This window comes from Hydrogenophaga sp. FW305-3-2-15-A-LB1 (assembly GCF_058787875.1).
The window spans coordinates 1-55457 of sequence record NZ_JBYTAE010000020.1 but is presented as its reverse complement, the minus strand read 5'-3'; the positions used below and the strand labels follow the sequence as shown (position 1 = coordinate 55457).

Annotated in this window: 53 protein-coding genes (1 of these 53 running past the window's edge); 24 read left to right on the top strand and 29 right to left on the bottom strand. The window is 68.0% G+C overall.

Features of this window, described 5'->3' with window-relative positions; genetic code table 11:
• The 5 genes from AC3WPZ_RS08420 to AC3WPZ_RS08400 form a co-directional block, all read right to left on the bottom strand.
• A protein-coding gene (locus AC3WPZ_RS08420) for an aminotransferase class V-fold PLP-dependent enzyme (RefSeq protein ID WP_492439137.1) crosses the window boundary here: on the bottom strand, positions 1 to 301 show its 5' portion. It extends 848 nt beyond the left edge of the window; only the first 301 of its 1149 coding nucleotides appear in the window; it begins with the start codon at positions 299 to 301; its stop codon lies beyond the left edge, outside the window.
• A 76-nt stretch (positions 302 to 377) separates the two neighbouring features.
• Complete coding sequence (locus tag AC3WPZ_RS08415; RefSeq protein ID WP_382155108.1) at positions 378 to 2042, bottom strand: Na/Pi cotransporter family protein; 1665 nt, start codon at positions 2040 to 2042, stop codon at positions 378 to 380.
• 70 nt (positions 2043 to 2112) lie between these two features.
• Positions 2113 to 2625, bottom strand: a complete 513-nt coding sequence (gene lspA, locus AC3WPZ_RS08410) for a signal peptidase II (protein ID WP_492434378.1) — start codon at positions 2623 to 2625, stop codon at positions 2113 to 2115.
• Positions 2625 to 5486, bottom strand: a complete 2862-nt coding sequence (ileS, locus tag AC3WPZ_RS08405) for an isoleucine--tRNA ligase (RefSeq protein WP_492439135.1) — start codon at positions 5484 to 5486, stop codon at positions 2625 to 2627. Before ileS ends, lspA begins: the two co-directional genes overlap by 1 nt.
• A 121-nt stretch (positions 5487 to 5607) precedes the next feature.
• Positions 5608 to 6672: a bifunctional riboflavin kinase/FAD synthetase gene (locus tag AC3WPZ_RS08400; RefSeq protein ID WP_444687243.1), complete on the bottom strand. Its 1065-nt coding sequence runs from the start codon at positions 6670 to 6672 to the stop codon at positions 5608 to 5610.
• Positions 6673 to 6876: 204 nt separating this feature from the next.
• Here AC3WPZ_RS08400 and AC3WPZ_RS08395 point away from each other — a divergent pair, with 204 nt between their 5' ends.
• On the top strand, positions 6877 to 7434 hold the full coding sequence (locus tag AC3WPZ_RS08395; RefSeq protein ID WP_382155149.1) for an HNH endonuclease: 558 nt from the start codon (positions 6877 to 6879) through the stop codon (positions 7432 to 7434).
• Positions 7435 to 7523: 89 nt separating this feature from the next.
• On the opposite strand, the gene AC3WPZ_RS08390 is transcribed toward AC3WPZ_RS08395, so the two are convergent.
• The 4 genes from AC3WPZ_RS08390 to AC3WPZ_RS08375 form a co-directional block, all read right to left on the bottom strand.
• Positions 7524 to 8900 (bottom strand): alpha/beta fold hydrolase, encoded by a 1377-nt coding sequence (locus tag AC3WPZ_RS08390; protein ID WP_492439133.1) that lies wholly within the window; start codon positions 8898 to 8900, stop codon positions 7524 to 7526.
• A 67-nt stretch (positions 8901 to 8967) separates the two neighbouring features.
• Positions 8968 to 10083 carry an acyl-CoA dehydrogenase family protein gene (locus AC3WPZ_RS08385; protein ID WP_492439131.1) on the bottom strand — a complete coding sequence of 372 codons (1116 nt, stop codon included), beginning with the start codon at positions 10081 to 10083 and terminating at the stop codon, positions 8968 to 8970.
• A gap of 10 nt (positions 10084 to 10093) precedes the next feature.
• Complete coding sequence (locus AC3WPZ_RS08380) at positions 10094 to 11275, bottom strand: acyl-CoA dehydrogenase family protein (protein ID WP_382155167.1); 1182 nt, start codon at positions 11273 to 11275, stop codon at positions 10094 to 10096.
• A 79-nt stretch (positions 11276 to 11354) separates the two neighbouring features.
• Positions 11355 to 12086 (bottom strand): YceH family protein, encoded by a 732-nt coding sequence (locus AC3WPZ_RS08375; RefSeq protein WP_492434384.1) that lies wholly within the window; start codon positions 12084 to 12086, stop codon positions 11355 to 11357.
• A gap of 14 nt (positions 12087 to 12100) precedes the next feature.
• Here AC3WPZ_RS08375 and purN point away from each other — a divergent pair, with 14 nt between their 5' ends.
• The gene (gene purN / locus AC3WPZ_RS08370) at positions 12101 to 12694 is read left to right on the top strand and encodes a phosphoribosylglycinamide formyltransferase (protein WP_382321456.1); all 594 of its coding nucleotides are present in this window, start codon (positions 12101 to 12103) and stop codon (positions 12692 to 12694) included.
• Here purN and AC3WPZ_RS08365 read toward each other — a convergent pair whose 3' ends face one another.
• Positions 12695 to 14314: a peptide chain release factor 3 gene (locus AC3WPZ_RS08365; protein WP_382155176.1), complete on the bottom strand. Its 1620-nt coding sequence runs from the start codon at positions 14312 to 14314 to the stop codon at positions 12695 to 12697.
• A gap of 34 nt (positions 14315 to 14348) precedes the next feature.
• Between AC3WPZ_RS08365 and AC3WPZ_RS08360 the strand changes: the two genes are divergently transcribed.
• Entirely contained in the window at positions 14349 to 15617 is a 1269-nt protein-coding gene (locus AC3WPZ_RS08360; RefSeq protein WP_492439128.1) for an RsmB/NOP family class I SAM-dependent RNA methyltransferase, read from the top strand.
• A 167-nt stretch (positions 15618 to 15784) separates the two neighbouring features.
• Positions 15785 to 17011: a DesA family fatty acid desaturase gene (locus AC3WPZ_RS08355; protein ID WP_382321454.1), complete on the top strand. Its 1227-nt coding sequence runs from the start codon at positions 15785 to 15787 to the stop codon at positions 17009 to 17011.
• 148 nt (positions 17012 to 17159) lie between these two features.
• Here the strand turns inward: AC3WPZ_RS08355 and rpmG are convergent, their stop codons facing one another.
• The 3 genes from rpmG to trxB all read right to left on the bottom strand — a co-directional run bounded on the left by rpmG (position 17160) and on the right by trxB (position 18726).
• On the bottom strand, positions 17160 to 17330 hold the full coding sequence (gene rpmG / locus AC3WPZ_RS08350; RefSeq protein WP_056269543.1) for a 50S ribosomal protein L33: 171 nt from the start codon (positions 17328 to 17330) through the stop codon (positions 17160 to 17162).
• A 12-nt stretch (positions 17331 to 17342) separates the two neighbouring features.
• The gene (gene rpmB, locus AC3WPZ_RS08345) at positions 17343 to 17576 is read right to left on the bottom strand and encodes a 50S ribosomal protein L28 (protein ID WP_056269541.1); all 234 of its coding nucleotides are present in this window, start codon (positions 17574 to 17576) and stop codon (positions 17343 to 17345) included.
• 202 nt (positions 17577 to 17778) lie between these two features.
• Positions 17779 to 18726, bottom strand: coding sequence for a thioredoxin-disulfide reductase (gene trxB, locus AC3WPZ_RS08340; protein WP_382155186.1), 948 nt, complete (start codon positions 18724 to 18726; stop codon positions 17779 to 17781).
• 155 nt (positions 18727 to 18881) lie between these two features.
• Here trxB and AC3WPZ_RS08335 point away from each other — a divergent pair, with 155 nt between their 5' ends.
• The 9 genes from AC3WPZ_RS08335 to lysS all read left to right on the top strand — a co-directional run bounded on the left by AC3WPZ_RS08335 (position 18882) and on the right by lysS (position 29409).
• Complete coding sequence (locus tag AC3WPZ_RS08335; protein ID WP_382321449.1) at positions 18882 to 19556, top strand: Crp/Fnr family transcriptional regulator; 675 nt, start codon at positions 18882 to 18884, stop codon at positions 19554 to 19556.
• 80 nt (positions 19557 to 19636) lie between these two features.
• The gene (locus AC3WPZ_RS08330) at positions 19637 to 21994 is read left to right on the top strand and encodes a DNA translocase FtsK (RefSeq protein ID WP_444687236.1); all 2358 of its coding nucleotides are present in this window, start codon (positions 19637 to 19639) and stop codon (positions 21992 to 21994) included.
• Positions 21995 to 22044: 50 nt separating this feature from the next.
• The gene (lolA, locus tag AC3WPZ_RS08325) at positions 22045 to 22680 is read left to right on the top strand and encodes an outer membrane lipoprotein periplasmic chaperone LolA (RefSeq protein WP_492439146.1); all 636 of its coding nucleotides are present in this window, start codon (positions 22045 to 22047) and stop codon (positions 22678 to 22680) included.
• 10 nt (positions 22681 to 22690) lie between these two features.
• Positions 22691 to 23983 (top strand): replication-associated recombination protein A, encoded by a 1293-nt coding sequence (locus AC3WPZ_RS08320; protein WP_492439126.1) that lies wholly within the window; start codon positions 22691 to 22693, stop codon positions 23981 to 23983.
• A gap of 233 nt (positions 23984 to 24216) precedes the next feature.
• Positions 24217 to 25146, top strand: coding sequence for a branched-chain amino acid ABC transporter permease (locus tag AC3WPZ_RS08315; protein ID WP_382155195.1), 930 nt, complete (start codon positions 24217 to 24219; stop codon positions 25144 to 25146).
• A gap of 18 nt (positions 25147 to 25164) precedes the next feature.
• Positions 25165 to 26250, top strand: coding sequence for a branched-chain amino acid ABC transporter permease (locus AC3WPZ_RS08310; protein WP_291121141.1), 1086 nt, complete (start codon positions 25165 to 25167; stop codon positions 26248 to 26250).
• Positions 26251 to 26263: 13 nt separating this feature from the next.
• Positions 26264 to 27034, top strand: coding sequence for an ABC transporter ATP-binding protein (locus tag AC3WPZ_RS08305; protein ID WP_291121139.1), 771 nt, complete (start codon positions 26264 to 26266; stop codon positions 27032 to 27034).
• A gap of 16 nt (positions 27035 to 27050) precedes the next feature.
• Positions 27051 to 27767, top strand: coding sequence for an ABC transporter ATP-binding protein (locus AC3WPZ_RS08300; protein ID WP_382155199.1), 717 nt, complete (start codon positions 27051 to 27053; stop codon positions 27765 to 27767).
• A gap of 76 nt (positions 27768 to 27843) precedes the next feature.
• Positions 27844 to 29409, top strand: a complete 1566-nt coding sequence (gene lysS, locus AC3WPZ_RS08295) for a lysine--tRNA ligase (protein ID WP_492439124.1) — start codon at positions 27844 to 27846, stop codon at positions 29407 to 29409.
• Here the strand turns inward: lysS and AC3WPZ_RS08290 are convergent, their stop codons facing one another.
• A complete protein-coding gene (locus tag AC3WPZ_RS08290; RefSeq protein ID WP_444687235.1) occupies positions 29410 to 31179 on the bottom strand; it encodes a 7TM diverse intracellular signaling domain-containing protein in 1770 nt (589 codons plus the stop codon).
• A gap of 126 nt (positions 31180 to 31305) precedes the next feature.
• Positions 31306 to 32253, bottom strand: a complete 948-nt coding sequence (rpoH, locus tag AC3WPZ_RS08285; RefSeq protein ID WP_382155205.1) for an RNA polymerase sigma factor RpoH — start codon at positions 32251 to 32253, stop codon at positions 31306 to 31308.
• Positions 32254 to 32442: 189 nt separating this feature from the next.
• On the opposite strand from rpoH, the gene AC3WPZ_RS08280 reads away from it, so the two are divergent.
• Positions 32443 to 33321: an NUDIX hydrolase gene (locus AC3WPZ_RS08280; protein ID WP_492439122.1), complete on the top strand. Its 879-nt coding sequence runs from the start codon at positions 32443 to 32445 to the stop codon at positions 33319 to 33321.
• A gap of 64 nt (positions 33322 to 33385) precedes the next feature.
• On the top strand, positions 33386 to 33874 hold the full coding sequence (locus tag AC3WPZ_RS08275) for a hypothetical protein (protein ID WP_492439120.1): 489 nt from the start codon (positions 33386 to 33388) through the stop codon (positions 33872 to 33874).
• On the opposite strand, the gene AC3WPZ_RS08270 is transcribed toward AC3WPZ_RS08275, so the two are convergent.
• From AC3WPZ_RS08270 to AC3WPZ_RS08235, 8 genes are all read right to left on the bottom strand, one after another.
• The gene (locus AC3WPZ_RS08270; protein WP_492439118.1) at positions 33864 to 34928 is read right to left on the bottom strand and encodes an aldose epimerase family protein; all 1065 of its coding nucleotides are present in this window, start codon (positions 34926 to 34928) and stop codon (positions 33864 to 33866) included. The two genes, AC3WPZ_RS08275 and AC3WPZ_RS08270, sit on opposite strands and share 11 nt — an antisense overlap.
• A gap of 5 nt (positions 34929 to 34933) precedes the next feature.
• Positions 34934 to 35845, bottom strand: a complete 912-nt coding sequence (kdgD, locus tag AC3WPZ_RS08265; RefSeq protein WP_492434397.1) for a 5-dehydro-4-deoxyglucarate dehydratase — start codon at positions 35843 to 35845, stop codon at positions 34934 to 34936.
• 8 nt (positions 35846 to 35853) lie between these two features.
• On the bottom strand, positions 35854 to 36825 hold the full coding sequence (locus AC3WPZ_RS08260; protein ID WP_492439116.1) for a Bug family tripartite tricarboxylate transporter substrate binding protein: 972 nt from the start codon (positions 36823 to 36825) through the stop codon (positions 35854 to 35856).
• Between the two features lie 22 nt (positions 36826 to 36847).
• Positions 36848 to 38137 carry a TRAP transporter large permease gene (locus AC3WPZ_RS08255; protein ID WP_382155221.1) on the bottom strand — a complete coding sequence of 430 codons (1290 nt, stop codon included), beginning with the start codon at positions 38135 to 38137 and terminating at the stop codon, positions 36848 to 36850.
• Positions 38128 to 38616, bottom strand: a complete 489-nt coding sequence (locus AC3WPZ_RS08250; RefSeq protein WP_492434400.1) for a TRAP transporter small permease — start codon at positions 38614 to 38616, stop codon at positions 38128 to 38130. The genes AC3WPZ_RS08255 and AC3WPZ_RS08250 overlap by 10 nt, the downstream gene beginning before the upstream one ends.
• 72 nt (positions 38617 to 38688) lie before the next feature.
• On the bottom strand, positions 38689 to 39651 hold the full coding sequence (locus tag AC3WPZ_RS08245) for a TRAP transporter substrate-binding protein (protein ID WP_382321422.1): 963 nt from the start codon (positions 39649 to 39651) through the stop codon (positions 38689 to 38691).
• A gap of 75 nt (positions 39652 to 39726) precedes the next feature.
• On the bottom strand, positions 39727 to 40632 hold the full coding sequence (locus AC3WPZ_RS08240; RefSeq protein ID WP_444687234.1) for an SMP-30/gluconolactonase/LRE family protein: 906 nt from the start codon (positions 40630 to 40632) through the stop codon (positions 39727 to 39729).
• A gap of 14 nt (positions 40633 to 40646) precedes the next feature.
• On the bottom strand, positions 40647 to 41456 hold the full coding sequence (locus AC3WPZ_RS08235; RefSeq protein ID WP_492439114.1) for an NAD-dependent epimerase/dehydratase family protein: 810 nt from the start codon (positions 41454 to 41456) through the stop codon (positions 40647 to 40649).
• Between the two features lie 141 nt (positions 41457 to 41597).
• Here AC3WPZ_RS08235 and AC3WPZ_RS08230 point away from each other — a divergent pair, with 141 nt between their 5' ends.
• The 6 genes from AC3WPZ_RS08230 to egtD all read left to right on the top strand — a co-directional run bounded on the left by AC3WPZ_RS08230 (position 41598) and on the right by egtD (position 47555).
• Positions 41598 to 42368 (top strand): FadR/GntR family transcriptional regulator, encoded by a 771-nt coding sequence (locus tag AC3WPZ_RS08230; RefSeq protein WP_382321414.1) that lies wholly within the window; start codon positions 41598 to 41600, stop codon positions 42366 to 42368.
• Positions 42365 to 43333 carry a DMT family transporter gene (locus tag AC3WPZ_RS08225; RefSeq protein ID WP_492439112.1) on the top strand — a complete coding sequence of 323 codons (969 nt, stop codon included), beginning with the start codon at positions 42365 to 42367 and terminating at the stop codon, positions 43331 to 43333. Before AC3WPZ_RS08230 ends, AC3WPZ_RS08225 begins: the two co-directional genes overlap by 4 nt.
• Positions 43334 to 43415: 82 nt before the next feature.
• The gene (locus AC3WPZ_RS08220; RefSeq protein WP_492434406.1) at positions 43416 to 44003 is read left to right on the top strand and encodes an NnrU family protein; all 588 of its coding nucleotides are present in this window, start codon (positions 43416 to 43418) and stop codon (positions 44001 to 44003) included.
• Between the two features lie 73 nt (positions 44004 to 44076).
• The gene (locus tag AC3WPZ_RS08215; RefSeq protein WP_382155238.1) at positions 44077 to 45210 is read left to right on the top strand and encodes a PQQ-dependent sugar dehydrogenase; all 1134 of its coding nucleotides are present in this window, start codon (positions 44077 to 44079) and stop codon (positions 45208 to 45210) included.
• Between the two features lie 4 nt (positions 45211 to 45214).
• Positions 45215 to 46543: an ergothioneine biosynthesis protein EgtB gene (gene egtB / locus AC3WPZ_RS08210; protein WP_492439110.1), complete on the top strand. Its 1329-nt coding sequence runs from the start codon at positions 45215 to 45217 to the stop codon at positions 46541 to 46543.
• Positions 46544 to 46553: 10 nt separating this feature from the next.
• Positions 46554 to 47555 carry an L-histidine N(alpha)-methyltransferase gene (gene egtD / locus AC3WPZ_RS08205; RefSeq protein WP_382321406.1) on the top strand — a complete coding sequence of 334 codons (1002 nt, stop codon included), beginning with the start codon at positions 46554 to 46556 and terminating at the stop codon, positions 47553 to 47555.
• Positions 47556 to 47561: 6 nt separating this feature from the next.
• Here the strand turns inward: egtD and AC3WPZ_RS08200 are convergent, their stop codons facing one another.
• A complete protein-coding gene (locus AC3WPZ_RS08200) occupies positions 47562 to 48860 on the bottom strand; it encodes a homoserine dehydrogenase (RefSeq protein WP_492439107.1) in 1299 nt (432 codons plus the stop codon).
• Positions 48861 to 49015: 155 nt separating this feature from the next.
• Here AC3WPZ_RS08200 and selD point away from each other — a divergent pair, with 155 nt between their 5' ends.
• The 3 genes from selD to AC3WPZ_RS08185 are packed head-to-tail and all read left to right on the top strand — an operon-like array spanning position 49016 to position 51210.
• A complete protein-coding gene (selD, locus tag AC3WPZ_RS08195; protein ID WP_492439105.1) occupies positions 49016 to 50092 on the top strand; it encodes a selenide, water dikinase SelD in 1077 nt (358 codons plus the stop codon).
• 21 nt (positions 50093 to 50113) lie between these two features.
• Positions 50114 to 50497: a RidA family protein gene (locus AC3WPZ_RS08190; protein ID WP_492439102.1), complete on the top strand. Its 384-nt coding sequence runs from the start codon at positions 50114 to 50116 to the stop codon at positions 50495 to 50497.
• Between the two features lie 5 nt (positions 50498 to 50502).
• A complete protein-coding gene (locus AC3WPZ_RS08185; protein WP_382321400.1) occupies positions 50503 to 51210 on the top strand; it encodes a haloacid dehalogenase type II in 708 nt (235 codons plus the stop codon).
• A gap of 4 nt (positions 51211 to 51214) precedes the next feature.
• On the opposite strand, the gene AC3WPZ_RS08180 is transcribed toward AC3WPZ_RS08185, so the two are convergent.
• The 5 genes from AC3WPZ_RS08180 to ftsY all read right to left on the bottom strand — a co-directional run bounded on the left by AC3WPZ_RS08180 (position 51215) and on the right by ftsY (position 55457).
• Positions 51215 to 52003 (bottom strand): DUF4399 domain-containing protein, encoded by a 789-nt coding sequence (locus AC3WPZ_RS08180; RefSeq protein WP_492439100.1) that lies wholly within the window; start codon positions 52001 to 52003, stop codon positions 51215 to 51217.
• A 110-nt stretch (positions 52004 to 52113) separates the two neighbouring features.
• The gene (locus AC3WPZ_RS08175) at positions 52114 to 53253 is read right to left on the bottom strand and encodes an FAD-dependent oxidoreductase (protein WP_492434422.1); all 1140 of its coding nucleotides are present in this window, start codon (positions 53251 to 53253) and stop codon (positions 52114 to 52116) included.
• Positions 53254 to 53260: 7 nt separating this feature from the next.
• A complete protein-coding gene (locus AC3WPZ_RS08170; RefSeq protein WP_492434424.1) occupies positions 53261 to 53581 on the bottom strand; it encodes a hypothetical protein in 321 nt (106 codons plus the stop codon).
• Positions 53578 to 54417, bottom strand: a complete 840-nt coding sequence (locus tag AC3WPZ_RS08165; RefSeq protein WP_492434426.1) for an undecaprenyl-diphosphate phosphatase — start codon at positions 54415 to 54417, stop codon at positions 53578 to 53580. Before AC3WPZ_RS08165 ends, AC3WPZ_RS08170 begins: the two co-directional genes overlap by 4 nt.
• A gap of 59 nt (positions 54418 to 54476) precedes the next feature.
• A complete protein-coding gene (gene ftsY / locus AC3WPZ_RS08160) occupies positions 54477 to 55457 on the bottom strand; it encodes a signal recognition particle-docking protein FtsY (protein ID WP_492439098.1) in 981 nt (326 codons plus the stop codon).

Here is a 55457-nt window from a genome sequence, read left to right as displayed (position 1 = left end):
GGCTGGCGGGGATGCCGCCCATGTCGAAGATCTGCGTCCAGCGGTAGCTGAACCAGCCGTTGCGGATCACCAGCACATGCTTGCCGTGCGCGAACTGGCGCGCCACCGATTCCATGCCGAAGGTGCCGCTGCCGGGCACCAGCACGGCCGAGTGCGCGCCGTAGACGCGCTTGAGCATGGCCGAGATGTCGGTCATCACGCCCTGGAAGCGCTTGGACATGTGGTTGAGCGCGCGATCGGTGTAGACGACCGAGAACTCGAGCAGACCGTCGGGGTCGATGTGGGGCAGCAGTCCGGGCATGTTGTCTCCTGTGTCGGGCGCAAAAACGGAGAGCCAGCGTAGCACAGCCCTCCCAGGCTTGCACCCGTGCGGATGCTCAGAGCCGGCTGGCGTGCGACGGCGGGGTGGGTTCGCGCAGGCGGCTGGGGGCCAGCACGCCGGCGCTGTCCAGGATGGGGTAGGCGATCGAGCAGATGTGCGAGTTGATGCGTTTCAAGTCGCTGATCAGGTCCAGGTGCAGCGAGCTGGTGTCCATGCTCTGCGGGGTCATGCCGGAGAGCCGGTCCAGGTGGGTGGCGGCGTACTCGCGCTCCATGTCGCGAAAGCGCACCTTCTCTTCCACCAGCTTCTGCGCGTCGCGCACGTTGCCGTTGAGGAACACGCTCATGCCCAGGCGCAGGTTGTCGAGCAGGCGCGCGTGCAGTTCGGTGATCTCGGCCATGCCGGCCTCGGAGAAGCTGCGGCCCTTGCGGATCTTCTTGTCCTCGATGTCCAGCAGCACGCGCTCGACGGTGTCACCGATCTGCTCCATGTTGATGGTGAAGCTGATGATGTCGGTCCAGCGCCGGCTCTCGGCCTCGCTGAGCTGCTGGCGCGAGATCTTGGTGAGGTAGTACTTGATCGAGGAGTAGAGGTTGTCGACGGTGTCGTCGAGCTTGCGCAGGTCCTGCGAGAGCTTGGCGTCGTTGTTGCGGATCACGGTGACCACGCCGCGCAGCATGGTCTCGACCACGTCGGCCTGGTGCATGGCCTCGCGCGCGGCGCAGGAGATGGCCAGCGAGGGCGTGGCCAGGGCCGAGGGGTCGAGGTGGTTGGGCCGGTCCAGCGGGCTCTTGTCCTTCTTCAGCGGCAGCAGGCGGTTGACCATGCGGGCGACCGGCTTGGTCAGGCCGATGAAGACCGCGCCGACCATCAGGTTGAAGCTCAGGTGGAACAGCACGGTGAGCGTGGCCGGGTCCTGCACCAGCGGCTGCATGACCTGCAGCCACAGGGGAATGAGCCAGATCGCGATGGCCACGCCCAGCACCTTGAACAGCAGGTTGCCCAGTGGCACCTGGCGGGTGCTGATGCCGGACTTGGCGGTGGTGATCACGGCCAGCAGCCCGCTGCCCAGGTTGGCGCCGAGCACGATGCCCAGGGCCACGTCCAGCCCGACCACCTGCAGCGCCAGGGAGGACGCCAGCAGCACCACCGCGAGGCTGGAGTAGGCCACCACGGCCAGCGCGGCGCCCAGCAGGATCTCCAGCAGCAGGTCGCTGGTGAGCGATTCCAGCATCAGCTGCACGGCGGGGTTCTGCGTCAGCACGCTGGTGGCGGCCGAAATGAGCCGCAGGGCCAGCAGCATCAGGCCCAGGCCGATCAGCACGCGGCCGAAGTCGCCCACCGGCGTGCCTTGGCGCGAGATGAACAGCGTGACGCCCAGGAAGATGAACAGCGGCGAGAGCCAGGACAGGTCGAAGGAGAACACCACCGCCATCAGGCTGGTGCCGATGTCGGCGCCCAACATCACCGCCAGGGCGGCGGGCAGCGCGATCAGGCCGCGGCCCACGAAGGAGGCGGTGATCAGCGCGGTGGCGGTGCTGGATTGCACCAGGGCGGTCACGCCCAGGCCGGAGAGGGCGGCGGTGAAGCGGTTGCCCATGCTCGCGGCGAGGAACTGCCGCAGGTTGCTGCCGAAGACGCGCAGCACGCCGGCCCGCACCAGGTGGGTGCCCCAAACCAGCAAGGCAATGGCCGCGAGAAGGTCCAGCAGATGTTTCATGAACCTCAAAACTATACGCCCCGGGGCGAAGCCCCGTGGGCGGTGCGGACTCGCGGGGCCGCGCGGGGGGTCAGCGGCGGCGGCGCACGCGCAGGATCTCGTCCAGGATCAGGGCCGCGGCGCCGACCGAAATCGCGATGTCCGCGAGGTTGAACGAGGGGAAATGCCCGCCCGGGAACAGGCCGGCCAGGAAGGACCAGTGGAAGTCGAGAAAGTCCACCACGTAGCCGTGCCACAGGCGGTCGATCACGTTGCCCAGGGCGCCGCCCAGGATGCACGACAGCGCGAACGCGAACAGCTTCTGGCCCGGGTGCGAGCGCAGCATCCAGACGATGAAGACCGCCGCGCCCACGCCCACGGCGGTGAAGAACCAGCGCTGCCAGCCCCCGGCGCCTGCCAGGAACGAAAACGCCGCGCCCGTGTTGTGCACGCGCACGAGGTTGAAGAAGCTGGTGACGTGCGTGCTGTCGCCCAGCTGGTACACCGCCAGGATCCACTGCTTGGTGAGCTGGTCGGCCACCAGCAGGGCGGCCGCCAGGCCGAGCCAGGGCCAGAGGTGGCTGTTGGGGCTGTTGTTCGGCATCAGGCCACCGTGCGCGGCTCGCCCGCGCCGAACAGGTTGCTGGTGCAGCGGCCGCACAGCGTGGGGTGGGCGGCGTCCGTGCCCACGTCGTCGCGGTAGTGCCAGCAGCGCTCGCACTTGGTGGCGCTGGACGGCACGACCTGCACCGCCAGCTCGTCGCCGGCCAGCAGTTCCACGGCCGAGACGATCAGCGCGAACCTCAGGTCGTCGCCCAGCGAGGCCAGCAGGGCATGGTCATCGGCCGGGGCGGTGAGGCGCACGTTGGCTTGCAGCGAGGAGCCCACCTGGCCGGCGGTGCGCACGGTCTCGATCTCCTTGTTCACCAGGTTGCGCACTTCGCACAGGCGCGTCCACTTGGCCAGCAGCGCCTCGTCGGCGTTGGGCAGCTGGGCGTAGGTCTCGAAGAAGATCGAGCCCTGGTTCTGCGCACCCGCGAGCACCGGCCAGGCCTCTTCGGCGGTGAAGCTCATGAACGGCGCCATCCAGCGCAGCATGGCGTGGGTGATCTGGTGCAGCGCGGTCTGGGCGCTGCGCCGCGCCAGGCTCTTGGGGGCGGTGGTGTAGAGCCGGTCCTTGAGCACGTCGAGGTAGAACGCGCCCAGGTCTTCCGAACAGTACACCTGCAGCTTGGCCACCACGGGGTGGAACTCGTACACGTCGTAGTGCGCCAGCACCTCGGCCTGGAACTGCGCCGCGCGCGCGAGCGCGTAGCGGTCGATCTCCAGCATCTGGTCCAGCGGCACGGCGTCGGTGGCCGGGTCGAAGTCGCTCACGTTGGCGAGCAGGAAGCGCAGCGTGTTGCGGATGCGGCGGTAGGCGTCGACCACGCGGGCGAGGATCTTGTCGTCGCCGGCGATGTCGCCCGAGTAGTCGCTCGCGGCCACCCACAGGCGGATGATCTCGGCGCCCAGCTTCTTGGTCACCTCCTGCGGATCGATGCCGTTGCCGAGCGACTTGCTCATCTTGCGGCCCTGGCTGTCCACGGTGAAGCCGTGGGTGAGCAGGCCGCGGTAGGGCGCGCGGTCGTGCAGGGCGCAGCCCAGCAGCAGCGAGGAATGGAACCAGCCCCGGTGCTGGTCGTGGCCTTCGAGGTACAGATCGGCCTCGGGGCCTTGCGAGTGGAAGGCGCCATTGACGTAGGCCTTGGCGTGGCTGCCGCGCAGCACGTGCTGGAAGGTCGAGCCGGAGTCGAACCAGACCTCCAGGATGTCCTGGCTCTTGGTGTAGTTCGGCGCGTCCTGCGCGCCCAGGATGTCCTCGGCCGTCACGCGGCTCCAGGCCTCGATGCCGCCCTTCTCGACGATGTCGGCCGCCTGGTCGAGGATCTCCATGGTGCGCGGGTGCAGCTCACCCGAGTCCTTGTGCAGGAAGAAGGGGATGGGCACGCCCCAGCTGCGCTGGCGCGAGATGCACCAGTCGGGCCGGTTGGCGATCATGTCGTGCAGGCGCGCCTTGCCGTTCTCCGGGAAGAAGTGGGTGTGCTCGATCGCGTCCAGCGCGGTCTGGCGCAGGGTGCGCGGCGCCTTGTCCTTGGTGAACACGCCCTCGCCCTCGTCCATGCGGATGAACCACTGCGCGGCGGCGCGGTAGATCACCGGCGTCTTGTGGCGCCAGCAGTGCGGGTAGCTGTGGGTGATGGGCTGCGTCGCCATGAGGCGGCCGGCGTTCTTCAGCGCCTCCAGGATGGCCGGCACGGCCTTCCAGATGTGCTGGCCGCCGAACAGCGGGAAGTCGGCCGCGTAGGTGCCGTTGCCCTGCACCGGGTTGAGGATGTCGTCGTAGGCCAGGCCGTGCGACACGCAGGAGTTGAAGTCATCCACGCCGTAGGCCGGGGCCGAGTGCACGATGCCGGTGCCGTCGCTGTCGCTCACGTAGTCGGCCAGGTACAGCGGCGAGAGGCGGCGGTAGCCGGCGTCCACGTCGTACAGGGGGTGGCGGAAGCTCAGGTCGCGCAGGGCCTCGCCGGGGGCGGTGGCGATCACCTGGCCTTCGAGCTGGAAGCGCTCCAGGCATTTCTCGACCAGCGACTCGGCCAGCAGCAGCACGCCGCGCGGCGTGTCGACCAGCGCGTAGCCCAGGGCCGGGTGGGCGTTGAGCGCCTGGTTGGCCGGGATGGTCCAGGCGGTGGTGGTCCAGATGACGGCGAAGCCGGTCTTGCCGGCCGGCAGCGCGGCCAGGCCGAAGGCCTTGGCGAGCGCGGCCGGGTCGTTGGCTTCGAAGGCCACGTCCAGCGTGTCGCTCTTCTTGTCGGCGTACTCGATCTCGAACTCGGCCAGCGAGGAGCCGCAGTCGAAGCACCAGTACACGGGCTTGAGGCCCCGGTAGACGAAACCGCGCTCGATCACGCGCTTGAAGGCGCGGATCTCGCCCGCCTCGTTGGCCGGGTCCATGGTGCGGTAGGGGCGCTCCCAGTCACCGAGGATGCCCAGGCGCTTGAAGTCTTCGCGCTGCAGGCCGATCTGCTCGGTGGCATAGGCGCGGCTCTTGGCCTGCATGTCGTCGCGGCTGAGGTTGCGGCCGTGTTTTTTCTCGATCGCGTTCTCGATCGGCAGGCCGTGGCAGTCCCAGCCGGGGATGTACTGGGCGTCGAAGCCGGCCAGCTGGCGGCTTTTGACGATCATGTCCTTGAGCACCTTGTTGACGGCGTGGCCCATGTGGATCTGGCCGTTGGCGTAGGGCGGGCCGTCGTGCAGCACGAACAGCGCCGCGCCTTCGCGGGCGTCGCGCAGGCGCTTGTAGAGGCCTTCCTGGTTCCAGCTGTTCACCCAGCCCGGCTCGCGCTTGGGCAGGTCGCCGCGCATGGGGAAGGGGGTGTCGGGCAGGTTGAGGGTGCTGCGGTAGTCGGTGGGGGTGTCGGACATGACGGGAATTCCATGGTGGCTTCGACAAGCTCAGCCCGAACCGGGGGAGTGCGAGGGGACTGGAGACAGAAACCGTTCGCCCTGAGCCTGTCGAAGGGCAGCGACCGGACAGACAGGTCGTCTAAATTCGGTCGCGGGTGGTCTGCCGATGGGTCTGGGTGTGCAGCGACGCAAAGAACGCGCGTGCGTCGTCGCAGTCCCGTGCGATGCCCTGGGTCAGGGCGTCGAGGCTGTCGTACTTCAGCTCGTCATGCAGTTTGTGCAGCAGTTCCACGCGCACGATTTTACCGTAGGCCTCTCCGTCGGGCAGGCTGGCGGCCAAGGCGGGCGGCCAGTCGAGGCAATGGGTCTCCAGCAGCACCCGCCCGCCGTTGACGTCGTCCGGGTCCAGCGAGGGCCTCACCCCCAGGTTGGCCACGCCCGGCAGGGGGGGCGAATCGGCGTGTGGGCCCAGGCCATGCACGTGCACCGCGAAGATGCCGCTGGCCGCCGGTTTCCAGTGCGAAAAGCGCAGGTTGAGGGTGCGAAAGCCGTCGCCGCGCCCGGGGCTGCTCTCGGCCAGCTGGCGGCCGAGCTTGCGCCCGTGCACCACGTGGCCGCTGATGCTGTAGGGCCGGCCCAGCAGGGCGGCCACGTCGTCCATGCGGCCGGCGCCCAGGGCCTCGCGCACGGCGGAGCTGGACACACGCAGGCCGTGCACCTCGTAGCTTTGCATGCGCGCCACGTCGAAACCCAGGCGACCGCCGGCGGCATCGAGCATGGCGTAGTCGCCGGCCCGTTTGGATCCGAAGCGGAAGTCGTCGCCCACCAGCACGTACTGCACGCCGAACGCGCCCACCAGCGTGTCCTCGATGAAGGCCTCGGGCGCCTGGTTGGCCAGCCGGGCATTGAACGGCAGGATCACGCATTCGTGCACGCCGCAGCGGTCCAGCTCCTGCAGCTTGTCGCGCAACGTGGCGATGCGCGCGGGCGCCAGTTCCGGCTTGTGGTGCAGGGCGGCGAAGTAGTCGCGCGGGTGCGGTTCGAAAGTCATCACGCAGCTGGGCACGCCGCGGTGCCGCGCCTCGTTGTTGAGCAGCGCGAGCATGGCCTGGTGGCCCCGGTGCACGCCGTCGAAGTTGCCGATGGTCAATGCGCAGCCCGGGGAGCCGGGGGGGCGGGAGCGCAGGCCGCGATAGATTTTCATGCCGTGAGAGGTGGTCAGAGGCTGGGTCGAAAGGGCATTTGAGGGCGAAAGCCATGGCTTCCAGGCCTGCCGTCACGGCCGATTCTTCAAAGCTTGCTATATTGGCACACGATGATATGCGCCCGCAGGCCTTGCCCGCGGCCGCAGGGCGGCTTGCCCAGGGCCGCCCCTCCCCGGTGACATGTTCGTTGGAAGGAGCCCGTCTTGAAGGTCTTGAAGCTCTCCGCGCAGGGGCTGCCACAGTCGTGGATCAGCCTGGAGGAAGCCGTGTTGCATTACGCGGCGGATGAGGTGCGCTGGGAAATGGGGGCCGAGGTCGCGGTGTTCCACGGCGGGCACAACGCGGTGACCGGGCGCCAGTCCATCATCACGGTCAATTCCATCATCGGCACCCAGGGCGTGCCGCGCATCAACCCCTTCGACCTGCGGCCCACGCTGACCAACAGCAAGCTGTTCGCGCGCGACCGCAACGTGTGCGCCTACTGCGGCGAGAGCTGCCACGACGAGGTGTGCACGCGAGAGCACATCGTGCCGCTGGGACAGAACGGTCGCGACACCTGGATGAACGTGGTGACAGCCTGCAAGTCCTGCAACCACCGCAAGGGCAACCGCACGCCCGAACAGGCCCACATGGGGCTGCTGTACACGCCCTACGTGCCCAGCCTGTGGGAAGACTTCATCCTGCGCAACCGCCGCATTCTGGCGGACCAGATGGAGTTCCTGATGTCGCACCTGCCCAAGACCTCGCGGCTGCACGCCTAGGGATGGGCGTGGTCCGGCGCCGGGCCGCCCCAAGCCGGGCCAGCCCCCTTGGGGGCAGCGACCCGCGAAGCGGTGGAGCGTGGGGGTGGTCAGTGCGTCAGTTCGAGCACCACGAGGTGGTTCTCGCCCGCTGGCCAGGTCCGGCCGGTGAGCTTCTCGCCGTTGAACTCCGCCGCGATGGGCCGCACGCCCTCCGTGGCGAGGGCCAGTTTCGAGCTGGACACGCCCGCGCCCGCGGGCGGCACACCGGGCAGGGCCTTGCCATCGAACGACATCGTGTCGCGCGCGGCATCGAAGTAGCCGCGCGGCCGGGTGAAGGTGACGATGGACTTCGCGCTGCGGTCGGCGGCCGCGATGCGCTCGGCGCGCAGGTGGATCAGTTCGCTGCCACGCGGGAAGGGGCTGCGGTAGATGTGTGTGGTGGCGTAGCCCGGCGCGCTGATGACGAACTCGTGGGCCACGCCAGGCTGGGCGGTGAACGGGCCCCAGAGGCCATCGGCGCCCACGGTCTTGCTGTGCACGGCCGCGCCCCGGCGCTCGCCCGTCGCGGGGTCGGTGGCGTACACCGTGAGCTGCGCGCCCGGCACGGGCAGGTTGTTGGTCTCGTTGCCCGAGGCCGGGTCGGTGGGCGACACGCCCAGGCCGGTGACCTTGCCGTTGAGCACCACCGGCGTCTGGGCCGTGATGGCCAGCGTGCGTGGCGCCTGGCCGGTGATGAAGCGGTGCATGGCATCGAACGCCGCGGGTGAGAAGGACGTCTCGCGGTGGTCCACGCGGGGCAGCACCACGTTGTGGGCACCCTTGAGCGCGGGTCCGTCGAAACCGACGTTGGTGGGCGTGCCCCGGGCGCCGATCCACACGCCGTCGGGCTGGGCGAACTTGTCGTTGTTGTCGGATCGCAGGGTCATCCACTTCACTGGGCCGGCCACTTCGTCGCCGGCGGCGTTCTTGGGCGCGTTCAGCGCGCTCAGGAAGGGGCCGGTGCCAGCGAATTCGTTGGCCTCCCGGAATCCCTTGATGGCCCAGACGCCGTGGTTGGGTGTGCCGCCCAGCACCGCGTGGCTCACGGTCTTGTCGCCGCCGCCATTCTGGATGTAGTTGCGCACCGCGTAGCCGCCGCGCGAATTGGCCACCAGCACCACCTGCGGCGCGCCGGTGGCCCTCAGGACCTTGTCCACCTCGGCCTTGAGGAAAGCCATGTGCTCGGCCGTGGACGAGCGCCCCGGCTGGGCCTTGCCGTCGTCGTCGCGCGCGAGCGGGTAGGGCAGGTCGATCGCGTGCAGGCGCTCGCGCGGCCAGCCGTTGGACTCGAAGCGCCACAGGGTGGTCTGCCAGATCGAGGCGGAGTCGCCGTTGCCGTGCACGAACACGATGGGTGGCTGCCCCGCACCCCGGGGGGCGCTGGCACAGGCCGCCAGCAACAGGCTGCTGGCGACGGTGGCGAAAACGGTTCGGCGGGTGGGCATCGGGTCTCTCCTGTTGAAGGGGTGGCCAAAAACACCGCGGCCCGCTGGATGCGGGCCGCTGGGGGGATCAGGCGAACACGCCGGCCGTGTCCTGCATCCGGGCGGAGACCTCGCCCAGGTGGTGCAGGGTGTCGCCGTAGGTCATTTCCAGCTGCGTGAGCTTCTTGAAGTAGTGGCTCACGATGTACTCGTCGGTCACGCCGATGCCGCCGTGCAGCTGCACCGCCTGTTGTCCGACGAAGCGCATGGCCGTGCCCAGCTGCACCTTGGCCCGCGCCATGGCCGCGCGACGCTCTGGCGCCGGGGCGTTGAGCTTGAGGCTGGCGTAGTAGCTCATGGAGCGCGCCAGCTCCAGCTGCATCTTCATGTCGGCCACGCGGTGGCGCAGCGCCTGGAAGCTGGCGATGGCCACGCCGAACTGCTTGCGCGTGTTCATGTACTCGACGGTGATGGCCACGGTCTTGTCCATCACGCCCACGGCTTCGGCGCAGGCGGCGGCGATGCCGATGTCCACGGCGTGTTCCAGCGCGGTCAGGCCATCGGTGGTGAGCAGTTGGGCCGGGGCGTCCTTGAGCGTGAGGTCACCCGCACGGCCGCCGTCCTGCGTGCCGTAGCCGCGCGTGGCCACACCAGCGGCGGTGCGCTCCACCAGGAACAGGGCGAGCTTGCCGCCGGCCACGGCGGGCACGACGAAGGCGTCGGCCTGGTCGGCGGCGGGCACCACGTTCTTGCTGCCCGAGACCGTCCAGCCGCTGCCGGCCTGGGTGGCGGTGGTGGCGCACACGTCGAGCTTGTAGCGGGCCTTGCGCTCCTGGTGCGCGAGCACCACCAGCGCTTCGCCCGAGGCCATGCGCGGCAACCACGCGGCCTTGAGGTCGGCCGGCGCGTAACCGCCCAGCACGCCGGAGGTGATGAGGGTCTGGGCCAGGGGTTCGAGCACGATGCCGCGCCCCAGCTCTTCCATGACCACCATGCCTTCGATGGGGCCCATGCCCAGGCCGCCGCCGTCCTCGCTCACGTAAAGGCCGGCCAGGCCGAGCTCGGCCAATTCACCGTAGGCGGCGCGGTCGAAGCCGCCCGCGGCCACGATGCCGTTGCGGCGCTCGAAGGTGTAGCCCTTGTCGACCCATTTGCGCACGGCATCGCGCAGTTGTTGTTGGTCGTCGCTGAAATCAAAGTCCATGTTTTTCTCCTCAGCCCAGAACGGTTTGCGCGACGATGTTGCGCTGCACTTCGTTGCTGCCGCCGTAGATGGTGGTCTTGCGCATGTTGAAGTAGGTGGACGCCAGCGGCGCGTTGGCGGTGACGCCGCCGGGGAAGTCGCCCTGCCAGCCGGCTTCCATGGCCTCCTCGATGAAGGGCAGGCTGTAGGGGCCGGCCGCCAGCATCATGAGTTCGCTGTAGCGCTGCTGGATCTCGCTGCCCTTGATCTTGAGCAGACCGGCGATGTCGAGCGAGTTCTTGCCCGATTTCTCGGCCGAGAGCACGCGCAGCACCAGCATCTCCAGCGCCACCACGTCGACTTCGAGCAGCGCGATCTGGTCGCGGAAGCGCAGGTCGTCCCAGACGCCTTCGGTCTTGGCGATGCGCTTCAGGCGCTCGAGCTCGCGCTTGGCGCGGTTCACGTCGGCGATGTTGGTGCGTTCGTGGCTGAGCAGGTGCTTGGCGTAGGTCCAGCCCTTGTTCTCCTCGCCGATCAGGTTCTCCGCCGGCACCTCGACGTTGTCGAACCAGACTTCGTTCACCTCGCTCTCGCCGTCCAGCAGCTTGATGGGTCGCACGGTGACGCCGGGAGACTTCATGTCGATCAGCAGGAAGGAGATGCCGGTCTGCGGCTTGCCCTCGGTGCTGGTGCGCACCAGGCAGAAGATCCACTCGCCGTACTGGCCCAGCGTGGTCCAGGTCTTCTGGCCATTGACGATGTACTTGTCGCCCTGGCGCTCGGCGCGGGTCTTGACCGAGGCCAGGTCCGAGCCCGAGCCGGGTTCGCTGTAGCCCTGGCTCCACCACACCTCGCCGCTGGCGATGCCGGGCAGGAAACGCTGCTGCTGTTCCTTGTTGCCGAAGGCCATGATCACCGGCGCCACCATCACGGGGCCGAAGGGCACCACGCGCGGCGCGCCGGCCAGGGCGCATTCTTCCTCGAACAGGTGCTTCTGCACCGCGGTCCAGCCCGGGCCGCCGAACTCCTTGGGCCAGCCCCAGCCCAGCCAGCCCTTCTTGCCGAGAATCTTGGCCCAGCGCTGCATGTCGTCGCGCGTCAGGCGCAGCGCGTTGTGCACTTTGTGGGCGATCTCGGCGGGCAGGTTGGCCTTGACCCAGCCCCGGATGTCTTCGCGAAACGCCTGTTCTTCGGGCGTGAATGCCAAATCCATGGAATGTCTCCTGGTGGCCGCCACAGGATGTGTGCCGGCAAATTGAACAACGCCGGCCAGTTTCGCACGACCGTTCGTTTTATGGCTGTCCGGGCTGCGACAAGCCGAGCTGCTCGTTCAGATTCTGAAGCTGGTCCTGCAACTGGGCCACGGTGTTTTCCAGCGTGGCCACCCGGCGGGTGAGGGCGATCAGTTCGTCTTCGGTGGCCGCGCTGCCCTGGGTGGACGGCGCCGCCGCGACGGCGCTGGTGTCCACCGGGCCGCAGAGCAGGTGGGCCCAGCGCTGCTCCCGGGCGCCGGGTGCGCGCGGCAGCTTCACCACCAGCGGGCCGCCTTTCTCGGCGCTGCGGTCCTGCAGTTCCTCCAGGAAGCCGTCGACCGAGGCGATGTCCAGGAACTTGTACCAGCGCTCGGTGTTCAGGCGCAGCTCACCGGCGGTCTGCGGGCCGCGCAGCATCAACATGCCCAGCAGCACGGCGGATTGTTCGGGCACGCCCACGGCGCGCGCGAAATTGTGTTCGTAGCGGGTGACCCGGCTGCCGCTGCCCTCCATCACCATGTGCAGGCTGCGCAGCTCGTCCAGCGCCTCCAGCACCAGGGCGTCGGCCAGGTTCATCACCGGGTCGCGGCTGGACTTCTGGTTGCAGCCCGTCACCAGGGCGTTGAGCGTCATGGGGTAGCTGTCGGGCACGGTGCGCGCCTTCTCCATGAGGGTGCCGAGCACGCGCGCCTCGGCGGGCGAGAGCGGGCGTTGCTGGAAATCGTGGCCGCGCGGGCGGCCGGCTGAAGGGGTTTGCAGGTCTGAGGTCATTACACTTCCCGGCCATGTCTGGCGTGAACAAAAACATCGTGATTCTCATCTCCGGCAGCGGCTCCAACATGGCCGCCATCGTGGAGACCGCCCGGACGCAACGCTGGCAGGCCCGGTTCGGCGCGCGCGTGGCGGCCGTGGTGAGCAACAAGGCCGCCGCCCAGGGCCTGGCCTGGGCGAAGGAACAGGGCATCGCCACCGCCGCGCTGGACCACACCGCCTACGCCAGCCGCGAGGCCTTCGACGCCGCGCTGATGGCCGAGATCGACCGCCACGGCCCCGCGCTGGTGGTGCTGGCGGGCTTCATGCGCATTCTCACCCCGGGCTTCGTGCAGCACTACGAAGGTCGGCTGGTCAACATCCACCCCAGCCTGTTGCCCGCCTTTCCGGGGCTCAAGACGCACCAGCGCGCGATCGAGATGGGTTGCCGCTTCGCGGGTGCCACGGTGCACCGCGTGACCAGCGAGCTCGACCACGGCGAGATCCTGGCGCAGGCGGTGGTGCCGGTGCTGCCGGGCGACACGCCCGAGGCGCTGGCGGCGCGGGTGCTCACGCAGGAGCATGTGATCTACCCCCGCGCGGTGGAGCGGCTGCTGGCCGCCGCCTGATCAGACGCCCTTGGCGAACACCAGCCCCGCGTGCTCGCGCATGGCGTGGAACTTGATCTTCGGCCAGTTGGCCTCCACGGCGCGCAGGGTGGCCGAGTGGTCCACCAGCAGCGTGGGCGCGTCCACCGCGTCCAGCGCCACGCGGTGGCTGTTGGCGTCGATGAAGCGCTTGAGTTCGACCTCGCCACCGTCCTCGGGTGCGCAGGTCACCCAGCGCGCCACCTGGTAGGGGCTGTTCATGATGCGGGCTTTCACGCCGTACTCGTGCTCCAGGCGGTGCGCGACCACCTCGAACTGCAGCTGACCCACCGCACCCAGCAGCAGCACCGAACCCGCCACGGGGCGGAACACCTGGATGGCACCCTCTTCGCCGAGCTGGGTCAGGCCGGCGCGCAGCTGCTTGCTGCGCAACGGATCGGCCACTTCCACGCTGCGGATGATTTCCGGCGCGAAGAAGGGCAGGCCGGTGAACTGCAGGCTTTCGCCCTCGGTGAGGGTGTCGCCCAGTTGCAGCACGCCGTGGTTGGGGATGCCGATGATGTCGCCGGCAAAGGCTTCGTCGAGCAGTTCGCGGCGCTGTGAAAGGAAGCTCACCACGGTGTTGGGCCGCAGGTCCTTGCCCGAGCGCACCACCTTGAGTTTCATGCCGCGCTCGAAATGGCCGCTGGCCACGCGCACGAAAGCGATGCGGTCGCGGTGCGCCGGGTCCATGTTGGCCTGGATCTTGAAGACCACGCCGCTGAACTTGGTCTCCTCGGGTTTCACCACGCGCTGGATCGCGGGCCGTTCGCCCGGGGGCGGCGCCAGATCGACCAGGGCGTCGAGCACCTCGCGCACGCCGAAGTTGTTCACCGCCGAGCCGAACAGCATGGGCGTCTGCTGGCCGGCGAGGAACTTGGCCTCCTCGAACGCGGGCGAGGCGCCGGCCACCAGCTCCAGCTCGTCGCGCGCCTGCGCGAACTCGGCGCCGAAGCGCTGCAGGCTCTCGGGGTTGTCCAGGCCGGCCAGCACGTCCTCGTCGCCACCGCGGCGATCTTCACCGGCGGCGAACACACGCATCTGGTCGGTGCGGCGGTCGAACACGCCCCGGAAGGTCTTGCCCATGCCCACCGGCCAGGTGAAGGGCACGACCGTCATGCCCAGCTCGCGCTCGATCTCGTCCATCAGGTCCAGCGGGGCCTGCACCTCGCGGTCCATCTTGTTGACGAAGGTCAGGATGGGCGTGTTGCGCGCGCGGCAGACCTGCAGCAGGCGGCGGGTCTGGGGCTCCACGCCGTTGCCGGCGTCGATCACCATCAGCGCCGCGTCCACGGCCGTGAGCACGCGGTAGGTGTCTTCCGAGAAGTCTTGGTGCCCGGGGGTGTCCAGCAGGTTGATCACGCAGTCGCGGTACTCCATCTGCATCACCGACGAAGCGACCGAGATGCCCCGCTGCTTTTCGATTTCCATCCAGTCGCTGGTGGCGTGGCGCGCGGCCTTGCGCGCCTTCACGCTGCCCGCGATGTTGATCGCGCCCGAGAACAGCAGCAGCTTCTCGGTGAGGGTGGTCTTGCCCGCGTCGGGGTGGGAGATGATGGCGAAAGTGCGCCGGCGGCGCACTTGGTTCGGGATGTCGGACATAGCCTCTGATTATCCCCGGTGGACAATACGGCTTATGCACCCCAAAGCCCTTCTGGACGAAAGCGCCAGCCTGATCGAGCAGGTCTTCAAGTTCGAGCACCCCGCCGACGCGGTCGTCGCGCGCCATTTCCGTGAAAACCGTTCCCTGGGCCCACGCGAGCGGGCCACGCTGTCCGACACCGTCTACACCATCCTGCGCGAACGCCTCAAGCTGGAGTGGCTGGCCCGCTCCGGCAGCGGCTCCAAATGGCGCCGGCTGGCGATCCTGGCCTTTCCGGGCGACCGCGACTTCGTCAAGAGCGCCCTGACGGACGCCGAAAAAAGCTGGCTCGACCATTGCGACGCCGTCACCGACGCCGACCTGATGGCGCCGCACCGCCACAACCTGCCCGAGTGGCTGGCCACCGCCCTGCGCGAGCAGGTGGGCGACGAATTCGACGCGCTGGTCGCCAGCCTGAACCAGCCCGCGCCCCTGGACCTGCGGGTGAACGTACTCAAGGCCAAGCGCGACGCCGCCCTGGCCGGCCTGCAGAAGGCCGGGCTCACGGGGGCGGCCACGCCGTATTCGCCCCTGGGCATCCGCCTGCAGGGCAAGCCCTCGCTGGCCAAACTGCCGGCCTTCGTGCAGGGCGAGGTGGAGGTGCAGGACGAAGGCTCTCAGCTGCTGGCCTTGCTGCTGGACGCCAAGCGCGGCGAGATGGTGGTCGATTTCTGCGCCGGTGCCGGGGGCAAGACCCTGGCCATCGGCGCCGCCATGCGCAACAGCGGCCGGCTCTACGCCTTCGACACCTCCGGCCACCGGCTCGACGCGCTCAAGCCCCGGCTGGCGCGCAGTGGCCTGTCCAACGTGCACCCAGTGGCGATCGCCCACGAGCGGGACGACCGCATCAAACGCCTGGCCGGCAAGATCGACCGCGTGCTCGTCGACGCGCCCTGCTCAGGCCTGGGCACCCTGCGGCGCAGCCCGGACCTGAAATGGCGCCAGACGCCGCAGACCGTGGCCGCCCAGGCCGATCTGCAGCAGGCCATCCTGCACAGCGCCGCCCGCCTGCTCAAGCCCGGCGGCCGGCTGGTGTACGCGACCTGCAGCCTGCTCCAGGCCGAAAACGAGGCCGTGTGCGCGGCATTCGAACCGGCCCACCCGGACTTCGAACCGGTGCCGGTGGTCAGCCTGCTGGAGGGGGTGCACGTTTCCGGGGCATCCACCCTGTGCGCGGGCGAAAATGGAAAATGGCTGCGTTTATGGCCGCATCGGCACGCAACAGACGGCTTTTTCGCTGCCGTTTGGCGGAAAAAGGTTTGAATTGTGTTCAAGTCGCCTGAAATAAAGGCTTAAGTTTTCATCCCTGGCCGTCCATGGGTTGGTGATTTGCACCCCCGGCCTTAAAATCCAAGCTTCGCTGGCCCACACCGCCCATGGGCTTGGCGCCCCTCCATGTCCGTGACCCAGGGCGGTCTTTTAGGAACTCCATGTTTTCTTCCGATTCCGGAATCTTCTCTGCTGTCTGGGATGGCCTGATCCAGTTTCTGGCCAGCGGCCTGACGGGCGCCGCCTGGTGGCAGGTGCTTATCGTGGCCCTGGTGTTCACGCACATCACGATCGCCAGCGTCACCATCTACCTGCACCGCCATTCCGCACACCGGTCGCTGGATCTGCACCCGATCGCGTCGCACTTCTTCCGCTTCTGGCTCTGGATGACCACCGGCATGGTCACCAAGGAGTGGACGGCCATCCACCGCAAGCACCACGCCAAATGCGAACACGAAGGTGATCCGCACAGCCCGCACATCTTCGGCATCAAGAAGGTCTTCTACGAGGGCGCCGAACTCTACCGGGCCGAGGCCAAGAACGCCGAGACCATGGAGCGCTACGGCCACAACACGCCGAACGACTGGATTGAAAAGAACCTCTACACCGGCCGCTCGCGCCTGGGCGTGAGCCTGATGCTGATCATCAACGTGGCGCTGTTCGGGGTCCTGGGTCTGTCGGTCTGGGCGCTGCAGATGGCCTGGATTCCCATCACCGCCGCCGGCATCATCAACGGCATCGGCCACTGGTGGGGCTACCGCAACTTCGAAGCCGCCGACGGCAGCACCAACGTGTCGCCCTGGGGCATCCTCATTGGCGGCGAAGAGCTGCACAACAACCACCACACCTACCCGACCTCGGCCAAGCTGTCGGTCAAGCCCTACGAATTCGACATCGGCTGGATGTACATCACCATGCTGAAGTCCGTGGGCCTGGCCTCGGTGAAGAAGGTGCCGCCGAAGATGGCCTATGGCGCCGTGCGCCCGGTGGCCGACGAGAAGACGCTGGAGGCGATCATCGCCAACCGCTACGAAGTGATGGCCGGTTATGCGCGCGAAATGCGCGCCGCCTGCAAGCACGAACTCGAGGCCCTGAAGCAGCGCCGCGGCGACGCCACCGTGCTGCAGGCCGCGCGCCGCTGGTTGCACCGCGACGACGACAAGGTGCCCGCCAACGTCAAGCCGCAGTTGGCCCAGGTGCGCGCCGAGCACCCGGTGCTCGACAAGATGGTGACCATGCGCGAAGAACTGCGTGCCCTGTGGTCGAGCACGAACTCCACGCGCGAACAGCTCGCCGTGGACCTGCAGGCCTGGTGCCGCCGCGCCGAGGAAAGTGGCATCGCCGCACTGCGCGACTTCTCGATCCGCCTGCGTTCCGCCCACGCCTGATTGGCCCACCCCTGCGCCGCGCCTGCGGCGCGTCACCCCCTCAAGGGGGCGGCGCTGACGGACCGGCAAAGCCGGATCCGTGGCGCCCTGGAAGGAATAAAAAAACCCGCTGTTTTCGCAGCGGGTTTTTTGTTGGGAATCGGCTCGATTACTTGAGCTTGATTTCCTTGTAGTCCACGTGCTTGCGAGCCTTGGGATCAAATTTCTTGATCAGCATCTTCTCGGGCGTGGTCTTCTTGTTCTTGGTGGTGGTGTAGAAGTGGCCGGTTCCAGCGGTGGATTCCAGCTTGATCTTCTCGCGTGCGCCTTTGGTTGCCATGTTCGGTTCTCCTTAAGCTTGACCGCGTGCGCGCAGGTCGGCGAGCACGGCGTCAATGCCGTTTTTGTCGATCAGGCGCAGGGCGGCACCGGAGACGCGCAGACGCACCCAGCGGTTTTCGCTCTCGACCCAGAAACGGCGGTATTGCAGGTTCGGCAGGAACCGGCGCTTGGTTTTGTTGTTGGCGTGGGAAACGTTGTTCCCGACCATGGGCTTCTTGCCCGTGACGTCGCAGACGCGTGCCATGAGGACACTCCGATCATTTCAAACAGCTGTGGACCGCGAACCGGAGGTGTCTCCGTGTCGGCCCATCAGCCTCACCTCGCCAGGAAAGGGTGGCGGTAACCCGAATCTGCTTCGTGCCCGGGCAAGCCGGTAAATCTCAGCAAAGCCCGCAATTATAGCCAACTGGCGGCCAAGCCGCCAGGGCCGGCCGTCAGCCCCGCGCTCAGGCGGCGTTCTGCTCCAGGAAACGCTGGGCGTCGAGGGCGGCCATGCAGCCGGTGCCGGCGCTGGTGATGGCCTGGCGGTACACGTGGTCCTGCACGTCGCCGGCGGCGAACACGCCGGGCACGCTGGTCATGGTGGCCATGCCCTGCAGGCCCGAACGGGTGGTGATGTAGCCGTCCTTCATGTCCAGCTGGCCCTTGAAGATGTCGGTGTTGGGCTGGTGGCCGATGGCGATGAAGCAGCCTTTGACATCCAGGTCTTCGGTCGCACCGGTCTTCACGCTTTTCAGGCGAACGCCGGTCACGCCGGTCGGGTCGCCCAGCACCTCGTCCAGCGTGCTGTGCAGTTTGAGCTCGATCTTGCCGGCGGCAACCTTCTCCATCAGCTTGTCGATCAGGATGGCTTCGGCCTTGAAGGTGTCGCGGCGGTGGACCAGCGTGACCTTGCTGGCGATGTTGGACAGGTACAGCGCCTCTTCCACGGCCGTGTTGCCGCCGCCGACCACGCTGACTTCCTGGCCACGGTAGAAGAAGCCGTCGCAGGTGGCGCAACCCGACACGCCCTTGCCCATGAAGGCTTCCTCGGAGGGCAGGCCGAGGTACTTGGCCGACGCGCCGGTGGCGATGATGAGTGCATCGCAGCTGTATTCACCGCTGTCGCCCTTGAGCACGAAGGGGCGCTTGGAGAAGTCGACCGCGTTGATGTGGTCGAAGATGATCTCGGTCTTGAAGCGCTCGGCGTGCGCCAGGAAACGCTGCATCAGGTCGGGGCCCTGCACGCCTTCGGCATCGGCGGGCCAGTTGTCCACATCGGTCGTGGTCATGAGCTGGCCGCCCTGGGCGATGCCGGTGATGAGCACGGGGTTGAGGTTGGCGCGCGCGGCGTAGACGGCCGCGGTGTAGCCGGCAGGGCCTGAACCCAGGATGAGGACTTTCGCGTGTTTCATGTTGAGCGCCCCATCGAATTTGGGGCCAAGTGGTTTAGAGTCGGTGGTTATATGGGCGCGTTCGGGGGCAAATCCAGTGCCGCGTGGCGCCCAATGTGTGCGAATCATTGTATGAAAGAGCGCCGCGCGCGCCGTCCCAACCAAGGAATACACGCATGTCTCTCCTGTCCAATCTCGACCTGATCCGCCGGGTTCCCTTGTTTTCCACCTTGACCCAGGCCCAGGCCGAATCGGTGGCCGATTCGGTGGTCAAGCGGCGCTTCAAGCGGGGGGAGTGCATCGTCGAGCAGGGCAAGAAGTCCAACTGCCTGGCCATCGTGCTGACCGGGCGGGCGCGGGTGGTCACCACCGACACCCGGGGGCGTGAGGTGATCCTGGCCACCATGAATCCGGGCGACTACGTGGGCGAGATGAGCCTGATCGACAACCAGCCGCATTCGGCCACCGTGCGCGCCGAGGTGCAGACCGACGTGCTGATCCTGGGGCGCACCGAATTCGCGCGCTGCCTGCCGGAAAACACCTCCATGGCCTACGCGGTCATGCGCGGCCTGGTGCAGCGCCTGCGCCACGCGGACCGCAAGATCGAGTCACTCGCGCTGATGGACGTGTACGGCCGCGTTGCCCGAGCCCTGCTGGAGTTCGCCCAGCCCGACAAGGACGGCATCCTGACCATCAAGGACCGGGTCTCGCGCCAGGACGTGGCCAAGATGATCGGGGCTTCCCGCGAGATGGTCAGCCGCGTCATGAAGGACCTGGAAGACCGGGGTTTCATCGAGGTGACCGAAGAGGGCAGCACCGTCATCAAGGAGCGCCTCAACTCGCTCGGTTGAGGGCTCTTTCGCACCCGGCCGGCATTGCCCGGTCGGTGGCAGTCATGGGGTAAGCTTGTCGCTGGATTTCAGCGAGGCCTATGACTTATTCACTCAACACCCTCAACGCCGACCGCGGTTCCGCGGCGCCGGCGGGTGTGTCCCGGTTTGCCCAGGAAATCGGCCTGGTGCTGGGCGCTGCGGCGCTCGCGTTCTGGCTGCTGGCACTGCTCAGCCACTCCCTGGCCGATCCCGCGTGGAGCACCACGGGCACCTCCACCGAGGTGAGCAACTGGGGTGGCCGCCTGGGCGCCATGCTGTCGGACTGGAGCTATTACCTGCTCGGCTTTTCGGTCTGGTGGCTGTTTCTCGCCGGGGTGCGGGCCTGGTTGTCCACCCTGGCGCGCTGGATCCGCGGCGCCCAAGGCACGGGCGATGAAGCCGTGGCCGGCGATCGCCTCTGGCACCGCCCCTGGGCGCGCCGCGCGCTGTTCTGGCTGGCCTTGGTCGTCCTGATGGCGGCCAGCACGGTGCTGGAATGGAGTCGCCTCTATCGGTTGGAGGCCTTGTTGCCCGACCACGCCGGCGGCGTGCTGGGCCATGCGCTGGGGCCTGTGGCGATGCGCTGGCTGGGGTTTACCGGTTCGGCGCTGGCCATGCTGGCGGTGCTGCTGGTGTGTCTGCCCACCGTCTTCCGCTTCTCCTGGGGCCACTGGGCCGAGGAAGTCGGGCACACGCTGGATGGCTGGTTCGAGGCCCGGCGCGAGAAGCGCGAGGCGGTGGAAGACCAGCGCATCGGCGAGAAGGCCGCGCGCGAGCGCGAAGAGGTGGTGAAGGTCGAGCGCGTCGAGATCGAGGAACACCACCCGGTGCCCGTGGTGATCGAACCCACGCTGGTCGATGTGCCCAAGAGCGAGCGCGTGGCCAAGGAGCGCCAGAAGCCGTTGTTCACCGAGCTGCCCGACAGCAAGCTGCCGCAGGTGGACCTGCTCGACAGCGCCCCCTTGCACCAGGCCGGGGTGGACAGCCAGACGCTGGAGATGACCAGCCGGCTGATCGAGAAGAAGCTCAAGGACTTCGGCGTGGAGGTGCGTGTGGTGGCGGCCGCCCCGGGCCCGGTGATCACGCGCTACGAGATCGAGCCCGCCACCGGCGTGAAGGGCTCACAGATCGTCAACCTGGGCCGTGACCTGGCCCGTTCGCTGTCGCTGGTGTCGATCCGCGTGATCGAGACCATCCCCGGCAAGAACCTGATGGCGCTGGAACTGCCCAACGCCAAGCGCCAGACCATCAAGCTCAGCGAAATCCTGGGTTCACAGGTGTACAACGATGCCAAGTCCATGTTGACCATGGGCCTGGGCAAGGACATCGGGGGGCAGCCTGTGGTGGCCGACCTCGCCAAGATGCCGCACTGCCTGGTGGCCGGTACCACCGGTTCGGGCAAGTCGGTGGGCATCAACGCGATGATCCTGTCGCTGCTCTACAAGGCCGACGCGCGTGACGTGCGCCTGCTGTTGATCGATCCCAAGATGCTGGAGATGAGCGTCTACGAGGGCATTCCGCACCTGCTCGCGCCGGTCGTGACGGACATGAAGCACGCGGCCAACGGCCTGAACTGGTGCGTGGCCGAGATGGAGAAGCGCTACAAGCTCATGAGCAAGATGGGCGTGCGCAACCTCGCGGGCTTCAACACCAAGATCGACGAGGCCACGGCGCGCGGCGAGATCATCGGCAACCCGTTCAGCCTCACGCCGGAGCAGCCTGAGCCGCTCGAGCGCCTGCCCTACATCGTGGTCGTGATCGACGAACTCGCCGACCTGATGATGGTGGTGGGCAAGAAGATCGAGGAGCTGATCGCCCGCCTGGCCCAGAAGGCGCGCGCGGCCGGCATCCACCTGATTCTGGCGACCCAGCGCCCGAGCGTGGACGTGATCACCGGCCTGATCAAGGCCAACATCCCCACGCGCCTGTCGTTCCAGGTCAGCAGCAAGATCGACAGCCGCACCATCCTCGACCAGATGGGCGCCGAAAGCCTGCTGGGCATGGGCGACATGCTGTACATGCCTTCCGGCACGGGTTTCCCGATCCGCGTGCACGGCGCCTTCGTCAGCGACGACGAGGTGCACCGCGTGGTGGCCTACCTGAAAGAGCAGGGCGGTGAACCCAACTACATCGACGGCGTGCTCGAAGGCAGCATGGGCGACGGCGAAGGGGGCGACCTGTTCGGCGAAGGCGGTGGCGAGGGTGGCAGTGGCGAGAAGGATGCGCTGTACGACCAGGCCGTCGAGATCGTGCTCAAGGACCGCAAGGCCAGCATCTCCTATGTGCAGCGCAAGCTGAAGATTGGTTACAACCGCGCGGCGCGTCTGCTGGAGGACATGGAGAACGCGGGGCTGGTCAGCGCGCTCACCTCCAGCGGGCAGCGCGACATCCTGGTGCCCTCGCGCGGCGGGGAATGAAGCCCGCCGGCATGCAACCAAGTCGGCGCAACCGGGTCCTACCGTCCATGATCAAGCAACTCCTCACTTCCTGCGCGCTGTCGCTGGCCGCGCTCGCCGCCCAGGCCGATGGCCTGCAAGACCTCGAAAGATTCCTGCGTGAAGTGGACAGCGGCAAGGCCGGCTTCACCCAGGTCGTGACCTCGCCCAAGCGCGCCAACGAAACTGTGGCGCGCAGCAAGACCTCCAGCGGCACGTTCGAATTCCTGCGGCCCAACCGCTTCCGCTTCGTGTACGCCAAGCCGTTCGAGCAGACCATCGTGGCCGACGGCCAGACCCTGTGGCTCTACGACGTGGACCTGAACCAGGTGACATCGCGTTCGCAGAAGGAAGCCTTGGGCAGCACGCCTGCCGCGCTGATCGCGGCCGGGACCGATCTCAAAGGGCTCTCGGACGCGTTCGAACTCAAGCCGGCCGCCGCCCGCGATGGCCTGGAGTGGCTGGAGGCCCGCCCGAAGGACCGCAACGGCCAGCTGCAGGTGGTGCGCGTGGGTTTTCGCCAGGGGCAGCTGGCGGTGCTGGACATCGAGGACAGCCTGGGCCAGCGCTCGGTGCTCACGTTCAACAGCTGGCAGGCCAATGCGCCGCTGAAGGCGGGGGACTTCAAGTTCCAGCCGCCACCGGGTGCCGCTGTCGTCAAACCCTGATCGTTCCGCCGTGTCGACCGCCAGTAACCACGTGCCCCTGGCCGAGCGCCTGCGCCCGCGCACGCTGGCCGAGGTGATCGGCCAGCAGCACATGCTGGGCGAGGGCATGGCCTTGCGCCTGGCCTTCGAATCGGGCCAGCCGCACAGCTGCATCCTCTGGGGCCCACCGGGCGTGGGCAAGACCACCATCGCCCGCCTGATGGCCGACGCGTTCGACGCGCAGTTCCTCACCATCAGCGCGGTGCTGGGCGGCGTCAAGGACATCCGCGAGGCTGTGGAGCGGGCCGAGGTGGCGCGCAGCGGCCTCTCGCCCCAGCGCACCATCCTGTTCGTGGACGAGGTGCACCGCTTCAACAAGAGCCAGCAGGACGCCTTCCTGCCGCACGTGGAAAGTGGCCTGTTCACCTTCATTGGTGCCACCACCGAAAACCCCTCGTTCGAGGTCAATTCGGCGTTGCTCTCGCGGGCGGCCGTCTACGTGCTGCGGCCTTTGTCGGAAGACGATCTGCGTCAGATCGTGGTCAAGGCCCAGGCGATCGACGCGGTGCCGGCCATCGAATCGACCGCCGTGGACCGACTCATCGCCTACGCCGATGGGGATGCGCGCCGCCTGCTCAACACGCTGGAGACCCTGGCGGTGGCGGCCGGGCGGGAAAAACTCGCCGAGGTGAGCGATGCCTGGCTGCTCAAGGTGCTGGGCGAGCGCATGCGCCGCTACGACAAGGGCGGCGAACAGTTCTACGACACCATCAGCGCCCTGCACAAAAGCGTGCGCGGTTCCGACCCCGATGCCGCCCTGTACTGGTTCGTGCGCATGCTCGACGGGGGCGCCGAACCCCGGTACATGGCCCGCCGCTTCATCCGCATGGCCAGCGAGGACATCGGCCTGGCCGATCCCCGCGCCTTGCGCCTGGCCCTGGACGCCGCCGAGGTGTACGAACGCCTGGGCAGTCCCGAGGGCGAGCTGGCCCTGGCCGAGTGCGTGGTGTACCTGGCGGTGGCGCCCAAGTCCAACGCGGTCTACAAAGCCTTCAACGAAGCCAAGGCCTTTGTGAAGAAGGACGGCACCCGCCCCGTGCCCATGCACCTGCGCAACGCGCCGACCAAGCTCATGAAGTCGCTGGACTACGGCAAGGGCTACCGCTACGCGCACGACGAAGAGGGCGGTTTTGCGGCCGGTGAACGCTATCTGCCCGATGGCATGGCCGACCCGGGCTTCTACCGCCCGGTCGAGCGTGGGCTGGAGTTGCGCATCGCCGATAAGCTGCGCGAGCTCAAGAAACTCAACAATCAAAAAGACTAATGCACTGCCAATCGCGCTGATGCGGTCTGGGGAGTTGCACCTAAAACCAGGGTAAACCCGCGTCCGCTAAGGGCTTACACGCATGTGGGCCCCAAAAGCCCCTCATTACAATCCGTCCACCAACCCGCAGTCGGTCCTGTTTCAAGGTCATGTCTGGCGGGTTTTTTGCTAGGTTGAAACGGGCCGGCGCCACAAGCGCTTCCCGGCCTGTCACAAAACACGGAGAAACATTCATGGAAGTTTTGCTGCAGCAGATCATCAACGGTCTGGTGTTGGGCAGTATGTATGCGCTGGTGGCACTGGGGTACACCATGGTGTACGGCATCATCGGACTGATCAACTTTGCGCACGGCGACGTGCTGATGGTGGGGGCCCTCACCAGCTGGACGGTCATCGGCTGGATGACCAGTGCGTCAACCGGACTGCCGACCTGGGTGGTCCTCCTGCTGGCCACCATCATCGCGATGGTGGTCTGCGCCACGCTCAACTTCACCATCGAGAAACTGGCCTACCGGCCGCTGCGCAATTCCAACCGACTCGCGCCCCTGATCACCGCCATCGGCATGTCGCTGCTCTTGCAGACCTTCGCCATGATCATCTGGGCGCCGAACCCGAAGTCCTATCCCTCCATGCTGTCGCGCGAACCGATCGCGTTCGGTGGCGCGGTGATTTCGGTGACGCAGGTCGTCATCCTGGCCACCACGGCGGTCACGCTGGCCTTCCTGATGTGGCTGGTCAACCGCACCAATCTGGGCCGAGCCATGCGGGCCACGGCCGAGAACCCGCGTGTGGCCGCGCTCATGGGCATCAAGCCCGACGTGGTCATCTCCGCCACCTTCATCATCGGCGCCATGCTCGCGGCCATTGCCGGTGTGATGTGGGCCTCCAACTACGGCACCGTGCAGCACGCCATGGGCTTCATGCCCGGCCTCAAGGCCTTCGTGGCCGCGGTGATGGGCGGCATCGGCAACCTCGCCGGTGCGGTGGTCGGGGGCATTGCGCTCGGCCTGATCGAATCCCTGGGCGCCGGCTACCTCGGCAAGCTCACCGGTGGGGTGCTGGGCAGCCAGTACACCGACATCTTCGCCTTCATCGTGCTGGCCATCGTGCTCACGCTGCGTCCCTCGGGGCTGCTGGGTGAACGTGTGGCGGACCGTGCCTGACCGTCCGGGAGAAACACCATGATGAACACCAAAACCGGCAAGCTGATCGTCTTCCTGATCGCGGCGGTGGCTTTGCTGCTGCTGCCCATCATCCTGCAGTCCACCGGCAGCAACTCCTGGGTGCGCATTGTCGATATCGCGCTCATGTACGTGCTGCTGGCCCTCGGCCTGAACATCGTGGTCGGCTACGCCGGCCTGCTGGACCTGGGCTACATCGCGTTCTTCGCGGTGGGGGCCTATGTGTTTGCCTTGCTGGGCTCGCCCCACCTCGCCGACACCTTCCCGGCCATCAAGGCCATGTTCCCCAACGGCCTGCACTACAACATCTGGCTGGTGATGATCCTGGCGGCGGCGATTGCGGGGGTGGTTGGCATGATCCTGGGGGCACCCACGCTCAAGCTGCGTGGCGACTACCTCGCCATCATCACCCTGGGCTTCGGCGAGATCATCCGCATCTTCCTGCTGAACATGGACCGCCCGTTGAACATCACCAACGGTCCCAAGGGCATCAGCCAGATCGACACCATCTCGGTGTTCGGCCTCGACCTCGGCAAGCGCCTGACCATCGGTGACTACACCTTCCAGCCGGTCACGCTGTACTACTACCTGTTCCTGTTCTTCGTGGTGCTGGCCATCGTCATCTCCTACCGCTTGCAGGATTCGCGCATCGGCCGCGCCTGGATGGCCATTCGTGAAGACGAGATCGCCGCCAAGGCCATGGGCCTGAACACCCGCAACCTCAAGCTGCTGGCCTTCGGCATGGGCGCGTCCTTCGGTGGCGTGTCCGGCGTGTTGTTCGCCTCGTTCCAGCGCTTCGTTTCGCCCGAGTCCTTCTCGCTGATGGAATCGGTGATGGTGGTGGCCATGGTGGTGTTGGGCGGCATCGGGCACATCCCGGGCGTGGTGCTGGGTGCCCTGTTGCTGGCGGGCCTGCCTGAGGTGTTGCGCCATGTGGCACATCCGCTGACCGAACTGACGGGGGGTCGCCTTGGCCCCGAGATCCTGCGCCAACTGCTCATCGCGCTGGCCATGGTGGTCGTGATGCTGCTGCGCCCCAGAGGCTTGTGGCCCTCGCCCGAGCACGGCAAGTCCCTGACCAAGTAAGCGGAGCATTCACATGAGCGACACCATTCTCAAAGTGGCGAATGTTTCCAAGCGCTTCGGGGGCCTGCAGGCCCTGAGCGATGTGGGCATCGAAATCAAGCGCGGTCAGGTCTATGGCCTGATCGGTCCCAACGGCGCCGGCAAGACGACCTTCTTCAACGTGCTGACCGGGCTGTACACACCCGACAGCGGTTCCTTCGAACTCGCGGGCAAGCCCTACACGCCCAGCGCGGTGCACGAGGTGGCCAAGGCCGGCATCGCCCGCACCTTCCAGAACATCCGACTGTTCGCCGAGATGACGGCGCTGGAAAACGTCATGGTCGGGCGCCACGTGCGCACCCATTCGGGCCTGATCGGCGCCGTGCTGCGCACGCCCGGTTTCAAGCGCGAAGAGGCCGCGATCACGGCGCGCGCGCGCGAGCTGCTGGCCTATGTGGGCATCGAGAAGTTCGCCGACTACAAGTCGCGCACGCTGAGCTACGGCGACCAGCGCCGCCTGGAAATCGCGCGCGCCCTGGCGACCGACCCGCAGCTGATCGCGCTGGACGAACCGGCCGCCGGCATGAACGCCACCGAAAAGGTGCAGCTGCGCGAGCTGATCGACCGCATCCGCAAGGACAACCGAACCATCCTGCTGATCGAACACGACGTGAAACTGGTGATGGGCCTGTGCGACCGCGTGACCGTGCTCGACTACGGCAAGCAGCTCGCCTCCGGCTCACCGGCCGACGTGCAGAAGGACCCCAAGGTGATCGAGGCCTACCTCGGCACCGGCGGCCACTGATCAAGGATTGACGCAAATGGCAAACACACTCCTCAAAGTCAGCGGTCTGAAGGTCGCGTACGGCGGCATCAAGGCCGTCAAGGGCATCGATCTCGAGGTGCGCGAGGGCGAGCTGATCTCGCTCATCGGCTCCAACGGCGCCGGCAAGACCACCACCATGAAAGCCGTCACCGGTTCGCTCGCCTACGAGGCCGGCGACATCGAGTACCTGGGCCAGAGCATCAAGGGCAAGGGCGCCTGGGATCTCGTGAAGCAGGGCCTGGCCATGGTGCCGGAAGGCCGTGGCGTGTTCACCCGCATGACCATCACCGAGAACCTGCAGATGGGTGCCTACATCCGCAAGGACAAGGCCGGCATCGCGCAGGACATCGAGAAGATGTTCGGCATCTTCCCGCGCCTGCGCGAACGCAAGGACCAGCTGGCCGGCACCATGAGCGGTGGCGAGCAGCAGATGCTGGCCATGGCGCGCGCGCTCATGAGTCAGCCCAAGGTGCTGCTGCTCGACGAGCCGTCCATGGGCCTGTCGCCCATCATGGTGGACAAGATCTTCGAGGTCGTGCGCGACGTCTCCGCCCAAGGCGTGACCATCCTGCTGGTGGAGCAGAACGCCCGCCGCGCGCTGCAGATCGCCGACCGCGGCTACGTGATGGATTCGGGCGAAATCATCATGACCGGCGTGGGCCGCGACATGCTCGACGACCCCAAGGTGCGCGCCGCCTACCTCGGCGAATAACGCGAATTCGGCCCCGATCGGGCCGAAAACTACAATCATGGGTTGCGCACCTCGGTGCCCAACCCATTTTTCATTCATGACCCAAGCCCAAACCCCCCCCACCGCCGAGACCAGTGCGCCTGCGGCGCACGACGACAACCAGCTCATCGCCGAACGCCGCGAGAAGCTCAAGGCGCTGCGCGAGGCGCAGAAACAGGGCCAGGGGGTGGCGTTTCCCAACGACTTCAAACCCGCCGACAAGGCTGCCGACCTGTTCGCCCGCTATGGCGAGACCACCAAGGAAGCGCTGGAAGCCGAGCCGGTGCGCGCCAGCGTGGCCGGGCGCATGATGCTCAAGCGCGTGATGGGCAAGGCCAGCTTCGCCACGCTGCAGGACGCGTCCTTCGGCCCCTCGGGTGGCCGCATCCAGATCTACCTGAACAACGACGGCGTGGGCGAGGCGCAGCACAGCGCCTTCAAGCACTGGGACCTGGGCGACATCATCGCGGTCGAGGGCGTGCTCATGCGCACGCGCACCGGCGAACTCACCATCCAGGCCGACCGCATCCGCCTGATCACCAAGAGCCTGCGCCCGCTGCCCGACAAGTTCCACGGCATCGCCGACCAGGAAATCAAGTACCGCCAGCGCTACGTGGACCTGATGACCGACGAAACCGCCCGCAAGCGTTTCGTCGCGCGCAGCCAGGCCCTGGCCAGCATCCGCGACTTCATGGTGAGCCACGGCTTCCTCGAGGTGGAAACGCCCATGCTGCACCCGATCCCGGGCGGTGCCAACGCCAAGCCGTTCAAGACCCACCACAACGCGCTGGACCAGGAGATGTTCCTGCGCATCGCGCCCGAGCTCTACCTCAAGCGCCTGCTGGTGGGCGGTTTCGACCGTGTGTTCGAGATCAACCGCAACTTCCGCAACGAAGGCATCAGCGTCCGCCACAACCCCGAGTTCACCATGATGGAGTTCTACGCGGCGTACTGGAACTACCAGGACCTGATGGACTTCAACGAGGAACTCATTCGCCACGTGGTGCGCCGGGTGCGCGGTGACGAGCCGCTGACCTACCAGGGCCAGCCGGTGGACATCCTGTCGCCCTTCGAACGCCTGACGATCCGCGAAGCCATCGTCAAGTACACCGAGGCGGGCGACAGCGTGGACGATGCGGCCTGGCTGCTCGCGCAGCTCAAGAAGCTCGGCCTGAGCGAGGAGAAGCACCAGCTCTCCAGTCGCAGCCTGCCGAGCCTGCAGGTGCTGTACTTCGAAGAGAAGGTCGAAGACAAGCTCTGGAACCCGACCTTCATCATGGACCACCCGACCGAGATCTCGCCGCTGGCCCGCGCCAACGACGCGAACCCCGCGGTCACCGAGCGCTTCGAGCTCTACATCACCGGGCGCGAATTCGGCAACGCCTTCTCCGAGCTCAACGATGCGGAGGACCAGGCCGCGCGCTTCCAGGCGCAGGCCTCGGCCAAGGACGGGGGTGACGAGGAGGCCATGTTCTACGACGCGGACTACATCCGCGCGCTGGAGTACGGCATGCCGCCCGCCGGTGGGTGCGGCATCGGCATCGACCGCCTGATGATGCTGCTGACCGACAGCCCCAGCATCCGCGACGTGATCCTCTTCCCCGCGCTGCGCCGCGAAGGCTGATCAGAAGTTCAGTTTCAGGATCGCCTTGCGCGGGTCCTTGCGCAGGGCGTCCAGCGCCTGGCGCAGCCAGTCCAGGTGTGCCTGGGCGTCCTGCTGAAGTTCGGGCGTGGGATCGGGCAGCAGCGCCACGACGATCTTGAACTTCAGCGTGGTGCCCACGGGCAGTTGCACCGAAGGGCGCAGGCCGCCCGCGACGATGCTGGTGGCCGCGGCCAGGGCCTGCGCCTCGCGCACCGGCCCTTCCATCAACAGCGCCAGGGTGCTGTCGTCGACCCGGCTTGCCGTGTCCACGTCGCGCGCCACCGAGCGCAGCAGCGAGCCGGTGATCACCAGCGCGCGGTCGGCCACCTCGCGGCCGTGCTGCTCGGCAAACCAGCCGTGGTTGTCCAGGCCGATCAGCAGCAGCGCGCTCTGGTGCCCGTAGCGCTGGGCCCGCACCACGCTGTCGTGCAGCCGCAGCATGAAGTTGTGCCGGTTCGTGAGGCCGGTGAGCGGTTCGGTCAGGGCCAGTGCGCGGGCGCGGGCCTGGGCCTCGTGCTGCAGGGACGAGCGTTGCAGCAGGCCGTAGATCAGCAAGGGCGCCTCGAGGGCGGCGGCGATCACCATGCCGTACTGCGACAGGAAACCCGATGAGATCAGGCCGAAGTTGCGCATCACCGGCAGCGCCCCGGCCAGCAGCACCGGCAGCATGCCCAGCGCGATCCAGCGCACCCAGCGGTCCCCCGTGCGCCAGGCCGCCCAGAGCATGGCGTAGACCAACGCGAGCGTGGCCGCGGACGCGGCCGTCACGGCCTGCAGGCTGCCATGGGTGGGGTACAGCGTGTCCCACAGAATCAGGCCCGCCAGAACCGCAGGCAGCGCCAGGGCGGAACGGTCCAGCCAGCGACCGATGCGCCTGGGTTGAACCACCTGCCGCACAAACAGCAGACCGAACACCGCCGCCATCGGCATCAGCACGAATTCGGCCAATCCGTTCCACTGCGCCGAGTTCGGCCAGAGGAACTGGCCGGCCACACCCAGCGACGCGGCCATGGCCAGCCCGAGGACTGTGATGTAGATGGCATAGGCGGCAAAGCTGGTGTCCCGGAACACCAGCGCATTGGCCACCGCGGTCGCGGTGAGCAGCAACGCCATGCCGAAGTAGGCGCCCAGCAGAAACTGCTGGTGGATGCGCAGCTCGCGCAAGGTGTGGTGGTCGTGAATCTGCAGCGTGCCGGAGAACGGCACGCGAGCGTGTTCGATGCGCACCCAGTAGGTCACTACAGCGTCGGTGCGGGGGTCGAGCGAGAACACCGGGTAGCGGTCGGGAAAGGCCCAGTGGCTCACCGCGAGGCGGTCGCCAGCGTGTTGCGCTTTCCATTCGCCATTGGACAGCCGGTGGTAGAGGCTGATGCGGTCGGTGCCCGAGCGCGCCAGTTCCAGCTCCCAGCGCGAATGGTCGTCGCGGGCCTGGGCATCGAAGCGAATCCACAGCGCGCCGCCGTCCGGAAGGAGGAGGCGGTGTTCGGCGCTGCGCACCGCAAACGGCAGTTGGTCCTGTTGGGCTTCCACCTCCTGCACCGTCAGCTGGCCGCCGGTATCCACCCAGTACAGGCTGCGCTGGGCCAGGGGCACGCTGGGTTGTGTGCCGTCGAGCACCACAGGCGGCAGCTCGGCGGCCACTCCGCGCAGGACAGGAAAAAGGGAGAAGAAGGCCAGCGCCAGCCAGGCGGCCAGCCTGCGAGCGCGACGGATCCCGGGCGTCGCGCCCTTCCACAAAACGTCAGACATCCCCCGATTGTGTCGCCTGTGACATTGGCCGGGCGTGACGCAGGTCCGGCGACGGGCACCGTTCGTAAAAAAGAAGCCCCGGGGTCGCGAAACCGCCGGGGCCGTGGTGGCAATGGGGGTCGTGGATCAGGCGTAAGCGGCCAGCGCCTTGCGCATCTTCTTCATGGCCGCCACCTCGATCTGGCGCACGCGTTCGGCGCTCACGCCGTACTCGGCCGCCAGTTCGTGCAGCGTCATGCCGCCCGAACCGTCGTCGTTCACCTTGAGCCAGCGCTCGCTCACGATGCGGCGCGAGCGTTCGTCGAGTTCGCTCATGGCGCGCGCCACGCCTTCGGTGGCCAGCGCATCGCGCTGGGCCGATTCGAGCACCGCGGTGGGTTCGTGGGTGGCGTCCGCCAGGTAGGCGATGGGGCCGAAGCTGTCTTCGCCGTCGTCGCCCGGGGCCGGGTCCAGCACCACGTCGCCGCCGGAGAGGCGCGTTTCCATTTCGCGCACTTCTTCGGGTTTCACGTTGAGTTCGCGGGCCATCACGCCCACTTCGCTGTCGGACAGCACCTCGCGGTGGGTGTCGCCATCGACCGCATCGGCGCGGAAGCCCTGCTTGCGCGAGCGCAGGTTGAAGAACAGCTTGCGCTGGGCCTTGGTGGTGGCCAGCTTGACCATGCGCCAGTTCTTCAGGATGTATTCGTGGATCTCGGCCTTGATCCAGTGCATGGCGTAGCTCACCAGGCGCACGCCCTGGTCGGGGTCGAAGCGCTTGACGGCCTTCATCAGGCCGACATTGCCTTCCTGGATCAGGTCGCCATGGGGCAGGCCGTAGCCCAGGTACTGGCGCGAGATCGACACCACCAGGCGCAGGTGGGACATCACCAGCTGGCCGGCGGCGTCCAGGTCGTTGTCGTCGCGCAGGCGGCGGGCGGCCTGTTGCTCCTGCTCCAACGTGAGCAACGGCAGGCGGTTGACCGCGGAAATGTAGGCGTCCAGGTTGCCCAGGGGCGGCACGAGCGCCCACGGATTCGCCACGGCGATCGAGCCGGTGGTGGCGGTGGCAACAGGAGCAAGCGTGTGGGACATGTGAACCCTCCTCAGGTGTCTGCGAAGAATATTAGCACTCTCTAGGAGCGAGTGCTAAAGCAGAAGTTCCTTGCCCTTGGCCTGGTGCGGTTTTGCATTCACTGCCATTAAATTGGTAAAAAGGTATTCATTTTTGGAGGTTGCGCCACGGTGACTGCAGGCCTTGGCCCGTGCACCGACAATCGGTCCATGCCCATTGCCATCAATTCCGACGAAGTGCTCACCCCGCCCGTGGCCGCTGCCACCGTGATGGTGGTGCGCGACGGGCCTGCTGGCCTGGAGGTGCTGCTTGTGCGCCGGCACGGCAATTCGGGCGTGCTCGGTGGCGTGCATGTCTTCCCGGGTGGCAAGCTGGATGCGGCCGACCGGCAGACCGACCCAGCGGCGCTCGACCGCCCTGCCACCGCCTGCCTCGCTGGGCTGGGCGAACCCGGCCTGGATGTGGACACGGCCCTGGGCCTGCACGTGGCCGCGTTGCGCGAGACCTTCGAGGAATGCGGCCTGCTGCTGGGCCAGGCGAACGGCGCCAGGCACGTGCAGCCCGTGCGCGAGCAGACGGCCACCGGCACGGCGTTCGCCGCCGCCCTGCAGGCCCAGGGCCTGCCCATTCCCACCGCCTGTGTGCTGCCCTGGTCGCGCTGGGTCACGCCGCGCGTGCCTTCGGTGACCAACAAGCGCTTCGACACGCGCTTCTTCGTGGCCGTGGCACCCGATGACCAGACGGTGGAGCACTGCGCCCACGAAGCGACGGAAGCCGTGTGGCTCTCGCCGCGCACTGGCCTGGAGCGCTACTGGGCCGGCGAGATCGACCTGGCGCCGCCGCAGATCATGAGCCTGAGCGAGCTCAGCCGCCTGGCCGATGTGGCGCAGGTGCTGGCCACGGCGCGCAGCCGCCCGCCCTCGCTGATCGAGCCCGAGCCGTTCGACGAGGACGGCCGGCGCGTGATCTGCTATCCCGGCGACCCGAGGCACAGCATCGCCACCCGGGTCTGGCCCGGCCCGACGCGCCTGCTGCACCGCAACCACCGCTTCGAGCCCGAGAACGGCCTGGCCGCGCTGCTGGGCTGAACGGCAGGAACTCGCCTCCCTGAAAACCATCGAAATGGCTTGAGCCACCGAACAGGAGCTGTCCATGCGTTTGCGCTTGTGGTGTTTGATCGGTGCGGCCTTCCTGAGCGCGTGCGCCGGCTACGGACCGACGGCCGACATGGCCGGCCAGAGCCGCGAGCAGGTCGTGGCGCGGATGGGTCCGCCGGAAACCACGCGCCAGATCGACGGGGGCACCCGGCTGGAATATCCCCGGGGCCCTTATGGCCTGCACACCTGGTTCGTGGACCTCGATGCCTCGGGCCGCGTGGTCCGCTCGGAGCAGGTGCTGACCGAGGCGCGCTTCACCCAGATCAACCCCGGCATGAGCGCCGACGAGGTTCGCGCCAGGCTGGGGCGCCCGGGCGAGGTGCAAGGGCTGGGGCGGGAGCGCGGCATGGTCTGGAGCTACCGCTTCGTGAACCCGTTCTGCCGCTGGTTCCAGGTCGAGATCTCCCTGGAGAACGTGGTGCGCTCAGCGGGTTATGGCGAGCCGCCGGAGTGCGTCCGACGGGAGCCGGTGTTCAATCGTTGACCGTGCCGAAACGATAGACCGTGGTGGCGCGGTAAGGCCGGCCGGGCGCCACGGTGTTCTGCGGCAGCGCCGGGCAGTTGGGGGCGTTGGGAAAATGCTGGGGCTCCAGGCAGACGGCCGAGCGGGGTCGGTGCCGCACGCCCCATTTACCGAGGTCGGGGCGCTCCGCCACCCCGAGCTGGCCGGCGGTGTACACCTGCAGCAGCGGTTCGGTGGTCCACACGGCCAGGGTGCGGCCGCTGATGTCGCTGCGCAGTTGCGCGCACGGGCGTGCGGCGGATGTGGGCAGGGGTTCCAGCACGTAGCTCAGGTCGATGTCGGGCAAATCACCCAGCACCTGGGCCGTGCGCAGGTCCTGCGGGTGGCCGTCGAGCGAGACCAGGGCCCCCGTGGCGATGCCGTCGGCCCCCGTCGCCAGCACCTCGCGCGAGCCGGGCACCTGCAGCACGTGGCCATCGATGCGCTGGCCCTGGCCCACACCGTCGAGGTTGAAGTAGATGTGGCTGGTGAAGCTCGCGGGGCCGGGTGCGTCGAGCGCGGTGGCCGTGTGTTCGAGCACCAGGGCGTTGTCGTCGTCGAGCCGGTACGTGAGCTGCAGGTCCAGCGTGCCGGGGAAGCCGTCTTCGGCGGTGAGGAAGCGGTGGTGCAGCCGCAGGGTCTGGGCGTCGGTCTGCGTGGCGTCGAACACGCGGTGGCGCGAGCCGCGCGGCCCGCCGTGGATGCAGTGCGCGCCCGCGTTGGGCGTGAGGTGGTGCTCGTGCCCGTCGAGCGTGAAGCTCGCGCCGCCGATGCGCCCGGCGTAGCGGCCCACGAAAGCGCCCATGGAGGGTGAGCCGGTGATCACGTCGGCCAGCTGGTCGTAGCCCAGCGCCACGTCGTCCAGCGCGCCCGAGCGGTCGGGCACGACGATCTGCAGCACCTTGGCCCCGAGGTTGGTGATGGCCACCACCATGCCGCGCGCGTTGCGCAGGAAGAAGAGGGCGGTGGGCTGGCCGTCCACTTCGCCTTGGAAGCGCGCCGGGTCGAGCAGATGAGGGAATGCGGCTGGGTTCATCGGCCCTATTGTGGGCCGAGCGCGTGAATCAGCTCGCCCAGGCGCTCGCGCTCGGCGGGCTGCAGGTCGGTGAGCGGCGCGCGCACCGGGCCGGCGCCGCGGCCCACGAGCTGCGCGCCGGCTTTCACGATGCTCACCGCGTAGCCCGCGCCCTTGTTTCGGATGTCGAGGTAGGGCATGAAGAAGGACTTCAGCAGGCGGTGCTGCGTGGCGTGGTCGTCGCGGCGCACCGCCTCGTAGAAGGCCATCGCCGTCTTCGGGATGAAGTTGAACACCGCCGACGAGTACACCGGGGTGCCCAGCGCCTTGTAGGCCGCCGCGTACACCTCGGCGGTGGGCAGGCCGCCCAGGTAGGAGAAACGATCGCCCATCTTCAGGTAGATCGACATCATGAGCTCGATGTCGCCGATGCCGTCCTTGAAGCCGATCAGGTTGGGGCAGCGCTCGGCCAGGATGGCGAGCGAGTCGGGCGTGAGCTTGCAGACGTTGCGGTTGTAGACGATCACGCCGAAGTCCACGCTCTTGCAGACCTGCTCCACGTGGGCGATCAGGCCGGCCTGGCTGGCTTCGGTGAGGTAGTGCGGCAACAGCAGCACGCCGTGCGCGCCCAGGCGCTCGGCCTCCTGCGCGTGCGCGATGGCGGTGCGGGTGGGCCCGCCCGCGCCCGCGATGATGGGCACCTTGCCGCGGCAGGTGGTCACCGCGGTGCCCACCACCTCGCTGTACTCGGCGCCCGAGAGCGAGAAGTACTCGCCGGTGCCACCCGCGGCGAACAGCGCGCTGGCCCCGTAGGGCGCGAGCCACTCCAGGCGCTCGGCATAGCCTCGGGCGTTGAAGTCGCCCTGCGCATCGAAGTCGGTCAAGGGGAAGGACAGCAGGCCGCTGCCGACGATGGATTGGAGTTCCTGGGGATTCACGGGGCAGCTCAGTCCAGTTTGATGTTGGCCTCGGCGACGACCGCGCCCCAGCGCTTGCGTTCGGCGTCGAAGAAGCGGTCCTGCTCGGCCGACTGCATGGTCACCACCTCGGCGCCCTGGCCGGTCAGGCGGGCGCGCACGTCGGGGCTGCGGATGGCCTTGATCAGCTCGGCGTTCAGGCGCGCGATGAGCGCGGCCGGTGTGCCGTTGGCCACCAGCACGCCCTGCCAGGTGCCGGACTCGAAGTCCTTGACGCCCTGTTCGGCCAGCGTCGGCACCTCGCCCACCAGCGGCATGCGCGTCTTCTTGGAGATGCCCAGCACCTTGAGCCGACCGCTCTGCACGTGCGGCAGCGTGGCCAGCATGCCGTTCATGATCACCTGGGTCTGGCCGGCCACCGTGTCGGTCACGGCCTGCGAGCCGCCCTTGTAGGGCACATAGGTCCACTTGGCGCCGGTGGCGCGCTCCACGGCCACGCCGGCCACGTGCGGCGCGCTGCCCACGGCCGTCACCGCGAAGTTCAGCTCGGTGGTCTTGGACAGGGCCACCAGTTCCTTGAGGTTGTTGGCCTTGACGGAGGGGTGCACGGCCAGCATGTGCGGCGAGTACGCCAGCATGGTCACGCCGCGCAGGTCCTTGCTCGGGTCGAACGAGAGCTTGGTGTAGACCGCCGGGCTGATGGCCAGCGCGCCCACGTCGCACAGCAGCACGGTGTGGCCGTCGGGCGCGGATTTCGCCACCAGATCGGCCCCCAGGTTGCCGTTGGCGCCGGGCCGGTTCTCCACGATCACCGGCTGCCCCAGGCTGTCGGACAGCGGCTGGCTGATGGCGCGCGCGATGATGTCCGAGGAGCCGCCCGGCGGGTAGGGCACGATGATCTTCAGCGGCTTGTTCGGAAAGCCCTGCGCGTGCGCGGCGGGCAGGCCGGTCACGGCGAGCGCGGCGGACGAGGCGAGCAGCTGTCGGCGGTTGATGGACATGGTGATCTCTCCTTGAAGGGGCTTACTTGACCAGGCCGGGCAGCCAGAGCGAGAACGCGGGCACGTAGGTGACCAGCATCAGGCAGATGCCCAGCGCGCCGTAGAACGGTGCGATGGTGCGCATCACCTGGCCGACCGAGATGCCGCCGATGGCGCAGCCCACGAACTGCACCGAACCCACGGGCGGGGTGTTGAGACCGAGCGCGCAGTTGATCAGCATCACGATGCCGAACTGCGTCGGGTCCATGCCGAACTGCATCGCGATCGGCATGAAGATCGGCGTGCAGATGAGGATGGTGGCCGCCATGTCCAGGAAGGTGCCGAGCACGAACAGCAGCAGGTTGATCATGAGGAAGATCACCCAGGGCTTGTCCGACACCGACTTCATGAGTTCGCCGGTGAGCTGCGGCACTTCGTAGAGCGCCATGAAGTAGCCGAAGGCGGCCGAGATGCCGATCAGCAGCAGCACCACGCCGGTGGTCTTGCAGGCCTTGGCGCAGGCTTTCAGGAAGTTGTGCCAGGACAGCGTGCGATACACCAGCACGGTGATGGCCAATGCCCAGGCCACCGCGATGGAGGCCGACTCGGTGGCGGTGAACGCGCCCGAGAGAATGCCGGCGAGGATGATCACGATCACCAGCAGGCCGGGCAGCGCGGCGCCGAAGGCGCGCAGCACCTCGCCCCAGCCGGGGAACTTGCCGTGCGTGGGGTAGCCGCGCTTGACGGCCACGTAGTAGGCCGCGCCCAGGTTGCAGATCGTGAGGATCAGCGCCGGGATCAGGCCGGCCAGGATCAGGCTGAGCACGCTCACCGAGGCGATGCCCGAGGTGGCCAGCGTGAAGATGATCATGTTGTGCGAGGTCGGCATGATGGCGCCGACCAGCGAGGCGTGGGTGGTGACGTTGACCGCGTAGTCCGCGTCGTAACCCTCCTTCTTCATCAGCGGGATCATCACCGAGCCGATGGCCGAGACGTCGGCCAGCGGCGAGCCGGCCACGCCGCCGAACAGCGTGCAGCCCACCACGTTGCTCATGCCCAGGCCGCCGCGCACGTGGCCCACCAGGCTGTTGGCGAAGCGCACGATGCGGTCGGCGATGCCGCCGTACAGCATCAGCTCACCGGCGAACACGAAGAAGGGGATGGCCAGGAAGCTGAACACCTGCATGCCGCCGACCATCTTCTGGAACACCACCGCCACCGGCAGGCCGGCCACGAGGATGGTGGCGACCGAGGACAGGCCGATGGCGAAGGCCACCGGCACGCCGAGGATCAGGAACAGGGTGAAGCTCAACCCCAGGACAGTCAGTTCCATGCGGGCTCCACGAGGGTGCCGCGGATCAGCGCGACGATGTGTTCGATCGAGAACAGCACGATGAGCGCGCCGGCGATCACGATGGGCAGGTAGTCGATGCCGTCGGGCACCGGCAGCATGGGCTTCTTCTCGCCCCACTTGGCGGTCATCCACAGCCAGCCGCTCTGCACCATGAGCGCGCCGAAGATCGCCACCAGGGCGTGGATCACGTACTCGATGCGGCGCTGCCAGCGCAGGGGCAGCAGGCTTACCAGCGACTCCAGGCCGATGTGGCCCGCGTCGCGCACGCCCACGGCCAGGCCGAAGGCGGTGACGAAGAGCACCAGCAGCATGGCCAGGGCCTCGGCCCAGGTGGGCGTGTCGTTGAAGACGTAGCGGCCGATCACCTGCCACTGCACGCACAGGACGACCGCGATCAGCCCGGCCACGGCCAGCATCAGGCACAGCTTGGACAAGCCGGCACACAATTTGGTGAACATGGGAAACCTTGCTCCCCCGCCCGCCGGAGCGGACGAGGGCTGGAGGAGAGGGATGGAAAAAGAGGACGCCGTTTACTTGGTGTCCTGGATCGCCTTGACCAGGCGCTTCATGTCCGGCGTGGTCATGAACTTCTCGTACACCGGGCCCATCACGGCCTGGAAGGACTTCTTGTCGACCTCGACGATCTCGGCGCCGGCGGCCTTCACGTTGGCGAGCGACTTGGCTTCCTGCTCGTCCCACTTCTGGCGCTCGAACGCGACCGACTCCTTGGCGGCGGCGCGGATCATGTCCTGCTCGGCCTTGGGCAGCTTGTCGTAGACCACCTTGGACATCACCAGGATCTCGGGCGCCATCGAGTGCTCGGTCTTGGAATAGATCTTCACGGCCTCGACGTGCTTGGCGGTGTCGAACGAGGGGATGTTGTTCTCGGCGGCGTCGATCAGGCCGGTCTTCAGGCCGGTGTAGACCTCGCCATACGGCATGGGCGTGGCGTTGGCGCCCATGGCGCTGACCAGCGCGACCCACAGGTCGGACTGCTGCACGCGGATCTTCAGGCCCTTGGCATCGGCCACGGTCTTGATCGGCTTCTTGGCGTAGATGGAGCGCGCGCCGCTGTCGTAGAAGGCCAGGCCGATGAAGCCGGCCGACTCGCAGCTCTTGAGGATCTCGTCGCCCACCGGGCCGTCCAGCGACTTGCGCATGTGCGCGATGGAGCTGAACAGGAAGGGCATGGTCGGCACCTGGGTCAGCGGGCAGATGGCGTTCATCGGGCCCACGTTGACGCGCGTGAAGTCCAGCGCGCCGATCTTCACCTGGTCGATCGTTTCCTTCTCGCTGCCCAGTGCCTGCTTGTTGAAGACCTTGATCTTGTGCTTGCCGCCGCTCTTCTTCTCCAGCAGCTCGCTCATGTGTTTCACGGCGGCCACGGTGGGGTAGTCGTCGGCGTTGTGCGTGTCGGCCGAGCGGAACTCGGTGGCCTGGGCCGCGAGGGCGGCACAGGCGGCCACGATGGTCAGGAGGGGTTTGATGTTCATGTCGTCCTCAGCGCTTTCGGTTGGGTGGTTGAAAACAGGGGCTTGGGCCTGGGGCCTCTTGTGGGAATGCAGGGCTCAGAAAATCGTGCAGGTGGGTTCGGGCAGCCCGCGCACGCCGGGGCGTAGCGCGAACACGCCGCCCGCCAGCGGTTGGTCGGACAGGTCGCCACCGGGCCGGATGGAGGTGACGAACAAGGTGTCGAGCCCGCTGCCGCCGAAGGCGCACATGGCTGGCTTCTTCACCGGCACGGCGAGCGATCGGTCGAGCCGGCCGTCGGGTGTGAAGCGGTGCACCAGGCCGGCGTCGTTGCCGCAAATCCAGTAGCCGCCGTCTTCGTCCACCGCCGCGCCATCGGGCCGGCCGGGCAGGGCCTTCATGTCGACCCAGGCGCGCGGGTGGTGCGGCGTGCCGCTGTCGGTGTCGTACTCGTAGGCCCAGATGGTCTGCACGCTGGGGTGCGAGTCCGAGAGGTACATGGTCTTGCCATCGGGGCTGAAGGCCATGCCGTTGGGCGTGATGAAACCGCCCTGCAGCGCGCGCAGCACGGCGCCGTCGAAGGCGTACAGGCTGCCCGCGGGCGCGGCCAGCGACATGTCCATCACCATGGTGCCGGCGCGCAGCCGGCCCTGGCGGTCGCAGCGGCCGTCGTTGAAGCGCATGCCGCCCTGCGGGTGCCGCACGCGGGCGCGCGCTTCCTGGGTGAGCGTGCCGTCGTCCTGCGGCGTGAGCACCGCCACGCCGGTTTCCATGGCGGCCACCCAGCGGCCGTGCGGCGTCGCTTCGCTGCCGGCGGCCAACGCCATGCAACCGGCCATCTCGGGCGTGGCCCACTGGCGCGATTGCCCGGTGGCCGCGTTCCAGCACCAGAGCGCGCGGCCGGGGATGTCCAGCCAGAACAGGGATTGGCGCTGCGCGTCCCACACCGGGCTCTCGCCCACGCCGTTGCGCGCGTCGAGCACCAGGTCGGCCTGCGTGGTCATGGTGGGCGTGCCGTTCAGAACGGGCAGGCCTTGACGAAGCCACCGCCCTGGTAGATCGCGGCGGGGTCGTTCAGGTCGGGTGCGCTGGTGCGCGCGAAGACGGCCTCGCGGAACACGTCCGAGGTGTCCCGGGGCACGTAGCCCACGTGGCGCGCGCGGCTGTTGTCCCACCAGGTCACGGCGTTGTCGGACATGCCGAACACGATGCTGTGGCCCAGCACCGGCGTGCTCAGGCAGGCGCTGATGAGGCGGTGCAGGTCGTCGAAGCTCAGCCAGGTGGCGAGCATGCGGCGGTCCCTGGGCTCGGCGAACGAGGAGCCGATGCGCACGCAGGCGGTCTCGATGCCGTGGCGGTCGTAGTACAGGCGCGCCAGGTCCTCGCCGAAAGCCTTGCTCAGGCCGTAGAAGCCGTCGGGCCGGGCCGGGTGGTCGGCGTGGATGGTCTCGCTTTGCTTGTAGAAGCCGGTCACGTGGTTGGAGCTGGCGAACACGATGCGCTTGACACCGTGCCGCCGCGCGGCCTCGTACAGGTGGTACGCGCCCAGGATGTTGGCCTGCAGGATGGCGGCGAAGGGCGCCTCCACCGAGATGCCGCCCATGTGCACGATGGCGTCGCAGCCGCTCACCATGGCGTCGACCTCGTCCGCGTTGGCCAGGTCGGCCAGCGCGATTTCCTCGCCGGCCTGTGCCGCGCCCAGGTCGGCGCGGTCCGAGAGGCGCAGCACTTCGCAATTGCGCTTGAGGCGGTCGCGCAGGGCGGTGCCCAGGCCGCCGGCGGCGCCGGTGAGCAGCAGGCGGTGGTGGGTTTTGAGAATGACGTCCATGGTGTGTGCGGTCTTGTCTCGAAGGGCTTGGACTTTCGCGAGGGGTTTGCTACAGTCCGGCCATCTTGTTGTCTGTTGTCGGTTGTCAGACAACTTGGGCGAATTGTGTGAACGCCACAATGGCGTGTCAAGGAAAAAACAATGCTCCCCGTGAAAACCCTAGGAGACGAGGCGATGCCGATGGCAGCGCCGCCACCGCGCCCCCGCCGGCAGCGCGGCCTGGTGCCCGAAATCGTCGATACGCTGACGGCCGATGTGCGCGAAGGCCGCCTTCAGACGGGCGACAAGCTGCCCACCGAATCCGAGCTGATGGCCCGTTTCGCGGTCAGCCGCACCGTGGTGCGCGAGGCCATCTCGCGCCTGCAGGCCTCGGGCCAGGTGGAGACGCGCCACGGCATCGGCACCTTCGTGATGGCGCCGCCCGAGCAAAGCAACTTCCGCGTCGCGCCGGAGGACTTCGCCACCGTGGCCGACGTCATCTCGCTGCTGGAGCTGCGCATCAGCCTGGAGAGCGAGGCCGCGAGCCTGGCCGCGCAGCGCCGCGACGACGGCCACTTGCACAACATGGCCGCCGCGCTCGCGGCCTTCGAGGCCTCCATCGACGACGTCTCCGACGCCGTGCCCTCGGACTTCCAGTTCCACATGGAAGTGGCGCGCGCCACCGGCAACCGCCACTTCGCCGACCTCATGACCTACCTGGGCACGATGATCATTCCGCGCACCCGCCTCAACACCGCCAGCAGCGCGCCCGAAGGCCGCCTGGCCTACCTGCGGCGCGTGCACGGCGAGCACCAGAGCATCTACAACGCGATCCGCCTGCGTGAGCCCGAGGCCGCTCGCCAGGCCATGCGCCTGCACCTCTCCAACAGCCGCGAACGCCTGCGCCGCGCCCAACCCGACAGCCCGGCATGACGGACCGCAACAGCGGCGCGGCCTTCTTCAGCCGGCCGCGCAACGTGGTGCTGCTCGCCACCCTGTGCTGCCTGCTCTGGGGCAGCGCCTACCCGGCCATCAAGAGCGGCTATGCGCTGCTGTCCATCGGCCGCGACGACACGGCCTCGCAACTCGTGTTCGCGGGCTGGCGCTTCCTGCTCGCCGGCGTGCTGCTGCTCGGCATCGCGCGCGCCATCGGGCGGCCGGTGTTCGCGCTGCCGCGCGCCAGCATCGGGCGCATCGCCTTGCTCGGCCTGGCGCAGACCTCGCTGCAATACGTGTTCTTCTACGTCGGCCTGGCCCACACCACCGGCGTCAAGGCGTCCATCCTCAACGCCACCGGCACCTTCTTCAGCGTGCTGCTGGCGCACTTCATCTACCACAACGACCGGCTGGATCACCGCAAGGCACTGGGCTGTCTGGTGGGCTTCGCGGGCGTGATGGCGGTGAACCTGCGGAGCGGCGGCCAGGGGCTGGACGCGGGCTTCACGCTGCTGGGCGAGGGCTTCATCGTCATCGCGGCCTTCGTGCTCTCGGCCGCGAGCATCTACGGCAAGCGGCTGTCGCAGCGGATCGACGCCATGGTCATGACCGGCTACCAGCTGGCCATCGGCGGCCTGGCGCTGCTGCTGGCCGGCCACGCCTTAGGCGGCGCGCTGCACGGCATGTCGCTTGCGCCGGCCGTGCTGTTGCTCTACATGGCCGTGCTCTCGGCGGTGGCCTTCGCGCTGTGGGCCGCGCTGCTGAAATACAACCGCGTCGGCATGGTCTCGGTGTTCAACTTCCTCATTCCGGTGTTCGGCGCGCTGCTCTCCGCGCTGTTCCTGGGCGAGCAGATCCTGGCCTGGCGCAATGCCGTGGCCCTGCTGCTGGTGTGCGGCGGCATCTGGCTCGTCACCGCCGACCGGCGCCCACCGCCCAGCGCCACCACCCCGGCGGGTTGACCGCCGCGCCAGCGGCGCTACAGTGCCCTTTCGCCAACGCGGCGCCGGGTGGTCTGGTGCCGCACCAGCCAAAGGGGTTGTCATGACGTGGTTGATCATCGGCCTGGTGTTGTTCCTGGGTGTGCACTCGGTGTCCATCGTTTCGCCGCAAGGCCGCGATGCGCTGGCCGGGCGCATGGGCGAAGGCGGCTACAAGGGCGCGTACGCGCTGGTCTCCTTCGTCGGCCTGGCGCTGATCGTCTGGGGCTACGGCCTCGCGCGCCAGGCCCCGGTGCTGCTCTACACGCCGCCCACCGGCCTGCGCCACCTGGCGCTGCTGCTCATGTTGCCGGTGTTCGTGCTGCTGTTCGCGGCCTACCTGCCCGGGCGCATCCAGCGCGCGGCGAAACACCCCATGCTGCTGGCCGTGAAGTGCTGGGCGCTGGCCCACCTGCTGGCCAATGGCACGCTGGCCGATGTGCTGCTGTTCGGCGGTTTTCTGGCCTGGGCCGTGGCCGACCGCATCTCGGTCAAGCGCCGCGCGGCGGCCGGCCTGTTGCGCAGCCCGCCCGCGCTGCCCGGCAGCACGGCCAACGACGCGATCGCCCTGGTCAGCGGGCTGGTGGTCTACCTTCTCTTCGTGTTCTGGGCCCACGCCTGGCTGTTCGGCGTGCGCCCCATGGGCGGCTGACGGGGAACCCTGAGCGGTTCGCGCGCACCAACCGCCTTGCCGCCTCTTTTTCCGCCATCCCTTCCACACCACCATGACCCGTCCCTTCACCGCCCCCCTGCTGCCCCTGTGCGCCCTCCTGGGCACGCTGCTTGCCCCTGCCGCGCATGCACAAGCCCCCGCTGTCACCACCGAAGTCGTCGCGCGCGGCCTGCACAACCCCTGGGCGGTGGCCTTCATCGGCGAGGGCCGCATGCTGGTGACCGAGCGGCCCGGCCGCATGCGCGTGATTGGCACCGACGGCCGCGTGGGTGAGCCCCTGAAGGGCGTGCCCGACGTGGACGCGGTGGGGCAGGGAGGCCTGCTCGATCTGGTGACCGACCGCGACTTCGCGCGCAACCGCACGGTGCACTTCTGCTACGCCGAGCCCGGCGCGATGGGCATGCGCAACTCCACCGCGCTGGCCTCGGCGCGCCTCTCGGCCGATGCCCGGTCGCTGGAAAATGTCAAGGTCATCTTCAGCCAGCAACCCAAGGTGAGCAGCCGGCTGCACTTCGGTTGCCGCATCGCGCAGGCCGAGGACGGCAGCCTGTTCCTGGCCCTTGGTGACCGTTTCCAGCGCATGGCCGATGCGCAGACGCTGGACAACCACCATGGCAAGGTGGTGCGCGTGCGCCCCGATGGCCGTGCGCACCCCGACAACCCCTTCATCGGCCGCGCCGGCGCCCTGCCCGAGATCTGGAGCCTGGGCCACCGCAACGTGCAGGGCGCGGCGATCGGCCCCGATGGCCGCCTCTGGACCATCGAACACGGCCCGCAGGGCGGCGACGAACTCAACCGCACCGACGCCGGCAAGAACTACGGCTGGCCCGTCATCACCTACGGCGAGAACTACGGCGGCGGCCAGATCGGCGACGGCCTCACCAGCAAGGACGGCCTGGAGCAGCCGCTGCTGTACTGGAAACCTTCCATCGCGCCCTCGGGCATGGCCTTCGTGAAAGGCGGCCCCTATGGCAAGGACTGGCAGGGCAACCTGCTGGTGGGCTCGCTCAAGTTCCAGTACCTCGTGCGCCTCGTGATGGACGGCGACCGCGTGGCGCGCGAAGAAAAACTGCTGCCCCAACTGGCCCAGCGCGTGCGCGATGTGCGCCAGGGTCCGGACGGCTTCATCTACCTCCTCACCGACGACCGCGACGGCCAGCTGTTGCGGCTCAAGCCCGGAAGCTGACACCATGAACCCCACGCCCCGACCGGTTGCCCCACAGCGTTCTTCCGACCCACGGCCCAACCGCGCGGGGCTCGCGCGCCACTACGCATCGGTGCGCGAACGCAGCCGCGCGCTCGCCGCGCCGCTCTCGCCCGAGGACTGCCAGGCCCAGTCCATGCCCGATGCCAGCCCGACCAAATGGCACCTCGCGCACGTCACGTGGTTCTTCGAGACCTTCGTGCTCGAACGCTTCGAGCACGGCTTCAAGCCGTTCGACCCCGCGTTCCGCGTGCTCTTCAACAGCTACTACCAAGGCGTCGGCGAGCCCTTCTCGCGACCGCAGCGCGGCCTGCTCACGCGGCCCGACCTCGCCACCGTGTGGCAGTGGCGCGAGCAGGTGGACGCGCGCATCGCCCACCTCATCGAACACACCGACAGCGCGGACGCGCTGCGCCTGATCGAACTCGGCCTGCAACACGAGCAGCAGCACCAGGAACTGCTGCTCACCGACGTGAAGCACCTGCTGTCCATCAACCCCTTGCGCCCGGTCTACCAGCGCCACTGGCCGCTGGTGTCCGTGACCACGGTGGCGCCGCGCTGGGTCGAGCAAGCCGGTGGCCTGGTCGAGATCGGCCACGCGGGCGAGGGCTTCGCATTCGACAACGAGCTGCCGCGCCACCGCCAGTGGCTGGAGCCTTACGCCCTCATGAACCGGCTGGTGACGCACGGCGAGTGGTGGGCCTTCGTGCAGGACGGTGGCTACACCGAGCCGCGCTGGTGGCTCGCCGCCGGCTGGGACTGGGTGCGGGCCCAGGGCCTGCGCGCACCGCTGTACTGGACGCTGCCGCCCGAAGCCTCGGCCACCTTGCCCACCGTGTTCACGCTGCACGGCGAAGCGCCGCTGGACCCGCACACCCCGGTCACGCACATCAGCCACTTCGAAGCCGACGCCTTCGCGCGCTGGGCCGCCGCCACGCACGCCGACTGGCGCGGTGCGCGCCTGCCCACCGAGGCCGAGTGGGAAGCGGCCGCGGCCGCGCTGCCCGTGCAGGGCAACCTGCAGGAAGGCCACGCGCTGCACCCGCTGCCCGCGCGCGCCGCCGGCGAGGGCCTGCTGCAGATGTACGGTGATGTGTGGGAATGGACCAGCAGCAGCTACAACGCCTACCCCGGCTACCAGCCCGCCGAAGGCGCGGTCGGCGAGTACAACGGCAAATTCATGATCAACCAGTACGTGCTGCGCGGCGGCTCGTGCGCCACGCCGGCGTCGCACCTGCGCGCCAGTTACCGCAATTTCTTCCCCACCGACGCGCGCTGGCAGTTCAGCGGCCTGCGGCTGGCGCGAAGCGCCTAGGAGACTTCCAATGCGATACATCGACCAGGCGCCGCACTTTGTCCAGCTGCACCACCCGCGCCCCGGCGCCACGCACCCGGAACTCATTGCCGGCCTGCTGGCGACACCGGCGCGCATCGCGCCCAAGTTCTTCTATGACGCATTGGGCTCGCGCCTGTTCGATGCCATCACCGAACTGCCCGAGTACTACCCCACCCGCACCGAGGCCGCCGTGTTCGCCGAGCATGGCGCCGACATGGCGCGCCACGTGCCCGAGGGCGCGGTGCTGGTCGATCTGGGCGCAGGCAGCTGCGCCAAGGCCGCGCGCCTGTTCCCCGTGTTGCAGCCCTCGGCCTATGTGCCGGTGGACATCTCGGTGGACTACCTGCGCGACACGCTCGCGGCCCTGCAGCAGCGCCACGCCGACCTGCCCATGCTCGGGCTGGGCATGGACTTCTCCACGCGCTTCGCGCTGGGCGCCGACGCCACCACCTGGCTGAGCGAACGCGCATTGGCGCAGCAGCCGCGCGTGGTGTTCTACCCCGGCTCCAGCATCGGCAACTTCCTGCCCGACGAGGCCCTGGCCCTGCTGTGCCAGGCGCACGCGGTGTGCGAAGCCGGCGGCACCGGCGGCGGCCTGCTGATCGGCGTGGACCGCGTCAAACCGCGCGCCGTGCTCGAACCTGCTTACGACGATGCGCTGGGCGTGACCGCGGCCTTCAACCGCAACCTGCTGCGGCACGTGAACCGCCTGCTCGCCGCCGACTTCGCGCCCGCCGCGTGGCAGCACGTGGGGCTGTACAACGCGGACGAATCGCGCATCGAGATGCACCTGCAATCCATCGGCGCGCAGACCGTGCGCTGGCCCGGCGGCGAGCGCCGCTTCGCCGATGGCGAGCGCCTGCACACCGAGAATTCGTACAAGTGGATACCCGAGGATTTCGAGACGCTGCTGCGCGAAGCCGGCTTCGGCGCGCCCCGGCACTGGACGGACGCCAATGGGTGGTTCAGTGTGTTCTGGGCGCCGGCGTAGCGGAGGTCAATCCACCTCGCCCAAGACGGGGTGGATGACCACCGAGTGGCCCGGCCCCGCAGCTTCCTGCAGTTTGGGCAGCATGTTCCGAAGCTGGCGGCTGGTGGTCTTGTGGGTGATGGCAATCAAGTCGGTCTGTCCGCCATGCCCAACGTCCTGAAGCAACACATTGACTGAGACATCGGTGTCTGCCAGCACTTGGCTGACTTTGGCCAGCATGCCCGCTTGGTCATCCAGTGTCAGCCGGATGTAGAACGCAGCCACATGCTCACGGCTGTAGTGCACGTTGCGGGTCGCGACATGGCTACGGCGAAACCCCATGTTGAATGCGCCACCCGTGTTCGCAGAACCTCCGCGGTTGGCGAGTTCGATCAGGTCGGCCAGCACGGCGCTGGCGGTCTGACGTCCACCTGCCCCCGAGCCGTACAGGAAGGCCGCACCCTGCAGGTCGCCTTGTAGGGTGATGCCGTTCATGGCTTCGCCCACCTGAGCCAGCATCGATGCTATGGGGACCAGCGTTGGCCGCACGCTGACGAAGAGTCCGGAGGACGCCATCCTGGCCTGTGCGATCAGCTTGATCCGGTAACCCAGGCGTTGAGCAAACTGAATGTCCCGTTGATCGATGGCCTCGATACCTTTGAACTCCACCGCGCCGAAGTTGATTGGGACGCCGAAGCCCAATGAGGCCAGCAGCGTCAGTTTGTGTGCGGCGTCTTCGCCACTGACGTCGAGGGTCGGGTTCGCCTCGGCATAGCCCTTGCGCTGGGCATCCGCGATGGCGGTGGCGAAGTCGACGCCGTGCTCGCTCATCTGCCACAGCACATAGTTGGAGGTACCGTTCAGAACGCCCGTGATCGATGAAATGCGGTTGGCCGCCGCCGACTCACGAAGGGTCTTGATGATGGGAATCGATACGGCGACGGCGCCCTCGAACAGCACGCTGCGTTCCACTTCCTCTGCCTTGCGCAGGATCTCTTCGCCATGTTGGGCCAGCAGAGCCTTGTTGGCGGTGATGACGTGCTTGCGATTGGCCAGCGCTTGCAGCAAAAGCTGTCGAGCCAGCGCCACATCGCCCGTCAGTTCCAACACCACGTCCACTTCTACATCGTTGACGAGGGCCCAGCAATCGTTGGAGACGCGGCATCCTTGCGGCACCCGCCCTTGGGCACGTGCGGGCGAGCGTGTTGCGACGTGCACGAACTCGATAGGTGTCCGAACTTTGGACCGAATGAGATCCTCATTGCGCATGAAATGCTCGATCGTCGCGGCTGCGACGTTCCCAAATCCCAAGACAGCTGCTTTCATTAATTTCCTAGCGGTGATGTCGGCGAACGATTCCCTCGACTTGCCGTAGAAGTCTGGATATTTATCATTTGGTTCTCGGATTTCCTGCTGGACTGCATGGCGAAGGTGGAATCCGCCATCCGCATGTGTGGCGAGAAGCACGCACAATGGCGGGCATGACCACTCCCACCCTCTCATCCCCCCGCGCAGAACCCCGCCTCACCAGCCTCTCGCACGGTGGTGGCTGCGGCTGCAAGATCGCGCCCGGTGTGCTCAGTGACATCCTCAAGGGCACCAGCGCGATGCCCATTCCCAAGGAACTGCTGGTCGGCATCGAGACCGCCGACGACGCGGCGGTCTACCAGCTCAACGATGAGCAGGCGCTGATCGCCACCACCGATTTCTTCATGCCCATCGTCGACGACCCCTTCGACTTCGGGCGCATCGCCGCCACCAACGCCATCAGCGACGTGTACGCCATGGGGGGCACGCCCATCATGGCGCTGGCGCTGGTGGGCATGCCGATCAACGTGCTCTCCACCGAGACCATCGGCCGGATCCTGGCGGGTGGCCAGAGCGTGTGCCAGGCCGCCGGCATCCCGATCGCGGGCGGCCACACCATCGATTCCGTCGAGCCCATCTACGGCCTGGTCGCGCTGGGCCTGGTGCACCCGAAACGCGTCAAGCGCAACGCCGACGCGCGCGTGGGCGACCGCCTGGTGCTGGGCAAACCGCTGGGTGTGGGCGTGCTGTCGGCCGCGCTCAAGAAGGATGCGCTGCCGGCCGTGGGCTACGCGCAGATGATCGAGCACACCACCAAGCTCAACACCGCCGGCCCCGACCTCGCCGCGCTCGAGGGCGTGCACGCGCTCACCGATGTGACGGGCTTCGGCCTGGCCGGCCACGCGCTGGAGATGGCGCGCGGCTCGGCCACCACGGTGCGCGTGGACATGGCCCGCGTGCCGCTGATCGAAGGCGTGCGCGGCCTGGCCTCGGCCGGCATGGTCACGGGCGCCTCGGGGCGCAACTGGGCCGCCTACGGCCATGAGGTGCGGCTGGGTGCCGGCCTGCAGCCGGTGGACCAGGCGCTGCTGAGCGACCCGCAGACCAGCGGCGGCCTGCTCGTGGCCTGCGCGCCCGAGGCCGTGGCCGACGTGCTGGCCGTGTTTCACCGCCACGGTTTTGGCGCGGCAGCCGAGATCGGCGAGGTCGTGGCGTCGAGCGCCGACGGCGCGCGCCTGCGGGTGGATTGAATGAACAAGGGACCTCACACCATGCAACGACAGCACATCAGCTCCGGCTCGCCCTTCGAGGAACAGATCGGCTACTCGCGCGCCGTGGTCGCGGGCGATTGGGTCTTCGTCTCGGGCACCACCGGTTTCGACTACACCACCATGAGCATCTCGGACGACGTGGTGCAGCAGGCCGAGCAGTGTTTCCTGAACATCCAGACCGCGCTGCAACAGGCCGGTGCGAGCCTGGACGACGTGGTGCGTGTCAACTACGTGCTGCCCGACGCCTCGCTGTTCGAGGCCTGCTGGCCGGTGCTGCGCAAGCACCTGGGCCGGGCACGGCCCGCGGCGATGATGGTGTCGGCCGGCCTGCTGGACCCGCGCATGAAGATCGAGGTCGAGGTCACGGCCCTCAAGGCGCACTGAACACCATGACCCCGTTGTCCACCACCACGCCCGTCCTGGTTTTCGATGTCTTCGGCACCGTGGTCGACTGGCACGGCAGCATCGTGCGCGAGGTGCAGGCGCTGTACCCGCAGATTGATGCCGATGCCTTCGCCACCGCCTGGCGCGCGGGCTACCAGCCCGCCATGCAGCGCGTGCGCTCGGGCGAGCTGGGCTGGACGCTGATCGACGACCTGCACCGCATGGTGCTGGAGGCGTTGCTGCCCCGCTTCGGCCTGACCCACCTGAGCGAGGCCGAGCGCGATCACCTCAACCGCGTGTGGCACCGGCTCGACCCCTGGCCCGACGCGGTGGCTGGGCTGCAGCGGCTGAAGGCACGCCACACCATCTGCACGCTGTCCAACGGCAATATCGGCTTGCTCACGAACATGGCCAAGCGCGCCGGCCTGCCCTGGGACTGCGTGCTGTCGGCCGAGGTGTTCCGCGCCTACAAGCCCGACCCGCGCGCCTACCTGGGGGCCGTGGCGGTGTTTCGCCTGCGGCCCGAGCAGGTGATGCTGGTGGCGGCGCACCAAGACGACCTGGCCGCCGCGCGCGCCTGCGGCCTGGCCACGGCCTATGTGGAACGACCACTGGAGTTCGGCGCCGCGCGGCCCAAGGACGTGTCGCCGGTGGCGGCCAACACCTGGCACGCCCGCGATTTCGGGCACTTGGCCGATCAGCTGGGCTGCTAGGGCCTTATTCGACGCGCACGCTGGCGCTGACCGCGTCGGTGAGCGCCTTGCCGGGTGCGATGTTGTCCAGCAGCTCCAGCTTGAGGCCGTAGCTGCCCGCCGGCGGCGAGAGCCAGACCTCGGTCTGCCCTTCGACGAAATCCATCACGACCGGGGCGCCCGACGCGGGCGAGATGGTCAGGCGGAAGTGCCCGGTCTCGGGCAGGCGCTGCGACTGGTGGGCCACGTTGAGCGCCGAGGCGTGGAACTGTACGCGGAACGGCCGCTTGACCACCGGGCCCTCCAGCTGCAGGGCCACGCCCTTGACCGACAGCGTCTTGGGATCGGTCGGGTTCTTCTTGGTCACCGTGATGGTGGCGGGCTTGCTGTAGACGAAGTGGGGCAGGTGGTTCTGGTCGGCCAGCAGCATGCGCAACGTGTAGGTGCCGGGCTCCAGGGTGAGCACGGTTTCCATCTGGCCCTTGCCGAAGTGGATGTACTGGTCGTTGAACGGCAGCGCTTCCTTGAAGTTCAGCGGCAGGTCGCGGTTGACGAGCAGGTGGTGGTGTCCGCTTTTGGCCCGGCCCGGTTGCGCGATGGGCGCAAGGCCCCAGCCGCCGGACAGGCCGAACTTGAGCAGATAGGGCGTCTCGATGCGGTCGCCGTCCTTGAGATTGGTGAAGTAGGCCTCGGCCGTCAGGCGCGGCGGCGCGGCTTGCCAGGGGTGGGTCGTGCCAGGCGGGGTCTGCGCGAGGGCGGGCAGCACCGCGGCCGCGGCGAGGAGGAGAGAGGCAAGTCGGGTGGAGGCGCGCATGGCGGGCGGATCGGTGGTGAGCGGGGACGCCGTCGCGAAGTCTATCCAATCCGGCCCATACCCGGGGGGGTGTGGGCATGGCCAGGCGCCGGGGCCTGGCGGGGCCGTCATCAACGTGTCACGCGGTGCTGTTCCAGAAAACCGCGGTCGATGCGGTCTTTCCAGCCCCAGACCCAGCCGCCGGCCAGGGTCATTGGCCCCCAGCTCGCGATGGCGTGGCCCGTGCCGCAGGCGAGCAGGGCCATGCGCGGGCGCGAGGGGGGCAGGGCGCGCAGCGCGGTGCCCTCGTGCGCGGCCAGCAGGTTGTGGGCCAATGCCGCGCCGGCGTGCATGTCGCCAGGCGCCCCATCTGCACGGGCGGCCACGCTGCCGGTGGCGAACACCTGCGGGTGGCTGGTGCTTTGCAGGGTCGGGCCGGTCGACACCTGCCCGCTTTCGTTGAGCGCCAGGCCGCTGGCGGGCAACCAGGTGGGGGTGCGCACGCCCATGGCCAGCAGCGGCACGTCGCAGGCCAGGCGGGCGCCATTGCCCAGGTGCACCTGGCCTTCGCTCATGCCCACGCAGGCCTCGCGCAGCACGGTGATGCCGCGGCGCCGGAGCTGGCGCAGCACGCGCTGACGCACGCCGGGTGGCAGGTCGGTGCCGACCTCGTCACCTCCGGTGATGAGCGTGAAGCGGGCCCCCGGCAAGCCGTGTTCGCGGATGCCTTGTTCGGCCGCGAACACGAGTTCGATGCCATCGGCCTCGGCGCCCACGACGGCCACCGAGACGGCCTGTTGCTGCGCCAGTGCCATCACCTGGGGCCACAGCGCCACGAAGGCCTCCATGGGGCTCAGGTGCAGGGCATGGTGGTTGGCGCCCGGCATCTCGGCGTCGAGCCAGGCGCGGTCGGGCACGGTGCCGGTGTCGATGGACAGCAGGTCGTAGCCCAGCGTGGCCGGCACGCCTTGCGCGCCGCCCGTGGCCGCGACCTGCACCTGCCGCGACGCCACATCGAGCCCGGTGCAGCGGCCCTGCAGCCAGCGCGCGCTGGCCGCGCGCACCAGCGGCTCGAGCGCGACGCGCCCTTCGTCCGCCGTGTGCTGGCCAGTCATGAAGCCGGGCAGACAACCCTGGCCGGTGTGGTGCGCGAACGGTGTGAGCAGGATCACGTCCAGGTTGCCCGGGTGGTGCCGCGCCAGGCGCGCCAACACCTGCAGATGGGCCTGGCCGGCACCGAGCAACAGGAGTTTCTTGATGCCGTGGTGCATGGCTGCTTCAGACCACCAGCATGGCCGCGAACCAGGCGCAGCCGGCGAGCTTCACCGGCGCGGGGCGCCCGGGCGTGCGCCAGAGCGAGGCGAGCAGGAAACTGTTGTACGGCAGGGGAGCGAAGTGCACCGCCAGGGCCCAGGCGATCGGCTGGCCTTGCGAGACCAGCATCAGCGCCGCGAAGCCCGTGCAGAGGTTGATGATGCTGCCCACGGCGAGCATGTCGCGCCAGAACAGCGTGCGCCAGGCGACCTGGCCCTGCCAACGCCGGCCCCAGAACCCGGTCGTGGTGGGTGCTGGGCCGGTCATGAGCAGGAGGGTGTTCAATGGGCGCTCAGGATGCCGGCGCCGAGCAGGCCGAAGACCAGCAGGCCCAGCGCGATGCGGTAGTACACGAAGGCCATGTAGCCGCGCGTGGACACCAGCTTGAGGAAGACCACGATCACGCCATAGCCCACGCCGAAGGCGATCAGCGTGGCCAGGGCGGTGGGGCCGGGCGCGACCGGGCTGCCGTGCTGCCAGCTGCGCAGCAGCTGGTAGAAGCCCGAGCCCATCACGGCGGGAATCGCCAGCAGGAACGAGTAGCGCGCGGCCGCTTCGCGCGTGTAGCCCATGAGCAGGCCGGCGGTGATGGTGCCGCCCGAGCGCGAGACACCGGGGATCAGCGCCATCGCCTGGGCCAGGCCGAACAGCAGGCCGTGGCCCCAGGTGAGCTGGTTCAGTGGGCGCTCGCGCCGGCCGTAGCGGTCGGCCACGCCCAGGATGATGCCGAACACGATCAGCATGGTGGCCGTGATGTAGAGATTGCGCAGCGAGCCTTCGATCGCGTCCTTGAACAGCAGGCCCAGCACCACGATGGGCACCGAGCCGATGATGATCAGCCAGCCCATGCGCGCGTCGGGGTCCTGGCGCTTCGCCGGTTGCGTGAGCGAGGCCCACCAGGCGAGGAAGATGCGCACGATGTCGTGCCGGAAGTACAGCAGCACGGCGGCTTCGGTGCCGATCTGGGTGATGGCGGTGAAGGCCGCGCCCGGGTCGCCGCCCGAGGGCAGCAGCGGGCCGATGATGCGCAGGTGCGCGCTCGACGAGATGGGCAGGAATTCGGTCAGGCCCTGGATCAGGCCCAGGAAGGCGGCTTCGAGCCAGGCGGTGGTGGGGCTCATGGGTGGGGCAGGCAATGCGGCATGGTGCGCGAAGTATAGGGATGCGCTGCCCGAGGGGCTCAGGCCAGCAGGGCCTGCGCGAATTCGCGCGCGTCGAAGGTTTCGAGGTCTTCGAGTTTTTCGCCGACCCCGATGAAGTAGACCGGCACCGGTTTCTCGCGCGCGATCGCGCAGAGCACGCCGCCCTTGGCGGTGCCGTCGAGCTTGGTGATGACCAGGCCGGTGAGCTGCAGCGCCTCGTCGAAGGCCTTCACCTGCATCAGCGCGTTCTGGCCGGTGTTGCCGTCGATCACCAGCAGCACTTCATGCGGCGCGCCGGCATCGGCCTTCTGCACCACGCGCTTGATCTTGCGCAACTCTTCCATCAGGTGCAACTGCGTGGGCAGGCGCCCGGCGGTGTCCACCAGCACCACGTCGCGCCCGCGCGCCTTGCCGGCGGTCACGGCGTCGAAGCTCACGGCGGCGGGGTCGCCGCCTTGCTGGGTGATGATTTCCACCGTGTTGCGGTCGGCCCAGACAGCCAGCTGCTCGCGCGCGGCGGCGCGGAAGGTGTCGGCCGCCGCGAGCAACACCGAGGCGCCGCTGTCGGCCAGGTGGCGCGTGAGCTTGCCGATGGAGGTGGTCTTGCCCGCGCCGTTGACGCCCGCGACCATGATCACGGTGGGTTTGTGCTCGCCGATCACCAGCGGCTTCTGCAGCGGGGCGAGCAGGTCGGCGATGGCATCCGCCAGCAGACCTTTGACGGCGGCCGGGTCGGTGGTCTTGCTTTCCTTCACGCGGCGTTTCAGGTCACTGAGCAGGTGGGTGGTGGCTTTCACGCCGGTGTCGGCCATCAGCAGGGCCGATTCCAGCTCTTCGTAAAGGGCATCGTCGATCTGGGTGCCGGTGAACACCGTGGCGATGCCCGAGCCGGTCTTGCGCAGGCCGGCCTTGAGTTTGTCCAGCCAGCCCTGGCGCGGCGCGGCCGCGGGCGCAGCCGGCGTGGGTGCCGCAGCGGCTGGCGCGGGCGCCGCAGGCGAGGGCGCGGGGGCCTCTGGCAG

Excerpts from the sequence above, each read along its gene's own strand:
- AC3WPZ_RS08360 (WP_492439128.1), top strand. The coding sequence starts at position 14,349 with ATGCACCCCAAAGCCCTTCTGGACGAAAGCGCCAGCCTGATCGAGCAG.
- AC3WPZ_RS08275 (WP_492439120.1), top strand. The coding sequence starts at position 33,386 with ATGCGTTTGCGCTTGTGGTGTTTGATCGGTGCGGCCTTCCTGAGCGCG.
- AC3WPZ_RS08270 (WP_492439118.1), bottom strand. The coding sequence starts at position 34,928 with ATGAACCCAGCCGCATTCCCTCATCTGCTCGACCCGGCGCGCTTCCAA.
- ileS (WP_492439135.1), bottom strand. The coding sequence starts at position 5,486 with ATGTCCGACACCCCCACCGACTACCGCAGCACCCTCAACCTGCCCGAC.
- AC3WPZ_RS08220 (WP_492434406.1), top strand. The coding sequence starts at position 43,416 with ATGACGTGGTTGATCATCGGCCTGGTGTTGTTCCTGGGTGTGCACTCG.
- AC3WPZ_RS08305 (WP_291121139.1), top strand. The coding sequence starts at position 26,264 with ATGAGCGACACCATTCTCAAAGTGGCGAATGTTTCCAAGCGCTTCGGG.
- trxB (WP_382155186.1), bottom strand. The coding sequence starts at position 18,726 with ATGAAACACGCGAAAGTCCTCATCCTGGGTTCAGGCCCTGCCGGCTAC.
- lysS (WP_492439124.1), top strand. The coding sequence starts at position 27,844 with ATGACCCAAGCCCAAACCCCCCCCACCGCCGAGACCAGTGCGCCTGCG.
- AC3WPZ_RS08235 (WP_492439114.1), bottom strand. The coding sequence starts at position 41,456 with ATGGACGTCATTCTCAAAACCCACCACCGCCTGCTGCTCACCGGCGCC.
- AC3WPZ_RS08390 (WP_492439133.1), bottom strand. The coding sequence starts at position 8,900 with ATGCCCACCCGCCGAACCGTTTTCGCCACCGTCGCCAGCAGCCTGTTG.
- AC3WPZ_RS08385 (WP_492439131.1), bottom strand. The coding sequence starts at position 10,083 with ATGGACTTTGATTTCAGCGACGACCAACAACAACTGCGCGATGCCGTG.
- AC3WPZ_RS08310 (WP_291121141.1), top strand. The coding sequence starts at position 25,165 with ATGATGAACACCAAAACCGGCAAGCTGATCGTCTTCCTGATCGCGGCG.
- AC3WPZ_RS08190 (WP_492439102.1), top strand. The coding sequence starts at position 50,114 with ATGCAACGACAGCACATCAGCTCCGGCTCGCCCTTCGAGGAACAGATC.
- AC3WPZ_RS08175 (WP_492434422.1), bottom strand. The coding sequence starts at position 53,253 with ATGCACCACGGCATCAAGAAACTCCTGTTGCTCGGTGCCGGCCAGGCC.
- rpmG (WP_056269543.1), bottom strand. The coding sequence starts at position 17,330 with ATGGCAACCAAAGGCGCACGCGAGAAGATCAAGCTGGAATCCACCGCT.
- AC3WPZ_RS08215 (WP_382155238.1), top strand. The coding sequence starts at position 44,077 with ATGACCCGTCCCTTCACCGCCCCCCTGCTGCCCCTGTGCGCCCTCCTG.
- rpoH (WP_382155205.1), bottom strand. The coding sequence starts at position 32,253 with ATGTCCCACACGCTTGCTCCTGTTGCCACCGCCACCACCGGCTCGATC.
- AC3WPZ_RS08335 (WP_382321449.1), top strand. The coding sequence starts at position 18,882 with ATGTCTCTCCTGTCCAATCTCGACCTGATCCGCCGGGTTCCCTTGTTT.
- AC3WPZ_RS08355 (WP_382321454.1), top strand. The coding sequence starts at position 15,785 with ATGTTTTCTTCCGATTCCGGAATCTTCTCTGCTGTCTGGGATGGCCTG.
- AC3WPZ_RS08365 (WP_382155176.1), bottom strand. The coding sequence starts at position 14,314 with ATGTCCGACATCCCGAACCAAGTGCGCCGCCGGCGCACTTTCGCCATC.
- AC3WPZ_RS08315 (WP_382155195.1), top strand. The coding sequence starts at position 24,217 with ATGGAAGTTTTGCTGCAGCAGATCATCAACGGTCTGGTGTTGGGCAGT.
- rpmB (WP_056269541.1), bottom strand. The coding sequence starts at position 17,576 with ATGGCACGCGTCTGCGACGTCACGGGCAAGAAGCCCATGGTCGGGAAC.
- AC3WPZ_RS08230 (WP_382321414.1), top strand. The coding sequence starts at position 41,598 with ATGCTCCCCGTGAAAACCCTAGGAGACGAGGCGATGCCGATGGCAGCG.
- egtD (WP_382321406.1), top strand. The coding sequence starts at position 46,554 with ATGCGATACATCGACCAGGCGCCGCACTTTGTCCAGCTGCACCACCCG.
- AC3WPZ_RS08415 (WP_382155108.1), bottom strand. The coding sequence starts at position 2,042 with ATGAAACATCTGCTGGACCTTCTCGCGGCCATTGCCTTGCTGGTTTGG.
- AC3WPZ_RS08260 (WP_492439116.1), bottom strand. The coding sequence starts at position 36,825 with ATGTCCATCAACCGCCGACAGCTGCTCGCCTCGTCCGCCGCGCTCGCC.
- AC3WPZ_RS08180 (WP_492439100.1), bottom strand. The coding sequence starts at position 52,003 with ATGCGCGCCTCCACCCGACTTGCCTCTCTCCTCCTCGCCGCGGCCGCG.
- purN (WP_382321456.1), top strand. The coding sequence starts at position 12,101 with ATGTCTGGCGTGAACAAAAACATCGTGATTCTCATCTCCGGCAGCGGC.
- AC3WPZ_RS08300 (WP_382155199.1), top strand. The coding sequence starts at position 27,051 with ATGGCAAACACACTCCTCAAAGTCAGCGGTCTGAAGGTCGCGTACGGC.
- AC3WPZ_RS08280 (WP_492439122.1), top strand. The coding sequence starts at position 32,443 with ATGCCCATTGCCATCAATTCCGACGAAGTGCTCACCCCGCCCGTGGCC.
- selD (WP_492439105.1), top strand. The coding sequence starts at position 49,016 with ATGACCACTCCCACCCTCTCATCCCCCCGCGCAGAACCCCGCCTCACC.
- AC3WPZ_RS08250 (WP_492434400.1), bottom strand. The coding sequence starts at position 38,616 with ATGTTCACCAAATTGTGTGCCGGCTTGTCCAAGCTGTGCCTGATGCTG.
- AC3WPZ_RS08255 (WP_382155221.1), bottom strand. The coding sequence starts at position 38,137 with ATGGAACTGACTGTCCTGGGGTTGAGCTTCACCCTGTTCCTGATCCTC.
- AC3WPZ_RS08330 (WP_444687236.1), top strand. The coding sequence starts at position 19,637 with ATGACTTATTCACTCAACACCCTCAACGCCGACCGCGGTTCCGCGGCG.
- AC3WPZ_RS08290 (WP_444687235.1), bottom strand. The coding sequence starts at position 31,179 with ATGTCTGACGTTTTGTGGAAGGGCGCGACGCCCGGGATCCGTCGCGCT.
- AC3WPZ_RS08240 (WP_444687234.1), bottom strand. The coding sequence starts at position 40,632 with ATGACCACGCAGGCCGACCTGGTGCTCGACGCGCGCAACGGCGTGGGC.
- AC3WPZ_RS08375 (WP_492434384.1), bottom strand. The coding sequence starts at position 12,086 with ATGACCTCAGACCTGCAAACCCCTTCAGCCGGCCGCCCGCGCGGCCAC.
- AC3WPZ_RS08165 (WP_492434426.1), bottom strand. The coding sequence starts at position 54,417 with ATGAGCCCCACCACCGCCTGGCTCGAAGCCGCCTTCCTGGGCCTGATC.
- lspA (WP_492434378.1), bottom strand. The coding sequence starts at position 2,625 with ATGCCGAACAACAGCCCCAACAGCCACCTCTGGCCCTGGCTCGGCCTG.
- AC3WPZ_RS08245 (WP_382321422.1), bottom strand. The coding sequence starts at position 39,651 with ATGAACATCAAACCCCTCCTGACCATCGTGGCCGCCTGTGCCGCCCTC.
- AC3WPZ_RS08225 (WP_492439112.1), top strand. The coding sequence starts at position 42,365 with ATGACGGACCGCAACAGCGGCGCGGCCTTCTTCAGCCGGCCGCGCAAC.
- egtB (WP_492439110.1), top strand. The coding sequence starts at position 45,215 with ATGAACCCCACGCCCCGACCGGTTGCCCCACAGCGTTCTTCCGACCCA.
- AC3WPZ_RS08200 (WP_492439107.1), bottom strand. The coding sequence starts at position 48,860 with ATGAAAGCAGCTGTCTTGGGATTTGGGAACGTCGCAGCCGCGACGATC.
- AC3WPZ_RS08185 (WP_382321400.1), top strand. The coding sequence starts at position 50,503 with ATGACCCCGTTGTCCACCACCACGCCCGTCCTGGTTTTCGATGTCTTC.
- AC3WPZ_RS08380 (WP_382155167.1), bottom strand. The coding sequence starts at position 11,275 with ATGGATTTGGCATTCACGCCCGAAGAACAGGCGTTTCGCGAAGACATC.
- AC3WPZ_RS08400 (WP_444687243.1), bottom strand. The coding sequence starts at position 6,672 with ATGAAAATCTATCGCGGCCTGCGCTCCCGCCCCCCCGGCTCCCCGGGC.